The sequence below is a fragment of the Flavobacterium sp. IMCC34852 genome (genome assembly GCF_030643905.1).
Taxonomy (GTDB): domain Bacteria; phylum Bacteroidota; class Bacteroidia; order Flavobacteriales; family Flavobacteriaceae; genus Flavobacterium; species Flavobacterium rivulicola.
Genome location: NZ_CP121446.1, coordinates 1,211,100 through 1,268,770, shown reverse-complemented (window position 1 = coordinate 1,268,770; position 57,671 = coordinate 1,211,100). Strand labels below are relative to the sequence as shown.

53 protein-coding genes and 1 pseudogene (2 of these 54 cut by a window edge) are annotated in these 57,671 nt (G+C 37.1%); 11 read left to right on the top strand and 43 right to left on the bottom strand.

Annotation, left to right across the window (positions count from 1 at the left end; genetic code table 11):
* The 37 genes and pseudogenes from P7V56_RS05500 to rpsL all read right to left on the bottom strand — a co-directional run.
* Positions 1–1,044, bottom strand: the 5' portion of a protein-coding gene (locus P7V56_RS05500; protein ID WP_171222669.1) for a PBP1 and LysM peptidoglycan-binding domain-containing protein. Its footprint begins 996 nt before the window's first position; only the first 1,044 of its 2,040 coding nucleotides appear in the window; the start codon lies at positions 1,042–1,044; the stop codon falls past the left edge of the window.
* Between the two features lie 95 nt (positions 1,045–1,139).
* Positions 1,140–2,669 (bottom strand): glutamine-hydrolyzing GMP synthase, encoded by a 1,530-nt coding sequence (gene guaA, locus P7V56_RS05495; RefSeq protein ID WP_171222668.1) that lies wholly within the window; start codon positions 2,667–2,669, stop codon positions 1,140–1,142.
* 93 nt (positions 2,670–2,762) lie between these two features.
* The gene (locus P7V56_RS05490) at positions 2,763–4,097 is read right to left on the bottom strand and encodes a peptide-N-glycosidase F-related protein (protein ID WP_171222667.1); all 1,335 of its coding nucleotides are present in this window, start codon (positions 4,095–4,097) and stop codon (positions 2,763–2,765) included.
* A gap of 151 nt (positions 4,098–4,248) precedes the next feature.
* Complete coding sequence (gene eno, locus P7V56_RS05485) at positions 4,249–5,541, bottom strand: phosphopyruvate hydratase (RefSeq protein WP_171222666.1); 1,293 nt, start codon at positions 5,539–5,541, stop codon at positions 4,249–4,251.
* A 228-nt stretch (positions 5,542–5,769) separates the two neighbouring features.
* Complete coding sequence (gene carA / locus P7V56_RS05480; RefSeq protein WP_171222665.1) at positions 5,770–6,891, bottom strand: glutamine-hydrolyzing carbamoyl-phosphate synthase small subunit; 1,122 nt, start codon at positions 6,889–6,891, stop codon at positions 5,770–5,772.
* Between the two features lie 462 nt (positions 6,892–7,353).
* A pseudogene (rplQ, locus tag P7V56_RS05475) lies at positions 7,354–7,809 on the bottom strand (50S ribosomal protein L17); the annotation flags it as partial.
* A gap of 62 nt (positions 7,810–7,871) precedes the next feature.
* Positions 7,872–8,864: a DNA-directed RNA polymerase subunit alpha gene (locus P7V56_RS05470; RefSeq protein ID WP_171222663.1), complete on the bottom strand. Its 993-nt coding sequence runs from the start codon at positions 8,862–8,864 to the stop codon at positions 7,872–7,874.
* A gap of 21 nt (positions 8,865–8,885) precedes the next feature.
* Entirely contained in the window at positions 8,886–9,491 is a 606-nt protein-coding gene (gene rpsD / locus P7V56_RS05465) for a 30S ribosomal protein S4 (RefSeq protein WP_171222662.1), read from the bottom strand.
* 80 nt (positions 9,492–9,571) lie between these two features.
* Positions 9,572–9,955, bottom strand: a complete 384-nt coding sequence (gene rpsK / locus P7V56_RS05460) for a 30S ribosomal protein S11 (protein WP_133533891.1) — start codon at positions 9,953–9,955, stop codon at positions 9,572–9,574.
* A gap of 8 nt (positions 9,956–9,963) precedes the next feature.
* The gene (gene rpsM / locus P7V56_RS05455; RefSeq protein ID WP_171222661.1) at positions 9,964–10,338 is read right to left on the bottom strand and encodes a 30S ribosomal protein S13; all 375 of its coding nucleotides are present in this window, start codon (positions 10,336–10,338) and stop codon (positions 9,964–9,966) included.
* A 3-nt stretch (positions 10,339–10,341) separates the two neighbouring features.
* The gene (gene ykgO, locus P7V56_RS05450; RefSeq protein WP_002987490.1) at positions 10,342–10,458 is read right to left on the bottom strand and encodes a type B 50S ribosomal protein L36; all 117 of its coding nucleotides are present in this window, start codon (positions 10,456–10,458) and stop codon (positions 10,342–10,344) included.
* 10 nt (positions 10,459–10,468) lie between these two features.
* Positions 10,469–10,684: a translation initiation factor IF-1 gene (gene infA / locus P7V56_RS05445; protein WP_008254466.1), complete on the bottom strand. Its 216-nt coding sequence runs from the start codon at positions 10,682–10,684 to the stop codon at positions 10,469–10,471.
* A gap of 5 nt (positions 10,685–10,689) precedes the next feature.
* Entirely contained in the window at positions 10,690–12,033 is a 1,344-nt protein-coding gene (secY, locus tag P7V56_RS05440) for a preprotein translocase subunit SecY (RefSeq protein ID WP_171222660.1), read from the bottom strand.
* Between the two features lie 11 nt (positions 12,034–12,044).
* Entirely contained in the window at positions 12,045–12,497 is a 453-nt protein-coding gene (rplO, locus tag P7V56_RS05435) for a 50S ribosomal protein L15 (protein ID WP_171222659.1), read from the bottom strand.
* Positions 12,498–12,509: 12 nt separating this feature from the next.
* Positions 12,510–12,692: a 50S ribosomal protein L30 gene (rpmD, locus tag P7V56_RS05430; RefSeq protein WP_121312865.1), complete on the bottom strand. Its 183-nt coding sequence runs from the start codon at positions 12,690–12,692 to the stop codon at positions 12,510–12,512.
* A gap of 12 nt (positions 12,693–12,704) precedes the next feature.
* Complete coding sequence (rpsE, locus tag P7V56_RS05425) at positions 12,705–13,229, bottom strand: 30S ribosomal protein S5 (protein WP_171222711.1); 525 nt, start codon at positions 13,227–13,229, stop codon at positions 12,705–12,707.
* Positions 13,230–13,232: 3 nt separating this feature from the next.
* Positions 13,233–13,586: a 50S ribosomal protein L18 gene (gene rplR / locus P7V56_RS05420; protein ID WP_171222658.1), complete on the bottom strand. Its 354-nt coding sequence runs from the start codon at positions 13,584–13,586 to the stop codon at positions 13,233–13,235.
* Positions 13,587–13,597: 11 nt separating this feature from the next.
* Positions 13,598–14,140: a 50S ribosomal protein L6 gene (rplF, locus tag P7V56_RS05415; RefSeq protein WP_171222657.1), complete on the bottom strand. Its 543-nt coding sequence runs from the start codon at positions 14,138–14,140 to the stop codon at positions 13,598–13,600.
* A 16-nt stretch (positions 14,141–14,156) separates the two neighbouring features.
* The gene (gene rpsH / locus P7V56_RS05410) at positions 14,157–14,555 is read right to left on the bottom strand and encodes a 30S ribosomal protein S8 (protein ID WP_171222656.1); all 399 of its coding nucleotides are present in this window, start codon (positions 14,553–14,555) and stop codon (positions 14,157–14,159) included.
* A gap of 141 nt (positions 14,556–14,696) precedes the next feature.
* Complete coding sequence (rpsN, locus tag P7V56_RS05405) at positions 14,697–14,966, bottom strand: 30S ribosomal protein S14 (protein ID WP_171222655.1); 270 nt, start codon at positions 14,964–14,966, stop codon at positions 14,697–14,699.
* A 3-nt stretch (positions 14,967–14,969) separates the two neighbouring features.
* Positions 14,970–15,521 carry a 50S ribosomal protein L5 gene (rplE, locus tag P7V56_RS05400; protein WP_136151642.1) on the bottom strand — a complete coding sequence of 184 codons (552 nt, stop codon included), beginning with the start codon at positions 15,519–15,521 and terminating at the stop codon, positions 14,970–14,972.
* A gap of 2 nt (positions 15,522–15,523) precedes the next feature.
* Complete coding sequence (gene rplX, locus P7V56_RS05395) at positions 15,524–15,838, bottom strand: 50S ribosomal protein L24 (RefSeq protein WP_171222654.1); 315 nt, start codon at positions 15,836–15,838, stop codon at positions 15,524–15,526.
* Between the two features lie 12 nt (positions 15,839–15,850).
* Positions 15,851–16,219 carry a 50S ribosomal protein L14 gene (gene rplN, locus P7V56_RS05390; protein WP_007803649.1) on the bottom strand — a complete coding sequence of 123 codons (369 nt, stop codon included), beginning with the start codon at positions 16,217–16,219 and terminating at the stop codon, positions 15,851–15,853.
* A gap of 2 nt (positions 16,220–16,221) precedes the next feature.
* Positions 16,222–16,479: a 30S ribosomal protein S17 gene (gene rpsQ, locus P7V56_RS05385; protein WP_162128603.1), complete on the bottom strand. Its 258-nt coding sequence runs from the start codon at positions 16,477–16,479 to the stop codon at positions 16,222–16,224.
* A 15-nt stretch (positions 16,480–16,494) separates the two neighbouring features.
* Positions 16,495–16,686: a 50S ribosomal protein L29 gene (rpmC, locus tag P7V56_RS05380; RefSeq protein ID WP_131476291.1), complete on the bottom strand. Its 192-nt coding sequence runs from the start codon at positions 16,684–16,686 to the stop codon at positions 16,495–16,497.
* 13 nt (positions 16,687–16,699) lie between these two features.
* On the bottom strand, positions 16,700–17,125 hold the full coding sequence (rplP, locus tag P7V56_RS05375) for a 50S ribosomal protein L16 (RefSeq protein ID WP_131476292.1): 426 nt from the start codon (positions 17,123–17,125) through the stop codon (positions 16,700–16,702).
* 17 nt (positions 17,126–17,142) lie between these two features.
* Positions 17,143–17,889, bottom strand: coding sequence for a 30S ribosomal protein S3 (gene rpsC, locus P7V56_RS05370; protein WP_171222653.1), 747 nt, complete (start codon positions 17,887–17,889; stop codon positions 17,143–17,145).
* Positions 17,890–17,894: 5 nt separating this feature from the next.
* Positions 17,895–18,305, bottom strand: coding sequence for a 50S ribosomal protein L22 (rplV, locus tag P7V56_RS05365; RefSeq protein ID WP_171222652.1), 411 nt, complete (start codon positions 18,303–18,305; stop codon positions 17,895–17,897).
* A 6-nt stretch (positions 18,306–18,311) separates the two neighbouring features.
* The gene (rpsS, locus tag P7V56_RS05360; protein WP_007136562.1) at positions 18,312–18,590 is read right to left on the bottom strand and encodes a 30S ribosomal protein S19; all 279 of its coding nucleotides are present in this window, start codon (positions 18,588–18,590) and stop codon (positions 18,312–18,314) included.
* A 6-nt stretch (positions 18,591–18,596) separates the two neighbouring features.
* Positions 18,597–19,421 (bottom strand): 50S ribosomal protein L2, encoded by an 825-nt coding sequence (rplB, locus tag P7V56_RS05355; RefSeq protein WP_171222651.1) that lies wholly within the window; start codon positions 19,419–19,421, stop codon positions 18,597–18,599.
* Between the two features lie 6 nt (positions 19,422–19,427).
* Positions 19,428–19,718: a 50S ribosomal protein L23 gene (rplW, locus tag P7V56_RS05350; RefSeq protein ID WP_171222650.1), complete on the bottom strand. Its 291-nt coding sequence runs from the start codon at positions 19,716–19,718 to the stop codon at positions 19,428–19,430.
* A gap of 7 nt (positions 19,719–19,725) precedes the next feature.
* Positions 19,726–20,355 carry a 50S ribosomal protein L4 gene (gene rplD, locus P7V56_RS05345; RefSeq protein WP_171222649.1) on the bottom strand — a complete coding sequence of 210 codons (630 nt, stop codon included), beginning with the start codon at positions 20,353–20,355 and terminating at the stop codon, positions 19,726–19,728.
* Entirely contained in the window at positions 20,355–20,972 is a 618-nt protein-coding gene (gene rplC / locus P7V56_RS05340; protein WP_171222648.1) for a 50S ribosomal protein L3, read from the bottom strand. The genes rplD and rplC overlap by 1 nt, the downstream gene beginning before the upstream one ends.
* A gap of 99 nt (positions 20,973–21,071) precedes the next feature.
* Positions 21,072–21,377, bottom strand: coding sequence for a 30S ribosomal protein S10 (gene rpsJ, locus P7V56_RS05335; protein WP_026710316.1), 306 nt, complete (start codon positions 21,375–21,377; stop codon positions 21,072–21,074).
* A gap of 11 nt (positions 21,378–21,388) precedes the next feature.
* On the bottom strand, positions 21,389–23,545 hold the full coding sequence (gene fusA, locus P7V56_RS05330; RefSeq protein WP_171222647.1) for an elongation factor G: 2,157 nt from the start codon (positions 23,543–23,545) through the stop codon (positions 21,389–21,391).
* 10 nt (positions 23,546–23,555) lie between these two features.
* Positions 23,556–24,032 carry a 30S ribosomal protein S7 gene (rpsG, locus tag P7V56_RS05325; RefSeq protein ID WP_171222646.1) on the bottom strand — a complete coding sequence of 159 codons (477 nt, stop codon included), beginning with the start codon at positions 24,030–24,032 and terminating at the stop codon, positions 23,556–23,558.
* Between the two features lie 25 nt (positions 24,033–24,057).
* Positions 24,058–24,441 carry a 30S ribosomal protein S12 gene (gene rpsL, locus P7V56_RS05320; protein WP_007136570.1) on the bottom strand — a complete coding sequence of 128 codons (384 nt, stop codon included), beginning with the start codon at positions 24,439–24,441 and terminating at the stop codon, positions 24,058–24,060.
* A gap of 182 nt (positions 24,442–24,623) precedes the next feature.
* On the opposite strand from rpsL, the gene P7V56_RS05315 reads away from it, so the two are divergent.
* The 6 genes from P7V56_RS05315 to rlmB all read left to right on the top strand — a co-directional run bounded on the left by P7V56_RS05315 (position 24,624) and on the right by rlmB (position 33,567).
* Entirely contained in the window at positions 24,624–26,291 is a 1,668-nt protein-coding gene (locus P7V56_RS05315) for a BamA/TamA family outer membrane protein (RefSeq protein WP_171222645.1), read from the top strand.
* A 95-nt stretch (positions 26,292–26,386) separates the two neighbouring features.
* A complete protein-coding gene (locus tag P7V56_RS05310; RefSeq protein ID WP_171222644.1) occupies positions 26,387–29,530 on the top strand; it encodes a SusC/RagA family TonB-linked outer membrane protein in 3,144 nt (1,047 codons plus the stop codon).
* 8 nt (positions 29,531–29,538) lie between these two features.
* Positions 29,539–30,957, top strand: coding sequence for a SusD/RagB family nutrient-binding outer membrane lipoprotein (locus P7V56_RS05305; RefSeq protein WP_171222643.1), 1,419 nt, complete (start codon positions 29,539–29,541; stop codon positions 30,955–30,957).
* A gap of 10 nt (positions 30,958–30,967) precedes the next feature.
* Entirely contained in the window at positions 30,968–31,888 is a 921-nt protein-coding gene (locus P7V56_RS05300) for a hypothetical protein (protein WP_171222642.1), read from the top strand.
* Positions 31,889–31,902: 14 nt separating this feature from the next.
* A complete protein-coding gene (locus tag P7V56_RS05295) occupies positions 31,903–32,751 on the top strand; it encodes a hypothetical protein (protein ID WP_171222641.1) in 849 nt (282 codons plus the stop codon).
* 66 nt (positions 32,752–32,817) lie between these two features.
* Positions 32,818–33,567, top strand: a complete 750-nt coding sequence (gene rlmB / locus P7V56_RS05290) for a 23S rRNA (guanosine(2251)-2'-O)-methyltransferase RlmB (RefSeq protein ID WP_171222640.1) — start codon at positions 32,818–32,820, stop codon at positions 33,565–33,567.
* A 177-nt stretch (positions 33,568–33,744) separates the two neighbouring features.
* Here the strand turns inward: rlmB and P7V56_RS05285 are convergent, their stop codons facing one another.
* Entirely contained in the window at positions 33,745–34,509 is a 765-nt protein-coding gene (locus tag P7V56_RS05285) for a rhomboid family intramembrane serine protease (RefSeq protein WP_171222639.1), read from the bottom strand.
* 206 nt (positions 34,510–34,715) lie between these two features.
* On the opposite strand from P7V56_RS05285, the gene P7V56_RS05280 reads away from it, so the two are divergent.
* Complete coding sequence (locus P7V56_RS05280) at positions 34,716–35,993, top strand: replication-associated recombination protein A (protein WP_171222638.1); 1,278 nt, start codon at positions 34,716–34,718, stop codon at positions 35,991–35,993.
* Here P7V56_RS05280 and P7V56_RS05275 read toward each other — a convergent pair.
* The 3 genes from P7V56_RS05275 to radC are packed head-to-tail and all read right to left on the bottom strand — an operon-like array spanning position 35,990 to position 38,097.
* On the bottom strand, positions 35,990–36,721 hold the full coding sequence (locus P7V56_RS05275; RefSeq protein ID WP_171222637.1) for a hypothetical protein: 732 nt from the start codon (positions 36,719–36,721) through the stop codon (positions 35,990–35,992). The genes P7V56_RS05280 and P7V56_RS05275 overlap by 4 nt on opposite strands.
* 1 nt (position 36,722) lies before the next feature.
* Positions 36,723–37,406, bottom strand: coding sequence for a YjjG family noncanonical pyrimidine nucleotidase (locus P7V56_RS05270; RefSeq protein ID WP_171222636.1), 684 nt, complete (start codon positions 37,404–37,406; stop codon positions 36,723–36,725).
* A 1-nt stretch (position 37,407) separates the two neighbouring features.
* The gene (radC, locus tag P7V56_RS05265; protein ID WP_171222635.1) at positions 37,408–38,097 is read right to left on the bottom strand and encodes a RadC family protein; all 690 of its coding nucleotides are present in this window, start codon (positions 38,095–38,097) and stop codon (positions 37,408–37,410) included.
* 51 nt (positions 38,098–38,148) lie between these two features.
* On the opposite strand from radC, the gene P7V56_RS05260 reads away from it, so the two are divergent.
* Complete coding sequence (locus tag P7V56_RS05260) at positions 38,149–38,757, top strand: DUF1287 domain-containing protein (RefSeq protein ID WP_171222634.1); 609 nt, start codon at positions 38,149–38,151, stop codon at positions 38,755–38,757.
* A 202-nt stretch (positions 38,758–38,959) separates the two neighbouring features.
* Here P7V56_RS05260 and P7V56_RS05255 read toward each other — a convergent pair whose 3' ends face one another.
* Complete coding sequence (locus P7V56_RS05255; RefSeq protein WP_171222633.1) at positions 38,960–40,315, bottom strand: UDP-N-acetylmuramate--L-alanine ligase; 1,356 nt, start codon at positions 40,313–40,315, stop codon at positions 38,960–38,962.
* Entirely contained in the window at positions 40,315–41,016 is a 702-nt protein-coding gene (locus P7V56_RS05250) for a tetratricopeptide repeat protein (protein ID WP_171222632.1), read from the bottom strand. The genes P7V56_RS05255 and P7V56_RS05250 overlap by 1 nt, the downstream gene beginning before the upstream one ends.
* A gap of 366 nt (positions 41,017–41,382) precedes the next feature.
* Here P7V56_RS05250 and P7V56_RS05245 point away from each other — a divergent pair, with 366 nt between their 5' ends.
* From P7V56_RS05245 to P7V56_RS05235, 3 genes are all read left to right on the top strand, one after another.
* Positions 41,383–46,410 carry a RemA C-terminal-like gliding motility protein gene (locus P7V56_RS05245; protein ID WP_171222631.1) on the top strand — a complete coding sequence of 1,676 codons (5,028 nt, stop codon included), beginning with the start codon at positions 41,383–41,385 and terminating at the stop codon, positions 46,408–46,410.
* A gap of 444 nt (positions 46,411–46,854) precedes the next feature.
* Positions 46,855–52,374, top strand: coding sequence for a RemA C-terminal-like gliding motility protein (locus P7V56_RS05240; RefSeq protein ID WP_171222630.1), 5,520 nt, complete (start codon positions 46,855–46,857; stop codon positions 52,372–52,374).
* A gap of 184 nt (positions 52,375–52,558) precedes the next feature.
* Positions 52,559–57,671, top strand: partial view of an alpha-2-macroglobulin family protein gene (locus P7V56_RS05235; RefSeq protein WP_171222629.1) — the 5' portion only. The gene runs 1,385 nt beyond the window's last position; 5,113 of the gene's 6,498 nt are visible here — the first part of the coding sequence; the start codon lies at positions 52,559–52,561; its stop codon lies beyond the right edge, outside the window.

Sequence of the window (57,671 nt, the reverse complement as noted above, 5' to 3'; positions counted from 1 at the left end):
ATTGACAGTATCATTTTCAATCTTACTGATATTAAAGGGTAAAAGTAATGCGAGTTGTTTCCTCGCATTAGTGTTTAAATTCTTCATCAAATTGCCTTGCTCCTTTTTGGGGACATTTACTTTTTCACCCATGGGTACGCGCAAAATCATGCCGAGTTTGATTCCCTTTTTCAATTCAGGATTTAACTGAATTAATTCGGCTTCCGTAATACCGAAATCGGTTGCTATGCTTTGTATGGTCTCCTTTGGCTTAACCACATATTCCTGTAAATACTTTTTGCCTGAACCAGGATTAACGACTGCAGGTTTGTCCTTAATTGGCTCAGCCGATACTGCAGGCTTTGAAGCAACTGCCGGTGCATTTCCTGAAACCACTAATTTTAATCCTACGGGAAAATCAGAAACAATGGCCGGATTTAATCTTTCCAACTCTTGAATGGTCATCCCGTATTTTTTAGAAATCCCGTATTTGGTTTCCTTTGGTTCGATAATATGATAAGCAACATTTCCTTTTGGTGCTTCAACTTTCGGTTCACTTTTCACCACCGATTTTGGCGTTTCTTTAGGTGCCTGAACCGGTTTTTCTAGAGGTGGTTTTTCATAAGTTTCCTTACTGGCTTCACCCGAAGGAATTTTTATCGTTTGTCCTATTTTCAAACCGTCTTTTAACAACTCACCATTGGCTTCTTTTATAGCCTCAACCGAAACACCATATTGTCTGGAAAGACTGAATAAGGTTTCTTTGGGTTGCACCAAATGAGTGGTTGGATTTGAATTGTTTTTAGGTTGTGTTTGCTTTGGCGGAATTACTGTTGGCTCTGCCGATGATGGCGGAATCAACAAAACGCTGTTCAATTGAATTCCGTTTTGGGAATCGGGATTAAGTTTATAAATATCAAAAGGAGTTACCTTGTATTTTTGTGCTATTATCGTAATAGTTTCTCCTTGTGCCACAGTGTGCTTGACATATTTGTCCTGTTTCGCCGAAGCGCTAAACGTGACACTCAGTACAAAAAGCAGTGAGAAAATAATTCGGTTTTTCATAAATTGGTCATTTATTTAACGTTAAAGTTAACAAAACTTTTGACTTGCAATGTTTATTGCTTTATTTTTCATTAACTTTTTTATGTTAACAAAAACTATTCCCATTCTATCGTGGCAGGCGGTTTTGAACTGATATCATAAACCACTCTGTTTACTCCTTTTACTTTATTGATAATTTCGTTAGAGATTTTCATCAAGAAATCGTAAGGCAAATGAACCCAATCTGCAGTCATCCCATCGGTAGATTCTACGGCACGAAGCGCAACCACTTTTTCATAAGTACGTTCATCTCCCATCACTCCTACACTGTTGACCGGCAACAAAATAGCTCCGGCTTGCCAAACTTTATCATACAAACCATGCTCTTTTAATCCGTTGATAAAAACGGCGTCTACTTCTTGCAGAATTCTAACTTTTTCAGGCGTTATTGCACCCAAAATTCTGATAGACAATCCCGGTCCCGGGAACGGATGTCTTCCTAAAAGTTCAGGATCAATGCCCAATGTTTTTCCAACGCGACGTACTTCATCTTTGAAAAGCATTCGCAAAGGTTCTACGATTTGTAGCTTCATAAAATCAGGCAAACCACCCACATTGTGGTGTGATTTGATAGTAGCCGATGGTCCTTTTACCGAGACCGATTCGATTACATCCGGATAAATAGTTCCTTGTGCCAACCATTTTACATCTTCAATGCGATGCGCTTCATCATCAAACACTTCGATAAAGACGCGACCAATGGCTTTCCGTTTGGCTTCCGGTTCTTCGATTCCGTCTAAAGCTGAAAGAAAACGTTCGGAAGCGTCAACGCCTTTTACGTTTAATCCCATGTCTTTGTATTGGTGCAATACGTTTTCGAATTCATTTTTACGAAGTAAACCATTGTTTACAAAAATGCAATACAAATTTTTACCGATGGCTTTATTCAACAATACAGCTGCCACGGTAGAATCTACACCGCCCGAAAGTCCGAGTACGACTTTATCGTCTTTTACTTTTTCTTTCAATTCTTTCACGCAGTCTTCCACGAAAGCATTTGGCGTAAAGTTTTGCGGCACTTCGGCTATTTTGACTAAGAAGTTTTCTAAAATTTGTTTTCCGTCGGTAGAGTGATATACTTCGGGATGGAATTGAATGGCGTAGGTTTTTTCGCCTTCAATACGGTAAGCAGCATTGGCTACATCTTTGGTACTGGCTAGCAATACACCATTGGTTGGCATTTGCTTAATCGTATCACTGTGACTCATCCAAACCTGACTGTTTAAAGCTACTTCTTCAAAGAAAGCTTCGTCATCTTTGATGAAAGACAAATTGGCTCTGCCATACTCACGGATGTTACTTGGCGCTACTTCACCACCATTGAAATGGGCCAAATATTGGGCACCGTAACAAACCGCCAAGAGTGGCATTTTGCCTCGAATTTGAGATAAATCAGGATGAGGAGCGTCTTCGGCTCTTACAGAATAAGGGCTACCCGAAAGGATAACTGCTTTGTAGGACGATAAATCATCTGGAAAATGATTGAACGGAAAAATTTCGCAGAATATGTTTAATTCGCGAACGCGGCGCGCAATAAGTTGTGTGTATTGCGAACCAAAATCTAAAATAAGTACGTTGTGTTGCATGCGCAAAAGTACTACTCTCGATTGAAAATAAAAAACGGCAAAAGAAGATTCTTTAAAGGATTTTTCTTTTGCCGTAAATTTTGGGAACCACTACTACTCTTTCACTATTTTTTTGGTCTTTTCACCGCTAGCTGATTGAACTTTTAGGAAATAAATTCCGTTAGAATAATTTGAAACATCAATGGTGGTTTGTAACGATTCGCTAACTTGAGTCATCAAAACCCTACCTTGCATATCACACAATTGAATTGACTTCATAGCACTGTTGGCCGTAACTGTGATAAAGTCATTTGTTGGATTCGGATAATATTCAAAGTCTAAACGGGTAAAATTTTCTACTCCTAAAACCGTATTTTCGCCTTGTAAGTATAATGAAACCGGTATATAACCTTGTGCTCCTACAAAAACGGCATCAGGCACTGATATCACAAAAGAATGAGCTCCGGCGCTCAAATTCCCCAAACTAATTTCGCGTATAGGAATAACTGCGCCCGGACACCAATTGCTAAATGATTGCCATTGTGAAGGTGTTCTTGGGGTTGGACCATAAATTCCGTTGGCTTGTGTATTGTAAATCCTATAGGGTTCACAAGTAAGTTCACCGGGACGATAAGTTAATATCGGATTAGCATCTAAAGAAACATAATGCCATCTTCGGTTGTATTCTTCTCCACCCGAGTTGGCACCATGGTTGGACGTAATCAAATAAAATTTAGCATTATTAATTTGGGAATCAAGATTAAAATTGATGGTTCTTACGGTTGTTCCAATCTCATCTGTAGCACCGGCAGCATAGTTATTCAAATCCTTTTTGAAATTTAAAGGCAAGATAAAAGTATCGTCGGGCACTGAAGTATCAGTATTGGTTACAAAATTCAATGTTCCGTAAAACACATCATTTCTACCGGAACAACCAGCGATTTGTGTATTGGCTGCATAAGGCACACCAAACAATTCAAACTCTATCCAAAAATCATACAGCGTATTGAGATACTCATCTTTTAATATTTTGGTGACGTTATCTACTGTAAAAGTGTAAGGCACCAAATTGGGTGCTACATTTTTATTCATAAACGGTGTTATAAATCTGCCCAATTCAATTCTGCTTGTTGAGGCCGGACTATAAAACAAAGACCCTTTGGGTACTAACGCCAAATTAATATTTCCAATTCGGTCATAATTATCACAAGCGGCAGAAATTGAAATATCAAGCGTTAAAGTATTCCCGATTTGCGACAATACTTCGGGGGTTAATTTTTTAGTAAACAAATCATTTCGCAATCTGACTACATCGGGTTCTGTTGGATGGTTTACCAGCGCTGCATAGCCATCATAAAACAATACGCTATCATAAATTGAGATGGTGGTTTGTGCTTTTACTAACGATAATTCTAAAAGGAAAAGCAACAAAAAGTAATATTTTTTCATAGTAGTGGTGTTGGTTGTTAAGCTTGTAAAAATATAAAAAAAGTTGATTTTAAAGGAACTTATTTGGTTGAAAATCAAATGAAATGTATAAAATAAAAAACACCTGACAAGTTTTAAAAACCTATCAGGTGTAAATCAACATTATAAAATATTACTTCTGCTTAAAAGCTTTGACGCCCGGGAAATAAGCCGTATTGCCTAATTCTTCCTCGATGCGCAATAACTGGTTGTATTTGGCCATACGATCCGAGCGCGAAGCCGAACCGGTTTTGATTTGACCACAGTTTAAAGCCACTGCTAAATCGGCAATCGTATTGTCTTCCGTTTCTCCTGAACGGTGTGACATTACCGAAGTATAACCGGCATTGTGCGCCATGTTTACTGCTGCGATGGTTTCTGTTAAAGTTCCGATTTGGTTAACTTTTACCAGGATTGAATTGGCAATTCCCTTCTCAATTCCGGTTGATAAACGCTCTACATTGGTTACGAATAAATCGTCTCCAACCAATTGGGTTTTGTTTCCGATTAATTCGGTTAAGTATTTCCAACCTTCCCAATCGTCTTCGTACATTCCGTCTTCGATAGAAATGATTGGATAGTTTGTGGCCAAAGACGCTAAATATTCTGCTTGTTCTTTTGATGTTCTGATTTTTCCGGTTGCACCTTCGAATTTGGTGTAGTCGTATTTTCCGTCAACATAAAACTCAGAAGCAGCACAGTCAAGGGCAATCATGATTTCGTCACCGAATTTGTAACCTGCATTTTCAACTGCTTTTTTAATCGTATCCAAAGCATCTTCTGTTCCACCGGCAAGGTTTGGTGCAAAACCTCCTTCGTCACCTACGGCTGTCGAAAGATTTCTATCGTGTAATACTTTTTTCAAGTTGTGAAAAATCTCTGTTCCCATTTGCATGGCATGGGTGAATGACGTTGCTTTTACCGGCATAATCATAAACTCTTGGAAAGCGATTGGCGCATCAGAGTGTGAACCACCATTGATGATGTTCATCATGGGCACCGGTAAAGTATTGGCAGAAACACCACCAACATAACGGTATAATGGCAATCCTAATTCATTAGCCGCAGCTTTAGCCGTGGCCAGAGAAACGCCTAAAATGGCATTGGCACCTAAGTTAGATTTGTTGGCTGTTCCGTCTAAATCAATCATCAATTGGTCGATGTGGTTTTGTTCAAAAACCGAAACGCCCATTAATTCGGGAGCTATTTTAGTGTTTACATTGTCTACCGCTTTTAAAACGCCTTTTCCCATATAAGCTTTGCCACCATCTCTCAATTCTACGGCTTCATGTTCGCCGGTTGAAGCACCACTTGGAACAGCAGCACGACCTAAAACGCCGTTTTCGGTTACTACATCTACTTCAATGGTTGGATTTCCTCTGGAATCCAAGATTTGTCTTGCGTGTACTTTAATAATAATACTCATTTTTATAATATTAAATATTTGATATTAGATTTTAGATATATTACAAATATATTCCATCTTTTTTTAGGAATTTGACAATTTTTTCGAATGTTATTAACGCAAACGTTTTAGTATAGTCGAATTTTTCGGAGCGAATGGTTCGGTCATATTTGCCATCTATTTTCCCGCTTTACGAGTTGCGCGGCAACTTCTCCAATCGGGGCTATCCCGAAGTCTCGGGAGGAATCCTTAAACCGTTTGTAAGCTTTTGGCTTTGATAATATTACCCACAAACTCATCAAACAAGTATTCGGAATCATGCGGTCCCGGACTGGCTTCCGGATGGTATTGCACCGAGAAACAGTTTTTAGATTTCATACGCATTCCGGCTACGGTATTGTCGTTGATATGATAATGGGTAATTTCTAAATCGGGATGTTTTTCCAGCTCTTCTCTGTTGACAGCGAATCCGTGGTTTTGCGAGGTAATTTCTCCTTTGCCGGTCAAGACATTCATGACAGGATGATTAATTCCTCTATGCCCGTTGAACATCTTATAAGTCGACACGCCGTTAGCCAAACCAATAATTTGATGTCCTAAACAGATGCCAAAAACCGGTTGATCTGAAGCTATCATTTCTTTGGCAGTTTCAATTACGCCTGTCAGCGGTTCGGGATCTCCCGGTCCATTTGAAAGAAAGTAACCATCTGCATTGAAAGCTTTTAGTTCTTCAAAACTTGTGTTGTACGGAAACACTTTGATGTAGCAATCACGCTTGGCCAAGTTCCTCAAGATGTTTCTCTTGATTCCTAAGTCTAAGGCTGCAATTTTGTAAGTTGCGTTTTCGTTTCCAAAAAAGTAAGGTTCAGTAACAGACACGGTTGAGGCCAATTCCAGGCCTTTCATATCGGGTACATTGGCTAATAATTTTTTCAATTCTTCTACCGGCGTTCCGTCTGTACAGATTACAGCGTTTTGCGCACCGTTATCTCGGATGTAGCTTACTAAAGCTCTGGTATCGACATCGGAGATGCAGATTAGGTTTTGTTTTTCGAAATAGTCATAAAGGTTGCTTTCTGAATCGGGACGTGAATGGGTAAAGCTGAAGTTTTTACAAACCAAACCTGAAATCATGATTTTATCGGCTTCTACTTCGTTGGCGTTGACACCATAGTTTCCTATGTGCGGATTAGTCGCTACCATGATTTGTCCGAAATAAGACGGATCCGTGAAGATTTCCTGGTAACCGGTCATTCCGGTATTGAAACAAACTTCGCCAAAGGTTTTCCCGGTGATTCCGATTGATTTCCCGTAAAAGATGGTACCGTCAGCTAGTAGTAAGAGGGCTTGAGGTCGTGTGGTGTATTTCATTCGTCGTAGTTATTTTTTTAAAGGTCACATGCAGTCGCTTCGCTCGTGCTATTGTAGTTGTGTATTGTTGTGCAAAATTAATTTATTGTACTGTGATAATAAAATCGAATTGTAAAAGTTTATAAACATTCCTTTTGGGTTCTTGCCTAGCCCCGATAGCAGCAGGCTACCATGTAGCGCGGATAGCGGGACAAAACATGTTAGAGAACGTAAAATTTCTGCTCTCATAAATCCAAAAAAAAAGGATAAACAAAACGTTTATCCTTTATATTTAAGAATGGGCGACCATTAGGCTTGCTCTTCTTTAGATTCTTCATCAGCCGGAGCTTCCGGAGTTTCTTCTGCTGCAGGAGCTTCTGCTTCAGCGATTGGAGTTTCCTCAACCACCGGAGTTTCCACAACTTCTGCTGCCGGAGTTTCCACAACTTCTTCCACCACCGGTGCAGCTTCAACCGGTTTAACTTCTGCAACCGGTGCAGTAGTAGTTTCGGTTTTCTTAGCTTTTCCACCACGACGGCTTTTGGCTTTTTTCTCTTCTTTTTTACCTCCGTTGTATAGTTCGTTAAAGTCTACTAACTCAATCATACACATATCGGCATTATCTCCTAAACGGTTACCCATTTTGATGATACGAGTGTATCCACCCGGACGGTCACCTACTTTTGGAGCAACTTCTCTGAAAAGTTCAGTTACACCATATTTGTTACGTAGGTAAGCGAAAACGATACGTCTGTTGTGCGTAGTATCTTCTTTTGATTTTGTTACTAATGGCTCAACAAATTGTTTTAGCGCTTTAGCTTTAGCAACAGTTGTGATAATACGTTTGTGCTCGATAAGAGAACAAGCCATATTAGCCAACATAGATTTTCTATGTCCTGTTTGTCTGCTTAAGTGATTTACTTTTTTTCCGTGTCTCATGACGTTCTTTTTTAACCTTCATCTTGCATCAATCCGTTAAGGAGCGCAAAATATGAAGTAATTTATTCTTTATCTAGTTTGTATTTACCTAAGTCCATACCGAATGTCAAATTCTTGTTGGCAACTAATTCGTCTAACTCAGTTAGCGATTTTTTACCAAAATTACGGAACTTCATTAAGTCGTTTTTGTTGAAAGATACAAGATCTCCAAGGGTGTCAACTTCGGCTGCTTTTAAACAGTTTAAGGCTCTTACTGACAAGTCCATATCCACCAATTTGGTTTTTAGCAACTGTCTCATGTGTAATGATTCTTCGTCGTAAGATTCTGTTTGAGCAATTTCATCAGCTTCCAGGGTAATTCTCTCATCGGAGAATAACATAAAGTGGTGAATTAAAACTTTGGCAGCTTCGGTTAAAGCATCTTTAGGATTGATAGAACCATCAGTTTTGATTTCGAAAACTAATTTTTCATAATCTGTTTTTTGCTCCACACGGAAGTTTTCAATGGCGTATTTTACATTTTTTACCGGGGTAAAAATAGAGTCTGTAAAAATAGTACCGATTGCTGCATTTTGTTTTTTGTTCTCCTCAGCAGGAACATAACCACGACCTTTCTCGATAGTTAATTCCATGTTTAGGTTTACTTTACTGTCAAGGTTACAAATGATTAACTCTGGGTTTAACACTTGAAAACCGGAGATGAATTTTTGGAAATCACCAGCAGTAATTTGGTCTTTTCCTGAGATGGAGATAGAAACTGTTTCATTATCCACTTCTTCAATTTGGCGTTTGAAACGCACTTGTTTTAGATTTAGGATAATTTCAGTTACATCTTCAACAACTCCTGAAATAGTAGAGAACTCATGCTCAACTCCTTCGATACGAACCGAAGTAATGGCATAACCTTCTAACGCAGAAAGTAAAACTCTTCTAAGTGCATTACCAACGGTCAATCCGTATCCCGGTTCTAAAGGTCTGAATTCAAACTTACCTTCAAAATCGGTTGAATCGATCATGATAACTTTATCGGGCTTCTGAAAATTAAATATTGCCATAATTTAGACTAGGGTCAATTATTATTTGTTGTACAACTCTACGATTAATTGTTCTTTAATGTTTTCCGGAATCTGTAGTCTTTGAGGGACAGAAACGAAAGTTCCTTCTTTGGTATCATTGTTCCAAGTGATCCACTCATATACATGAGAAGAGTTAGCCAATGAACGCTCGATAGCTTCAACCGATTTAGATTTTTCACGAACAGCCACTTTATCACCGGCTTTTAAGTGGTAAGACGGGATGTTTACTAATTCTCCGTTTACAGTGATGTGACGGTGAGAAACGATTTGTCTTGCAGCTCTTCTTGAAGGTGCAATTCCCATTCTGTATACTACATTATCTAAACGAGCTTCACATAATTGTAAAAGGATTTCACCGGTTACTCCTTTAGAAGCGGCTGCTTTTTCAAATAGGTTTCTGAATTGTTTTTCTAAAATACCATAGGTATATTTAGCTTTTTGCTTTTCCATTAACTGAACAGCATATTCAGATTTTTTACCTCTTTTTTTAGCCATCCCGTGTTGTCCGGGAGGATAATTTCTTTTTTCGAAGGCTTTGTCTTCTCCGAAAATTGCTTCGCCAAACTTACGGGCGATTCTTGTACTTGGACCAGTATATCTTGCCATTTTAAATTGTTTTAAGACAGAGATTATGAATTCAGGTCGAATCCTTCGATAATCTTGATTCTGTCTTGATTATACTATAATTATACTCTACGTCTTTTAGGAGGACGACATCCGTTGTGTGGCATTGGAGTAACATCAATGATTTCGGTTACTTCAATTCCTGAGTTATGAATAGATCTGATCGCAGACTCACGTCCGTTACCCGGTCCTTTTACATAAACTTTTACTTTTTTAAGACCAGCTTCTAAAGCCACCTTTCCACAATCTTCTGCTGCCATTTGAGCGGCGTATGGAGTATTCTTTTTAGAACCTCTAAAGCCCATTTTTCCGGCTGAAGACCAAGAAATAACTTCACCTTTTTTGTTAGTTAACGAAATGATGATGTTATTAAAGGTTGCATTAATATGAGCTTCACCCGTTGATTCAACGATAACTTTACGTTTTTTTGCAGTCGTTTTAGCCATACTATTTATTATTTAGTTGCTTTTTTCTTGTTAGCAACAGTTTTTCTTTTACCTTTTCTTGTTCTAGAGTTGTTCTTAGTTCTTTGTCCTCTTAACGGAAGACCAGATCTGTGACGGATACCTCTATAACATCCAATATCCATTAAACGTTTGATGTGCAATGATACTTCTGAACGAAGTTCACCTTCAATTTTGTAGTATGATACCGCATCACGGATTCCTCCGATTTCGTCATCATTCCAATCTTGAACTTTTTTATCTTGGCTTACTTGAGCTTTTTCTAAAATCTCAATTGCTCTACTTCTGCCTACTCCGAAGATGTAGGTTAAAGCGATAACTCCTCTTTTGTTTTTTGGGATGTCTACCCCTGCTATTCTTGCCATAACTTATCCTTGTCTTTGTTTAAATCTAGGATTCTTTTTATTAATCACGTACAATCTGCCTTTGCGACGTACGATAATGCACTCGGCACTTCTTTTTTTAACTGATGCTCTTACTTTCATATTAGTAGCTTTAGTATCTATAAGTAATTCTTGCTTTTGACAAATCATAAGGGCTCATTTCCAGTTTCACTTTGTCACCAGGTAACAATTTGATGTAATGCATACGCATTTTACCGGAGATGTGAGCAATCACAATATGTCCATTTTCTAATTCTACACGAAACATCGCATTGGATAATGCTTCAATGATCGTTCCGTCTTGTTCTATTGCTGATTGTTTTGCCATAAAAATTAAGCTACTGCTTTTCTATTTTTACCACTTTTCATCAATCCGTCATAGTGTTTATTCAATAAATAAGAATTTATTTGTTGAATAGTATCGATAGCAACACCAACCATAATGATTAATGAAGTACCACCATAGAACATTGCCCAAGATTGTTGTACATCAAGACTAACAACAATGGCTGGGAACACAGCGATTAATGCTAAAAATAATGAACCAGGGAATGTTATAAGAGACATGATTTTATCTAAGAAATCGGCTGTTTCCACTCCGGGTTTAATTCCGGGAATAAAGCCACCGCTTCTTTTTAAATCATCGGCCATTTTGTTTGTTGGAACTGTAATTGCAGTGTAGAAAAATGTAAATATTAAAATCAACATAGCAAATACAAAGTTGTACCAAAATCCGAACATATTACTAAATGTACCTGCAATAGACTGAGACGTTTCAGATTTTGAAAGTCCGGCTAAAGCAGCAGGTATAAACATAATAGCTTGTGCAAAGATGATTGGCATAACCCCGGCAGAATTCAATTTTAAGGGAATCCACTGTCTGTTACCGCCCATCATGTCTTGTTCGAAATCACCGGTTGTTGTACGACGAGCGTATTGCACCGGAATTTTTCTAACTGCCATTACTAATAGAACACAAGCAATGATTACCAACAACCAAACTACAATTTCGAATACCAATAACATTGGGCCACCATTATTGTTGGTCACTTTAGAGGTAAACTCTTGGAATAAGGCTTGCGGTAATCTGGCTAAGATACCCACCATAATCAATAGTGAAATACCGTTACCAATACCTTTGTCTGTAATTTTTTCACCTAACCACATAGCGAAAATAGTTCCTGTGGTTAGAATTAATACAGAAGAGAATAAAAATTGGAATGAATCAAATCCTAAAAGGAAAGCTCCCGGAGGTAAAGTAGTGTATAGGTTATAGATATAACCCGGACCTTGTACCAACGTAATAGCGATGGTTAACCATCTTGTAATTTGATTCAATCTTTTTCTTCCGCTCTCGCCATCTTTTTGCAATTTCTGCAAATACGGAATAGCGATACCCATTAATTGAACAACAATTGAAGCTGAGATGTAAGGCATGATCCCCAAGGCAAAAACAGACGCTTTAGAAAACGCTCCACCGGTAAACATATCCAATATTGATCCAATACCTTTATCTGTTTGACCTGCTAAGTTTTCTAATTGTGTTGCATCAATTCCCGGAAGAGTTACATGCGCTCCAAATCGATAAACTAATAACAGAAGTAACGTTAACGTTATTCTGTTTCTTAGTTCTTCTATTTTCCAAACATTATTTAATGATTCAAAAAATTTCTTCATTGTTCTAGTAATTATAAGGTTACAGCTTCACCACCGGCAGCTTCAATAGCCGCTTTTGCTGTAGCAGTAAATTTGTGAGCAGTTACTTTTAATTTTGCTTTTAATTCTCCTCTTCCTAAAATTTTAACTACCTCATTTTTAGTAGCCAAACGGTTTTCTACAAATACAGTAAAATCTACTGTATCAGTAACAATTCCGTTATCTACTAAAGCTTGAAGACTGTCAAGATTTACCCCTTGGTATTCTACACGATTGATGTTTTTGAAACCAAACTTAGGCACACGTCTTTGAAGTGGCATTTGCCCTCCTTCAAAACCAATCTTTTTAGAATAACCAGAACGAGACTTAGCTCCTTTGTGACCACGTGCAGCGGTACCACCTTTACCAGAACCTTCTCCTCTACCTAACCTTTTATTTTGATTGTGTGTAGACCCTTCAGCAGGTTGTAAGTTACTTAAATTCATAACTATAAATTGTTATTTAACTTCCTCAACGGAAACTAAGTGTTTAACTTTATTTATCATTCCAAGGATAGCCGGATTTGAATCATGCTCCACAACTTGTCCCATTTTACGAAGACCTAAAGCTTCCAATCCTCTTTTTTGGGTAAGAGGACAGTTGATTTTGCTTCTAACTTGTTTTACTAATAATTTAGCCATAATTTCCTTGAATTAACCTTTAAAAACTTTTTCTAAAGAAATACCTCTTTGTTTTGCAACAGTAACAGCACTTCTCATTTGTAACAAAGCATCAAAAGTTGCTTTAACTACATTGTGAGGGTTTGATGAACCTTGAGATTTTGACAATACGTCATGTACTCCTACAGACTCTAATACTGCACGAACAGCACCACCAGCGATTACTCCGGTACCGTGAGATGCAGGCATCAAATATACTGCTGCTCCACCAAATTTTCCTTTTTGTTCGTGAGGTACAGATTGACCACTTAAAGGAATTCTAACTAAGTTTTTCTTTGCATCTTCTACTGCTTTGGCAATAGCTTCAGAAACATCTTTAGATTTTCCTAATCCGTGACCTACTACACCGTTTTCATCACCTACTACAACAATAGCAGAAAAGCCAAAAGCTCTACCTCCTTTTGTTACTTTGGTAACACGATTTACACTTACCAGACGATCTTTTAATTCAAGACCGCTAGGTTTTACTAATTCTACATTTTTGTATTTAGACATAATATATTAGAATTTAAGTCCAGCGGCTCTTGCGCCTTCAGCTAATGATTTAATACGACCGTGGTACAAATAACCTCCTCTATCGAAAGTTACTTCAGTAATTCCGGCTTTTAACGCTTTTTCTGCAGCTAATTTTCCAACAGCAGCAGCAACTTCTACGTTTGTACCTTTAATATCTACTCCTTTATCTTTTGATGAAGCAGCCAATAAAGTAACTCCATTCACATCATCGATTAGTTGTGCGTAGATTTCTTTATTACTTCTGAATACAGATAATCTTGGTTTAGCAGCAGTACCGCTAACAATCTTTCTGATTCTGAATTTAATTCTTTGTCTTCTTTCAGTTTTTGTTAATGACATAATGCTAATTTTTACGCTGATTTACCTGCTTTTCTTCTTAATACTTCACCAACAAACTTAACTCCTTTTCCTTTGTAAGGTTCAGGTTTACGGAAACCTCTGATTTTGGCAGCGATTTGTCCGATTAATTGTTTGTCGTAAGATGTTAACTTCACGATTGGGTTTTTACCTTTCTCAGATATTGTTTCTAGCTTTACTTCCGGAGCAACTTCTAAAACAATATTATGAGAGAAACCTAACGCTAAGTCTAACTTTTGTCCTTGGTTAGAAGCTCTGTAACCTACTCCAACCAATTCTAATTCTTTAGTAAAACCTTCAGACACACCCACAATCATGTTGTTGATTAATGATCTGTATAATCCGTGTTTTGCTCTATGATCTTTGCTATCAGATGGTCTTTCTACTACTAGTTGACCTTCTTCAACTTTCACTGTTACGTCTGCGTACTCTTGTGTAAGTTGACCTAATTTTCCTTTAACTGTAATTACTGTTTCACTAACTTCAACAGTTACACCAGCAGGAATCGAAATTGGATTTTTACCTATTCTTGACATTGTTTAACTGTTTTTATTAGTATACGTAACAAATTACTTCTCCACCAACATTTAATTGCTTAGCTTGTTTCCCGGTCATTAGACCTTTAGAAGTGGAAACAATAGCAATTCCTAATCCGTTAAGGATTCTAGGTAGTTTTGCAGCACCTGCATATTTACGTAAACCTGGTTTACTAATTCTTTGGATATCTTTGATAACTGACTCTTTAGTATCTTTATCATACTTCAAAGCGATTTTGATGGTACCTTGAACGGTAGTGTCATCAAACTTGTAGCTTAAGATATATCCTTGATCGAATAAAATCTTTGTGATTTCTTTTTTCAAGTTGGATGCCGGGATTTCAACCACTTTGTGGTTTGCCATCACTGCATTTCTAACTCTCGTAAGATAATCTGCAATTGGATCTGTATACATATTTATTAAATTGCGGCAACGGTTTTCAGTAAAACTATTCTACTGAACCTGAAGCCATTAAACTCTAATTTAAAGCAGATAATTGCACGGTTCCCGGCAAAAATCCGGCAAATGTACAATTATCTGCTGAAATTCCAACTATTACCAGCTGGCTTTTTTTACTCCCGGGATTAATCCTTGGTTGGCCATTTCACGGAAAGTAACACGTGAAATACCGAATTGTCTCATATACCCTCTTGGTCTTCCGGTTAATTTACAACGATTGTGCAAACGAACTGGTGAAGCATTTCTTGGTAATTTTTGTAACGCTTCGTAATCTCCGGCTTCTAATAAAGCTTTTCTTTTCTCTGCGTATTTTTCTACCACTCTTTGTCTCTTAACCTCACGGGCTTTCATTGATTCTTTAGCCATGTCTTAATTCTTTTTAAAAGGTAAACCTAATTCAGCCAATAATGACTTTGCTTCTTTATCTGTATTGGCAGAAGTTACGAATGTAATATCTAAACCTGAGATCTTGTTTACTTTATCAATATCAATTTCCGGGAAAATGATTTGTTCAGTAACCCCAAGGTTATAGTTTCCTCTTCCGTCAAAACCAGTTGCTTTGATACCGTTAAAATCTCTTACACGAGGTAAAGATGATGTGATAAGTCTATCTAAAAACTCATACATTCTTTCACCTCTAAGAGTTACTTTAGCACCAATTGGCATACCTTTTCTCAATTTGAAAGACGCAACGTCTTTTTTAGAGATTGTAGATACTGCTTTTTGTCCAGTAACTTTTGTCAATTCGTCAACTGCGTAGTCAACTAATTTTTTGTCAGATACTGCTGCTCCAACGCCACGGCTTAAAACGATTTTTTCCAATTTTGGAACTTGCATTACGTTTTTATAACCGAATTCTTCTTTAAGGGCAGCAATTACTCTGTCCTTATATTCTTGCTTAAGTCTAGGTGTATAGGCCATAACTATAATACTTGATTAGATTTTTTTGAAAATCTCACTTTCTTATCTCCTTCTACTTTGATTCCAACTTTAGTTGCGCTTTTTGATTTTGGATCAATTAAGGCAATGTTTGAAATGTGAATAGGAGCTTCTTTCTTAACAATTCCTCCTTGAGGGTTTTTAGCACTTGGCTTAGTGTGTTTAGACACCATATTTACCCCTTCAACGATGGCTTTGTTTTTCTCACGGTCAACGCGTAAAACTTTACCTTCTGACCCTTTGTGGTCACCGGCAATCACTTTAACTACATCTCCTGATTTTATTTTTAGCTTTATCATCTTACTAACGAATTAAAGCACTTCTGGTGCTAATGATACAATTTTCATGAATTGTTTTTCACGAAGTTCTCTTGCAACCGGACCAAAAACACGAGTTCCTCTCATTTCTCCTGCAGCGTTCAAAAGAACACATGCATTGTCATCGAAACGGATATAAGAACCATCGGCTCTTCTTACTTCTTTTTTGGTACGTACAACAACTGCAGTAGAAACAGCACCTTTTTTCACGTTTCCGTTTGGTGTTGCATCTTTAATTGATACTACAATTTTATCTCCAACAGAGGCATAACGACGTTTCGTTCCTCCTAAAACACGGATAGTCAAAACTTCTTTTGCTCCTGTGTTATCTGCTACTTTTAATCTTGATTCTTGTTGTACCATAATTACTTAGCTCTTTCAATGATTTCAACTAATCTCCAACATTTAGTTTTTGATAAAGGTCTTGTTTCCATGATCTTTACTGTATCACCAATGTTACAGTCATTTGTTTCGTCGTGTGCATGAAACTTTTTAGTTTTCAATACGAACTTACCATATAATGGGTGTTTTACTCTGGTTACTTGTGCCACAACAATAGACTTGTCCATTTTGTTTGACGTAACAACACCAATTCTTTCTTTTCTTAAATTTCTTTTTTCCATCTTTAGCTAGTACAATTATTGTAACTCTCTTTTAGTTAGCTCAGTTGCCACTCTAGCAACGGCTCTTCTGGCACTTCTGATTTGAAGTGGATTGGCAATTGGAGAAATAGCGTGTGCAGATTTTAAATCCATATAGGCTTTTCTCAACTCAGTAAGTTTCACTTGCAACTCAGCTGCAGACAGATTGATAATTTCTGATTGTTTCATAATATTTTCTTGATTATGCTTCGAAATCTCTAGCAACTACAAACTTAGTTTTTACTGGAAGTTTTTGTGCCGCTAAACGCAAAGCTTCTTTAGCAACAGATAGTGGAACGCCACCAACTTCAAACATGATTTTTCCTGGTTTTACTACAGCTGCCCAATATTCAACAGCTCCTTTTCCTTTACCCATACGAACCTCAAGAGGTTTTTTGGTAATTGGTTTATCCGGGAAAATTTTAATCCATAATTGTCCTTCTCTTTTCATAAAACGAGTTGCAGCGATACGCGCAGCTTCGATTTGACGTGAAGTTAAGAACATTCCTGTTTCATGTACTGATTTAATTCCAAACATTCCATTAGAAAGCTCGTGTCCTCTTTGAGAAACACCTTTCATTCTACCCTTCTGTACCTTACGGTATTTTGTTCTTTTAGGTTGTAACATCTTTCTTTAGTTTAAAATTACTTTCTTTTACGAGGTCCTGGTTTTCCGTTTGATTTTCCACCACGTGGAGCATCATTTTTTCCACCACCTTGACCGGCTTGTTTTTTATCCATGCCTACTAATGGAGAAAGATCTCTTTTTCCATAAACCTCACCTTTCATGATCCACACTTTGATACCCATTCTACCGTAAGTAGTGTGAGCTTCACCCAAAGCATAATCAATATCGGCTCTGAAAGTTGATAGAGGAATTCTTCCTTCTTTGAATTGCTCTGAACGTGCCATTTCAGCTCCGTTCAAACGACCTGAAATCAAAACTTTAATACCTTCTGCATTCATACGCATTGCTGCGGCGATAGCCATTTTAATAGCTCTTCTGTATGAAATACGGCTTTCGATTTGACGAGCGATGCTAGTCGCAACTAGATAAGCATCTAACTCAGGTCTTTTGATTTCAAAGATGTTGATTTGAACCTCTTTGTCAGTAACTTTCTTAAGTTCTTCTTTCAACTTGTCTACCTCTTGTCCGCCTTTCCCGATAATAATACCCGGTCTTGCAGTAGTGATAGTAACGGTTACAAGTTTCAAAGTTCTCTCGATGATTACTTTTGATACACTAGCTTTTGATAAACGAGCATGGATATACTTTCTGATTTTATAATCTTCAGCGATTTTATCACCGTAATCATTTCCACCATACCAGTTTGAATCCCATCCTCTGATGATCCCAAGTCTGTTTCCTATTGGATTTGTCTTTTGTCCCATCTTAATTAATTTGCTTGTGTGTTATCTAATTGTCCTAATACGATAGTAACGTGATTAGAACGTTTTCTAATTCTGTGTGCTCTTCCTTGTGGCGCCGGACGAAGTCTTTTCAACATCATTCCACCGTCAACACGGATTTCTTTAACAATTAAGCCTGCTTCAGCTACATTTCCTTCTGCATTTTTCTGCTCCCAATTGTTGATTGCAGATAACAAAAGTTTTTCTAACTTTCTTGAAGCTTCTTTTGAGCTAAATCTTAAAATATTTAAAGCTCTTTCCACTTTCTGACCTCTTACCAAGTCTGCTACTAAGCGCATTTTTCTAGGTGAAGTAGGGCAGTTATTTAATTTAGCAAAGGCAATAGACTTGTTAGCCTCTTTTCTTGCGTCTGCAGTTTCTCTTTTACGAACTCCCATTGCTTCTTATTTTTTACCTTTATTTTTTGCTCCAGCATGACCTCTAAAAGATCTTGTTGGTGAAAACTCTCCTAATTTGTGTCCTACCATGTTCTCAGTTACATAAACCGGAACAAATTGACGACCATTGTGAACTGCGATAGTTTGTCCAACGAAATCCGGAGTAATCATAGAAGCTCTAGACCAAGTCTTTACTACTCCTTTATTACCACCAGCGATGTTTTCTTGAACTTTTTTATCTAATTTATAGTGTACAAAAGGTCCTTTTTTTAATGAACGTGCCATGTCTTATTATTTCTTTCTGCGTTCTACAATATACTTGTTGCTCGGGTTAACTTTAGAACGAGTTCTATAACCTTTAGCCGGTAAACCTTTTCTAGAACGTGGGTGACCTCCAGAAGAACGTCCTTCTCCACCACCCATCGGGTGATCTACAGGGTTCATTGCTACCGGTCTTGTTCTTGGTCTTCTGCCTAACCATCTTGATCTACCTGCTTTACCAGATACGATTAATTGGTGATCTGAGTTAGAAACTGCTCCGATTGTTGCTGAACAAGTCAACAAGATTAATCTTGTTTCACCTGACGGCATTTTAATAGTTGCATATTTTCCGTCTCTTGCCATTAACTGAGCAAATGTTCCGGCAGAACGAGCGATAACCGCTCCTTGACCCGGACGCAATTCGATACAAGAAATCACAGTTCCCAATGGAATTTTGCTCAATGGCAAAGTATTTCCAATTTCAGGAGCTGCGCCTTCTCCAGACACAACAGTTTGTCCTACTTGTAGACCGTTTTGAGCAACGATATAAGTTTTCTCTCCATCTACATACCACAATAATGCGATAAAAGCAGTTCTGTTTGGATCATATTCAATTGATTTCACTGTAGCCGGAATACCAACTTTAGTTCTTTTAAAATCAATAATACGATACCTTTGTTTGTGACCACCGCCTGTATAACGCATGGTCATTTTTCCTTGACTATTTCTACCTCCTGAGTTTTTTATCGGTGCGATCAATGATCTCTCCGGCTTATCAGTCGTGATGGCGTCAAAACCATTCACAACTCTAAAACGCTGACCAGGGGTAATAGGTTTTAATTTTCTAACTGACATTTTCTATTAGATATTATTATAAAAATCTATTGTTTCTCCTTCTTGTACTTGAACGATAGCTTTCTTGTAGCTGTTCGTTTTTCCGCTGATCAAACCACTTTTTGTATATTTAGTAGATCTGTCCGCTCTATAGTTCATCGTGTTCACAGCAACAACAGTAATTCCGTAAGCAGCTTCTACAGCTTTCTTAATTTGAACTTTGTTGGCTTTTTTGTCAACAACAAAACCAAAACGATTGAAAACTTCACCTTCTTTGGTGATTTTTTCTGTTATGATAGGTTTAATTATAGTACTCATGGCCTTGTTATTTGCTTAAATTTTCAACAATTCCTTCTAATGAACCCTCAGATAAAACTAAATTATTCGCGTTTAAAATTGCGTAAGTGCTTAATTCTGAGTTAGTTATGACGCTAGAAGCTTTCAAATTGCGTGACGACAAATATACATTTTTATTTGATTCACCCAACACAAACAAAGATTTTTTGTTTTCTAATCCTAAAGCTTTCAAAACGTTAATGAAATTTTTAGTGTTTGGCGCTTCGAAATTGAAATCTTCCACAACTACTAAATTTGATTCTTTAACCTTTAAAGAGAAAGCAGATTTTCTTGCTAATCTTTTTACTGTTTTGTTCAATTTGAAAGAATAACTTCTTGGTCTTGGACCAAATACTGTTCCTCCACCTTTGAACAATGGACTCTTTTTAGATCCTGCACGTGCAGTACCTGTACCTTTTTGTTTTTTAATCTTACGCGTAGAACCAGCCACTTCAGCTCTTTCTTTAGCTTTGTGCGTTCCTTGTCTTTGATTAGCTAAGTATTGCTTAACATCAAGATATACTGCGTGATTATTTGGCTCAATGCCGAATACTGAATCAGAAAGTTGCACTTTTCTTCCAGTATCTTTTCCGTTGATATCTAAAACTTTTACTTCCATTACTTCTGAATGATTACATAAGAGTTTTTGTGTCCAGGAATAGCACCTTTAACCACAAGTAGGTTCTTTTCAGCCACTACTTTTAAAACTCTAAGATTTTGTACTTTTACATTATCTCCTCCCATTCTTCCTGCCATACGCATTCCTTTGAATACACGTGATGGATAAGAAGATGCTCCTACAGAACCCGGTGCTCTCAAACGGTTGTGCTGACCATGAGTAGCTTGTCCAACACCACCAAAACCGTGACGCTTTACAACCCCTTGGAAACCTTTTCCTTTTGATACACCTTGTACATCAACAAATTCTCCTTCGCTGAATACATCCACAGTGATACTATCACCTAATTTGTAATTTTCTTCAAATCCTTGGAATTCAACGACTTTTTTCTTAGCAGAAGTTCCCGCTTTTTTAAAGTGACCTAAGTCAGCTTTAGTAGCGTGTTTTTCTCCTTTGTCATCGAAACCAAGTTGAAGAGCTTCATACCCGTCAACCTCATTGGTTCTGACTTGGGTAACGACACAAGGGCCAGCTTCGATTACAGTACAAGGAATGTTTTTCCCGTTCTCGTCGAAAATACTGGTCATGCCGATTTTTTTTCCAATTAACCCAGACATATTAATAATTATTTAATGTTTATTTTTTTACTTGTTCAATAAAGAAATAAGTATCAAGAATAAATTACTCCTGATACTCATTTCAGAAATTTGATTTTATCACACTTTGATTTCAACTTCAACTCCACTTGGCAATTCAAGTTTCATTAAAGCATCGATAGTTTTCGAAGAAGAACTATAGATATCTAATAATCTTTTGTATGAACTTACCTCAAACTGCTCTCTCGCTTTTTTATTAACGTGTGGAGAACGTAATACGGTAAAGATTTTTTTGTGGGTAGGTAACGGAATTGGACCTGTTACCACAGCACCTGTGCTTTTCACAGTTTTTACGATTTTCTCTGCTGATTTATCAACCAACATATGATCGTAAGACTTCAATTTTATTCTAATTTTTTGACTCATCTTGATAAAAATTAAGCGTTACCTTTTGCTTTTTTGATTACTTCTTCAGAAATGTTTGAAGGAGTTTGCTCATAGTGAGAGAATTCCATTGTAGATGTTGCTCTACCTGAAGACAATGTTCTTAAGGTTGTAACATAACCAAACATTTCAGATAACGGAACGTGCGCTTTGATAGTTTTAGCACCAGCTCTATCTCCCATGTCGTTTACTTGACCTCTTCTTCTATTCAAATCTCCAACGATATCACCCATGTTTTCTTCAGGAGTGATCACTTCGATTTTCATGATTGGCTCAAGGATAACAGCACCAGCAGCTTTCGCTACTTCTTTGTAACCCATTTTTGCTGCTAATTCGAATGAAAGAGCATCAGAATCTACCGGGTGGTAAGAACCGTCTAACAAAGTTACTTTCAAACTGTCTACGGTATAACCCGCCAACGGACCGGTTTTCATAGCTTCTCTGAAACCTTTTTCAACAGCAGGAATATATTCTTTAGGAACGTTTCCACCTTTTACTTCGTTTACGAACTGTAATCCAACAAATGGTTTACCATCGATCACATCAGCAGGCTCTAAACGGAATACAATATCACCGAATTTACCACGCCCACCAGATTGTTTTTTATAAACTTCTCTGTGTTGTGCAGATTTAGTGAATGCTTCTTTGTACTCTACTTGAGGTTCACCTTGGTTTACTTCAACTTTGAATTCACGTTTCATACGATCCACAAGGATGTCTAAGTGTAACTCACCCATCCCTGAAATGATAGTTTGACCTGAAGCCTCATCAGTTCTAACAGTAAACGTAGAATCTTCTTCAGCTAATTTTGCTAAAGCCATACCCATTTTATCCACGTCAGCTTTTGTTTTTGGTTCAATAGCGATACCAATTACCGGATCAGGGAATTTCATCGATTCAAGAATGATAGGGTGTTTTTCATCACACATAGTATCACCAGTCTTGATATCTTTAAATCCAACTGCTGCACCAATATCTCCAGCCTCGATGTACTCGATTGGATTTTGTTTATTAGCATGCATTTGGTAGATACGAGAAATTCTTTCTTTGTTTCCTGAACGAGTGTTCAAAATATAAGAACCGGCATCCAAGCGACCTGAATAAGCACGGAAGAAAGCCAAACGACCAACATAAGGGTCAGTTGCAATTTTAAACGCTAAAGCAGCAAACGGCTCTTTTACATCAGGACGACGTAAGATTTTAGTTTGATCTTCTTCTAATAAATCAGCATCATCAGGGTGAATCCCTTCAATTCCTTCTTTATCTAAAGGAGATGGTAAATATTTACATACAGCATCCAACATGAATTGAACACCTTTGTTTTTAAATGATGAACCTGCGATCATTGGAATGATAGCCATATCAATAGTAGCAGCTCTTAACGCATTGTTGATTTCGTCCTCAGTAATTGAGTTCTCATCTTCCATGTATTTGTCAAGTAGATTTTCATCATACTCTGCTACCGCTTCAATTAAAATTGAACGATAAGCTTTAACTTCATCAACCATATCAGCAGGAATGTCAACTACGTCAAAAGTTGCCCCTTGAGTAGCATCATGCCATACGATAGCCTGATTTTTTACTAAATCAACTACTCCTTTAAAATCATTCTCTTCACCAATTGGTAAAGTGATGGCTACTGCGTTAGATTTTAACATGTCTCTAACTTGTTGACATACATTTAAGAAGTTAGACCCTTGACGGTCCATTTTATTAACGAATCCCATACGTGGAACCCTGTATTGATCAGCCAATCTCCAGTTAGTTTCTGATTGAGGCTCAACACCGTCAACAGCAGAAAATAAGAAAACCAACCCATCCAATACACGTAAAGAACGATTTACCTCTACAGTAAAGTCAACGTGTCCCGGAGTATCAATAATATTGAAGTGATAAGGTTTTGTTTCAGGAGTCGCTTTCCCTTGGATTGTTGGGAAATTCCACTCACAAGTAGTTGCAGCAGAAGTAATGGTAATTCCTCTTTCTTGCTCTTGTGCCATCCAGTCCATGGTTGCAGCACCATCGTGCACTTCACCAATTTTATGCGATTTTCCTGTATAGAATAATATACGCTCCGTTGTTGTTGTTTTACCAGCATCAATGTGAGCCGCAATTCCAATATTTCTTGTAAATTTTAAATCTCTAGCCATTTCTTAAATATTAAAATCTAAAGTGAGAGAATGCTTTGTTTGCTTCTGCCATTTTGTGAGTATCCATTCTCTTTTTAACAGCAGCTCCTTCTTCTTTAGCCGCAGCTAAAATTTCAGAGGCTAATTTTCCGGCCATTGATTTTTCGTTTCTTCTACGAGCATAAAGTATCATCCACTTCATGGCCATAGAAATTTTTCTGTCCGGTCTGATTTGCATTGGGATTTGGAATGTAGCTCCACCTACTCTACGACTACGTACTTCTACGTGAGGCATAACGTTTGTTAAAGCATCTTTCCAAACTTCTAATGATGATTTTTCATCATTATTCTTTTTTGCTTCTACGATATCAATAGCATCATAGAATACTTTGAAAGCTGTTGATTTCTTACCATCCCACATTAAGTTGTTTACAAAACGTGTTACCAATTGGTCATTAAACCTTGGATCTGGTAAAAGTGGTCTTTTCTTTGCCGCTCTTTTTCTCATGTCTTTTCTTTAAAAGTTTTTAAAATTACTTTTTAGCTTCTTTTGGGCGTTTAGCACCATACTTAGATCTTCTTTGTGTTCTTCCTGCTACACCTGAGGTATCAAGTGCACCACGCACAATGTGGTATCTAACTCCTGGTAAATCTTTTACCCTTCCGCCTCGCACTAATACTATCGAGTGCTCTTGTAGATTGTGTCCTTCTCCAGGGATGTAAGCATTCACTTCATTTCCGTTTGTCAAACGTACACGCGCTACTTTACGCATCGCTGAGTTTGGCTTTTTAGGAGTAGTAGTGTAAACACGCGTACAAACACCTCTTCTTTGAGGACAAGAATCTAAAGCAACCGATTTACTCTTCTTAGTGATTTGAGTTCTTCCTGTTCTTACTAATTGTTGAATTGTTGGCATAATTAAATACTAAAATTTCTTTATTTATTAAAATCCCGCTTTTTTAGGGGTTGCAAATGTAGTAATTATTTTTAATGAAACAAATCATAATTAATTAATTTTCAAACAGATTGTTTTTCCATTCGATTATCAGCAATAAAAAGAGTTTTTTTGCGTTATTTTGAAGCAAACAATTATAACTGTTGAAAAAGTTTTTCCTTTTCCTCTTCTTAATAATCGCCAACCGAAATGTTTCGGCACAAAATTTCTATCTGAAAATTATCGGACAGAACGAATTCGAAGACAAATCCGTCGATAGCATTGATTACATCAAAAAACATCAAAATCTGAAATCCATAATTGACGAAAACAATTCCTTCTATGAAAAACTTAACAAAAAAGGTTTCTTAAACGCACAATTCATCGAGAACTATAAGTTAAACGACAGTGTTTTTTGCTACAAATACAGCCTCGGAAAAAAAATAAATTATGCACGCATATATATAGGTATAAAAAACCATGAAAATATACCCGAAACTTACCGTTTAAAAAACGACACACTGCAACTTAATTATGAGGAGATTGATGCCTTCCTAAACAGCACCCTGATGAAATTGGAAAATAACGGTTTCTCCATGGCCAAAGTTAAGCTTAGTAACATCCATTACAAAGACAACAATATTATTGCTGATTTAGAGGCAACCACAGGAAACCGGCGACAAGTGAACAGCATTGTAATTAACGGATATGACAAATTCCCCGAAAGCCACAAACGCAATATTACTCGTCTTTACCGCAAAAAGGTTTTTAATCAAAAAAACTTAAACAAACTCTACGATGATTTTGAAAAATTCAGATTTGTCAAGCAAACCAAGTACCCTGAAATCTTATTCACCAAAGACTCAACCCAAGTCTACGTCTATTTAGAAAAATCCAAACCCAACTCTTTTGACGGTTATCTCGGCTTTACAAATGACGAAGAGAGCAAATTAATTTTAAGTGGTTATTTGGATTTAACTTTAAACAACGTTTTAAATTCCGGAGAGAGATTTTCACTGTACTGGAAAAGTGATGGACAAGACCAAAAAACCTTTAATCTCGGACTTGAACTGCCTTATATTTTTAAAAGTCCAATTGGCCTTAAAATTGAACTAAATATTTTTAAACAAGACAGCACTTTCCAAAACACTAGAAACAATATCGAATTGGGGTATTTTTTCAATTATAACACCCGACTTTACTTGGGCTATCAATCTACCGAATCCAGCGACATTCAAAACACCAACACCAATACTTTATCCGACTTTGACAATTCGTTTCTGACAACAGCCATGGAATTCATTGATTTAAAAAATGATGATTTTCTCTTTCCTGAGAAGACCAACCTTAATTTAAAAATCGGGACGGGAAAGAGAGATTCAAAACTACTGAATGACCATCAGTTTTTCGGAAGCCTTTACCTCAAACATAACTTCTATCTAAATTCAAAAAATATCATTACAATCAAGTCTCAAAACTTCTATTTGCAAAGCAAAAATTATATTGTAAATGAGTTATCCCGTTTTGGCGGCATTAACTCCATTAGAGGATTTAACGAAAACAGCCTTCAAGCCAACACCTTCTCGTCTTTACTTACAGAATACAGATACGTTCTTACCACAAATCTTTACATTCATTCCATCTTAGATTACGGATTTTTAAAGGATTACACAACCAATAGCCGAGCTGAGCTGCTGGGGTTTGGTTTTGGTTTTGGCCTTTTGTCAAAAAACGGCCTGTTCAACTTAATCTATGCCAACGGAAGCACGAATAATCAAGCCGTCAAGCTCTCAAATTCGATTGTACACATCAGCTTTAAAGCCAATTTTTAAATGTTTAAAACTTTAACATTAAAATTTAGCATTTAATTAGGATTTTTAAGATTTATTTAAGACTTTTGGTTCACTAATTATAACCAAATTAAATAATGAAAACAAAGTTAAATGGATTCTTGACGCTTTTTATAGCGTTATTGGTGCAAATTTCTTTTGCGCAAGAAAGGATTGTAACTGGTGTTGTTACAGACAATAGCGGTTTACCAATTCCGGGAGTTAATGTTCTTGTTAAAGGAACTAAATTAGGCACACAAACCGACTTTGATGGTAAATTTTCCATCAGTGCCGCTCCAACTCAAACGTTAATTTTTAATTATGTAGGTATGAAATCCCAAGAGATTTTGGCTTCTTCAACTACAATTAATGTAAAAATGAAAGATGACGCAGTTGAGTTAGAAGGTGTAGTTGTAACCGCTTTGGGTGTTAAAAAATCCGAAAAAGCGGTAACCTATTCTGCACAATCTGTTAAAGGCGGTGCCTTAACTGAGGCCAGAGAGTCAAATTTAGTTAATGCATTATCCGGAAAAGTAGCCGGTGTAAATGTAACTAACTCTTCAGGTGCAGTAGGTTCTTCCTCAAGAATTGTTTTGAGAGGTAATTCTACGATTACGGGTAGCAATGAAGCGTTATTTGTAATTGATGGTGTTCCTTTTGACAACACTAGCTACGGTAACTCAGGATCCGGTGGTGGTAGAGATTTGCCAAATGGTGCTGCCAGTATTAATCCTGACGATATTGAATCAGTAACGGTGCTTAAAGGACCAACTGCTGCGGCATTGTATGGTATTCGTGCCAGTAAAGGGGTTATCTTAATCACTACAAAATCCGGAAAGAAAAAAGACAAGTTTGAAGTTTCTTTTAACTCAAACACTACTTTCTCAAATCCATTAGTATTGCCAAACTTCCAAAACTCTTATGGCCAAGGAGCTACCTCAGATTATTTTGAGTTCGTAGACGGTGCCGGTGGTGGTTACAATGACGGTGTTGACGAAAGCTGGGGTCCTGCATTGGACAGAGGCTTAGAATTTGTTCAATGGGATTCATTCAAAAATGGAGGTTTACCAACGCCATGGGTATCACACCCTGATAACGTGAAAGATTTTTACGATACAGGTATAGCACAATCTAACAATATTTCAATCATCAGTGGTGGTGAAAATTCTAACTTTAGATTGTCTATTGGAAATAGTGATGAAAAAGGTATGATTCCATTCACTGAATTCAAAAAATTTAATGTTGGATTTAATGGAAATATGAATCTTGGTAAAAAATTAACCGCTGGTATCAGCATGACTTACTTTAACAACAAGAGTGATAACTTACCGGTTGTGGGGTATTCAAGTCAAAACGTTGTGCAACAATTCATTTGGTCTGCCCGTAACGTTCAGTTTACCGACTTAAAAGATTGGAGAAACTTCCCATTAGCCGGTGCTAATACACCAGCAGCCGGAACACCAATAAGCTGGAACACCAATTTCCAAAATAACCCTTATTGGCATTTGGAGACTAACATCAACACTTTTGATCAAGACAGAATTACAGGAAATACTTTCTTGAATTACAAGTTTACCGATAATTTATCCATCAATGGTAAATTAATGTTAGACCACTATTCCCAAAGAGAAACTCTAAGAAACGAAAAAGGTTCTAACGAAAACATCGACGGTTACTATGCTGAAATCACAAGAAGATATTCTGAGATAAACGCGGAAGCAATTGTTAATTACCAAAGAAACTTAACTAACGATTTGTCTTTAACACTTAATGGTGGTATGAATACCATGAAAAGAATCGGAACAAGACAATTAGGTGAGTTATCAGGAGGTTTAGAATTACCTGGCTTATTTACACTTTCAAATGTTAAATCAGGAACTACTCCTAATATTGACAGTGATTACACTGAACAAAGAATCAACAGTATTTTAGGTTTTGGACAATTGGCTTACAAAGGTTATGCTTTCCTTGATTTCTCTGGTAGAAATGACTGGGCTAGTGTATTGCCGGCGAAAAACAATTCATTCTTCTATCCTGCTGTTTCAGGATCCTTAGTTTTATCTGAAATCTTAGGATTTACAAGTAGCAAAGTTAGCTATGCTAAATTAAGAGGAGGTTGGTCAAAAGTAGGAGGTATTGGTCCATTAGACCCTTACAGCTTGAACAGAACTTTTGCCCTTGCCAACAACAACTTCGGTACTGTTTCTTCAGTTCCGAACACTCAATGGAATCCAAATCTTAAACCTGAAAGCACAACTGGAGTTGAGTTTGGTTTAGACTTAAATGCTTTCAACAATAGAGTTCGTTTTAGCGCAACTTACTATAATCAAACTAGTAAAGATTTGATTTTACCTTTACAAATTGATGCTGCTTCCGGATTTACATCTTCATGGGAAAATGCAGGAGAAATGAACAATAAAGGTATTGAGTTACAATTAGGAGCTACTGTATTGAAAAAAGGTGATTTCACTTTTGATGTGGATTTAAACTTTGCTAAAAACAAAAACGAAGTTGTAAGTTTAGGATTAACCGATGCTTATGTTTTGGGCGGTCAATGGGATATGGAGCTTCAAGCCAGAGTTGGTGAAGCTTACGGTTCTATCGTTGGTTATCCTTTCTTAAGAAATGAAGCAGGTCAAATTGTATATGAAAATGGTTTACCACAAGTAAACAATAGCGAAAAAGTTGTTCTAGGAAACATCACTCCGGATTGGACTGGAGGTGCTAACTTCTCTTTCAAATACAAAAACTTCGATTTAAGCACTTTACTAGATGCAAAAATGGGAGGTGACTTATTCTCAATGACTTACATGTGGGGTAGATATGCAGGAACCTTAGAAGAGTCTCTTATCGGAAGAGAAACTGGGGTTATTGGAAATGGTGTAGTAGCTGACGGAAACGGTGGTTACGTTGCCAACAACGTTGTTGTTGATGCTAAAACATTCAACCAATTTGCTTACGATTACTCTAATTTTACCGAAAGTGGTGTATTTGATGCCAGTTATGTGAAATTAAGACAAATTATATTAGGGTATTCATTACCAAAAAAATGGTTAAACGGAACATTTATTCAGGACTTCAGAGTATCTGTAGTAGGTAGAAACCTAGCTATTTTATACAAAAAAGTACCTCACATTGATCCTGAAACAGGTTTCAGTAGTGCTAACGGTGAACAAGGCCAAGAATTTGGTCAATTACCATCTGCAAGAACTTATGGGTTTAACATTAACATTAAATTCTAAAAAAAGTTATGAAAAAAGTATTTTCTTTATTTATGGCAGCACTTGTCTTATGGAGCTGCGATAATAATTTTGAAGAGATTAATACCTCTCCAAACAACTCTCAGACAACAGACCCTAATTTATTGCTTTCATCAGCAATGATTACAACTCAAAACACTTTGTACAATGCACAAATTGGAGGTGATATGGGAACTTGCTGGGCACAACAATGGTCAAAAGTTCAATACAATTCCGAAGAAAGATACACGCCGAGAAGAGCGGTAATGAATTCGGTTTGGACTAATCTTTATGCAAGTGCTATTGCTGAATGTAAAGCGGCTTATGAATTAGCCGGCACTAGTGGAAACACTAATTTACAAGCAATCAGTTTAGTGTTGGAAGCTAATAATTTCCAAATCTTAACCGATGTTTTTGGACCGGTTCCATTCAATGAAGCAGTTGTTCCTGGAAACACTAAACCTGTTCATGATACCGAAGAGGTTGTATACGATGGAATTTTAGGTTTATTAGATCAAGCAGAAACATTATTTGCTACCGGATCAGGTGAATTTACTTCTACAGCTGATTTTATCTACCAAGGTGATGTTACTAAGTGGAGAAAATTTTGTGCTTCTCTTAAATTAAAAGCTTTAATGAGAATCTCAGGAAAAAGAGACGTATCTGCTCAAGTAAGTGCACTTGTTAGCTCAGGTCTATTAATGTCTTCAAACGATGATTCTGCTCAATTGGCTTACACTTCGGCCCAACCGGATGCTAACCCAATTTACGAAACTATCGTATTTGGAAACAGAGCAGAATACAAAGTAAGTTCTGTTTTAGTAGACAAGTTAAACCAATTAAACGATCCAAGATTAAGCAAGTTTGCTCAAGTAAACGATGTTGGAGCTTATGTTGGTAATGTACCGGGCGTTGAAAACCCAGGCAACTACAATGGTTTCTCTTCACCAGGTGAAGATTACTTATCTCCTACCTTACCGGGTGTCTTATTGTCTTATGCACAAGTTGAGTTTTATTTAGCAGAAGCTGCATTAACCGGAATAATCTCTGGCGGATTGACAGCAGCTGATACTCACTACAGAAATGGTATTGCAGCCAATATGGATTTCAACGGTGTTTCAGCCACTCAAGTTACAAACTATTTATCTCAACCTACTTTAGACTTTACAACAGTTGCTGCAGGTAAAGAAAAAATTGGTTTACAAATGTGGTTTGGTCTATACGGTCAAGGAATTGAAGCTTGGACCGAATGGAGAAGAACAGGACAACCGGCTTTATCACCGGTAGTTGATGCACAAATTAGTGTTATCCCAAAAAGATTCTATTATTCAACAGATTCACAAAACTTTAATCAAACAAACTATCAAGCAGCCGTGGCTTTACTAGACAATGGCGATACTATGCTTTCAAAAGTTTGGTGGATGAATTAATAAAAAAACTATGAAAAAATTTATTTATTTATTTATGGCAATAGCATCGTTAGGTGTTGTGTCATGCGACGAAGATAATGATGTCCTTACAGGCAATCAAAATGAAGGTGGTCTGTTAAGTGTTAACAGTATTTTAGTTCCTTATGTAGTAGGAAACGGTGCTGATTTTGAATATGCAGCTTCAATTTCTGCTTTTCAAGGAGATATTAAAGTTAACTCAGTAGATATCTACAAAACCTTTACTTCTGTTGATGGTGAAACGTCCAACACTGCTTTATTAAAAACAGTAACTTTCCCTAATACAGCTCAAGTAGAGAACTTGGATTTCACTGCTACCTACAATGAGTTAATCAGTGGATTAACTTTAAACGGTGCTCCGCTACCAGCTAGTGATAGTTCTTTAAGCATTGGAGATTTTTGGACTTTGACTTATGTATCTAATACTAGTGCCGGAACACAAGCTCAAAACTTGAAAACTACAAAAATTTCTGTGGGTACACGTTTTGCCGGTCAATACACAGTAATCCAATGTGAATATTGGAGAATTAATGTACCAAGACCGGATGTTACAGGACCATTCCTAGGAACAGTTGTTACTATTGAGTCTGTAAATGCAACTACCTACAGAAAACTAGAATGGGCAGGTCCATTCTCTGGGAATGAATTCTATTTCACCATTGATTCTAATGACGACGTTTTAGTACCAACTACATATGACGGATCTCCTCAATTAATTAATGCGCAACCGGCTACCAATTGTACTGAAACTCCGGGAGACATTGTTAATGCATGTGGATTTGCAGGTATTCAAAACAAAGCCGTTAGAGATGATGTGTTAGGAAAAGACAGAATATACATGACTTATGGCTATCTGACTGCTGGTTCTGGACCAAGAGAATTTTATGAGGTTCTTGAAAAAGTTGTTGACTAATTAAATACACAATTATGAAAAAAATATTTAATAATAAATTTGGTTTTGCTTTGCTTTTGTCGTCTGCACTTTTTGTGTCTTGTGACGATTCTGGAGATGCAACAGGCTATAGTAATTTAATAGTCACTGAAAATGTTGTGGGAACTATCAATTTAGCCAGCCCATTAACAAATTCGCAAACCGTAAGAGAAGGTGATCAAGCAGTATTTAATTATACAATCACGCTTGACAACCCTCAGGCTGTGGACATCCACGTATCGATACTTCAAACAGCCGGTGATGCTGATGAACATGATTTTGAATACGATCATGAAATCATTATCCCTGCTTACTCTACTTCAGCTTCAGGAGAGATTAAAATCTTAAATGATGACGAAGACGAAGACAATGAAACGTTCACATTACGTATCAGTAACGCTAACACTTCTAATGCTAACATTGCTTCTCAAGAATTGTCTTTTACAATTATTGACTGTTATTCTGATTTAGCAGGAAGTTACGCCTACTCTACCACTAACATCGGAGAACCGGGTGGTGGTTTTGTTGACGGTCCGGTTACCGGAACTGTTACTTTTACTGCTGCAGGTGCCGGAGTATACAACATTTCTGATGCTTCTTTCGGAGGTTGGATTGGTTTATACGGACCGGGCAACACTGCTACAGGGGTAAAATTAGTTGATTTGTGTGGCGAAATCGCTTACGATGGCGTTGACCAATTCAATGAAGTATTTACCTTCTCTAACCTAGTAATCAATGGCCCTGATATGTCATTCCACTGGGAAAATGACTATGGTGAATTTGGTGATACCACACTGACTAGAACAGATGGTACCAATTGGCCAAACTTAACTTTACAACCATAATAGGATAAAGTCTAAAACTCTTAAAACCACCAGTTTTCACTGGTGGTTTTTTTATATCTTTGCGCCATGGAAAAAGAAAATCAAATCTTCGGAATCAGAGCCATTATTGAAGCAATTAACGCCGGAAAAGAAATTGACAAAGTTTTTATACAAAGCGATGCGCAAAGCGAATTGATGCAAGAATTAATGAAAGTGATGAAAAAAAACAGCATCAACTTCTCCTATGTTCCCGTTGAAAAACTCAACCGCTTAACTGCCAACAACCACCAAGGTGCCGTGGCCAGCATTGCTCCTATCTCCTTTGTGAAATTAGAAACTTTAGTAGACAGCGTAATTGAAAGCGGTAAAATGCCTTTATTCTTAATCCTTGACCAACTTAGCGATGCCCGTAATTTCGGAGCCATCATCAGAACCGCAGAATGTACCGGTGTAGACGGCATCATCGTTCAAAAAACAGGTTCCGCTCCTGTTAACGGCGATACTGTAAAAACCTCTGCCGGAGCTGTTTTCAACGTGCCGATTTGCAAAGTAGATCACATCAAAGACGCTATTTTTTATTTACAAGGCAGTGGTATCAAAACCGTAGCCGCTACCGAAAAAACAGAAGACAATATCTACGACATCAACTTTAACCAACCCCTAGCCATCATCATGGGAAGCGAAGACCGAGGCATAAATCCGTCGGTACTGAAAATCGTTGATGAAAAAGCCAAACTACCCATGTTCGGAACTATCGGTTCACTAAACGTTTCTGTAGCATGTGGTGCATTTCTTTATGAAACCGTAAGACAAAGACAGCAGAGCGAAGCGAATTGATCATTAGCTAATAAGGAGCGAATGGTTTGGGATTTATCAGTAAACCCTATTCCCGCTATTCATTACAATAAAAAAGTCCCAAATTGGGACTTTTTATTTTCATTACAAATGCGAAGCATTCACCGAACACCTATAAAATATAAACACTATGTGAGGTAATCGGGGCTAAAAAGCCAACTATTCCGCAGATTTGTTATCGTCTTTATCTTCCTTATAAGTATAAAAATAATTAAGAAACGAGGAACTCTCCTCAGACACTTCTTCCTCAGGTTTTGGGGTATTGACAAAATTTCCGTTTTCATCAAAATGCTTCATAAAGCTATCCTCTTCCGGATTAAAATCGGGTTTCTCCCATTCATACTGTATGGTTTTGTTATAATCGGGCGTCTTGAACCATTTGGCAAATAAAAACCCGGTAATCAAACCCGCCAAATGCCCTTCCCAAGATATTTTGTGATCAATCTGTGGAAAAACATACCAAATCATTCCGCCATAAAACATCACAACTGCCAAAGACAAAGCCATCAAACGGAAATACTGCGACATAAGACCCTTGAAAAAAATAAAAGAGACCAACACATAAATCAAACCGCTGGCACCAATATGAAAAGAATTGCGTCCAATTACCCAAGTAATCAGACCCGACATCAAAATACCGTAAAACAAAACTTTTAAAGAGATTGATCGGTAAAAATAAATAAGCGCCGTGGTCAACACAAACAGCGGAATGGTATTGTTAGCAATGTGATTCAAATCACCATGCAAAAAAGGGCTGAAAATTACGCCCTGTAAACCCGAAAAGTTTCGAGGCAAAATCCCGTGAGTAGTCAATTCGATATTAAAAATGTTTTCAAACAAAAAAATAACCCAAATCAGACCAAGCAGTAAAGAAGGCACTAACCAAACCGATGGTGTAAACTTAAAATGGTGGTAATCGTTCATGGTCTTATTTTAACTATTGACTCTTGTCAAAAACACAGCCAAATTAAAAGTAATGCTAATTTGTCAGTTAGGAAAATTTAAAAGAAGCCTTTAGTTTGAATTTAGCCCCGATTGAAGTGACACGAAGTAAAACGGAAAGCGGGAACACGGTTTAAAAAATGCCCGAACGATTGGCTCCAAAAACTTTTAAATCGTATTTTTACCACATGGAAGCACCACTTGCCGAACGCATCAGACCGCAACGTTTAGAGGATTATATCAGCCAATTGCATTTGGTTGGAGAAAATGGCTCGCTGACCCAACAAATTGCCCGTGGAGTGATTCCGTCAATAATCTTTTGGGGTTCGCCCGGAACCGGGAAAACGACTTTGGCCCAAATCATAGCCAAGCAAAGCAATCGCCCGTTTTACGAATTAAGCGCCATCAACAGCGGTGTAAAAGACATTCGCGACGTGATTGAAAAAGCCAAAACCAGCGGCGGTTTGTTTACAGCCAAAAACCCGATTTTGTTTATTGACGAGATTCACCGTTTCAGCAAATCGCAACAAGATTCTTTATTGGCTGCGGTGGAAAAAGGTTGGGTAACACTAATCGGCGCTACGACTGAAAATCCGAGTTTTGAAGTGATTCCCGCTTTGTTGTCACGTTGTCAGGTGTACATTCTAAATCCGTTTTCGAAAGAAGATTTGTTGGCTTTGCTTCACCGAGCGATAAAAGAAGACCAAATCATTTCGGCCAAAAAAATAAAATTAAAAGAAACCGAAGCGTTATTGCGACTTTCAGGCGGTGACGGGCGCAAACTATTAAATATTTTTGAACTCGTCGTAAATGCCAGCCCTGAAGGTCAAATTACGATTACCAATGACAAAGTTTTAGAATTGGTGCAGCAAAACACCGTGCTCTATGATAAAACCGGCGAGCAACATTACGATATAGTTTCGGCTTTTATCAAATCGATTCGAGGAAGTGATCCGAATGGTGCTGTTTATTGGTTAGCCCGAATGATAGAAGGTGGCGAAGATGTCAAATTTATTGCCCGACGCATGTTGATTTTGTCAAGTGAAGATATCGGCAATGCCAATCCGACGGCTTTTATTATGGCAAATAATACGTTTCAGGCGGTTTCTACTATTGGTTATCCTGAGAGTCGAATTATTTTGAGCCAGTGTGCGATTTATTTGGCCACTTCACCCAAAAGCAATGCAAGTTATATGGCCATTGGCGAAGCACAGGCTTTGGTCAAACAAACCGGGGATTTATCGGTTCCGATACATTTGCGAAACGCGCCGACGAAACTGATGAAAGAATTAGGTTATGGCGAAGAATACCAATATTCTCACAACTATGCCAATAATTTTTCGGAACAAGAATACTTACCGGATGAAATCAAGAATACGGATTTCTACAAACCCGGAAACAACGCTCGAGAGAACGAAATGCGGACTTTTTTAAAGAATCGCTGGAAAGATAAGTATGGGTATTAGAATTTCAGGTTAATCGGTTCTGAAACTAGTTTGCCGTTATCATAGTATTCAAAAACCCATTGGCCTTCTTTGATTAAAACGGTTCCATTTACCCCGTTTTTATCGGCCATAAAAACATTTTTTTGGGAAGTGTTGTACAAACGCATAATCACTTTAGGTTCGTTGTCAATCACTTGATAGCCGTTGGCGGTTGGTTGTGCAAAAAAGAAAACTTCATTTGAATTCACCGTAGCGGTATCCGTTTTTGTATCGATTACTTTAACAACAGGTTTTGGTTCGGCTGCTGCTGCTACTGCGATATTACCATTGTACTTATAATTCAGTGTTTCAAAAGACTTAGCGGCTTCTCTTAACGCCTGACTGTAAGCGATAGAATATTGCTTTTCCCTACTTCTGCCTAATTCGGTTTGGTAAACTATATTGCCTTTACAATCTTTTAGGACAACTCTGACTTTGGTAACCATCAACCCACTATCATCGACTAAACCGGCCGTTAAAAAATCACAGCGGTTGCCCACATTGCCATCAAAAAAAGAATCATCACTAAAATAAGCTTTAAACCCGTATTTTTGAAGCAATAATTTTACCGAAGTATTCAAACCGTGCTTGTCCTCTTCTTTAAAAGAATCAAATTTCTTTGGCACAATGACATACTGATAGTCATTTATATTTTGCGAAAAAGATGCAAAGGATAGCATCAAAATTAAAGTCAGTAATACTTTTTTCATTTTACAATATGTTTTTTAATTCTAACAAACGAGTGATGGTCTGCACTTCGGGCCAATCATGCTGATTTTTCTCATCGAACAAAATGGCTTTCATTCCGAAATCAATCGCACCTCTGACATCTGCATCAATACAATCGCCAATCATAACGGCGTTTTCTTTATTGGTTTTAGCCAAAGATAAGGCAAATTCAAATATGTTTCTATGGGGTTTTTTGACGCCGGCCATTTCTGAATTGGTCACCGTTTTAAAATAATTTCCCAAACCCGAATTATTGATTTTTTTATACTGAACTTCCGCAAAACCATTGGTGATGATATGCAGATTGTATTTGGGCAATAAATAATCTAAAACTTCAATAGCTCCTTCAAACAGCTGATTATTTTCGGGTAAAAAAGTGATATAATCATGGGCAATTTGATCAATGGCTTCATCCGAAATAGTATAATTCAAAGCGTCAAATGATTGCTTCAACCTTTGGTAACGCAGTTCTTCATGGGTAATTTTATCTACTTGGTACAATTTCCAACAAGCTTGATTGATGGGTGCGTAAACTTGAATAAACTCGGCTGTGTTTAGGGTTGGATGATGCACTTTGAATATTTTGTCAAAAGCCAAAACCGAATTACGGTCGAAATCCCAAAGCGTATGGTCTAGGTCAAAAAAGATGTCGGTAATGTTCTTCATTTTAAAAAATGCCTTCGTCCTGAAAGCTCAAATAGCCGTTTTCTGTGATAATGATATGGTCGAGCACTTTGATATCAAGTTGCTCTCCGGCAAATTTAAGCTTTTTAGTAATTGCTCTATCGGCATCACTGGCCAATAATTTACCAGAAGGATGATTGTGTGATAAAATAATGGCCGTAGCGTTATGCTCTAAAGCCATTTTGAAAATTAACCGAACATCTACTACTGTTCCGGTAATGCCGCCTTTGGACAATTGCGATTTGTAAATGACTTTATTCGAATTGTTTAAATACAGCACCCAAAACTCTTCATGAGGCAATTCCCCTATTATTGGTTGCATAATATCAAACACCGCTTTGCTTGAGGTGATTTTGTCTAAAATTGCTGTTTCTTCGGTTCTTCGTCTTCTACCTAACTCTAATGCAGCTGCTATGGAAACAGCCTTAGCCTCGCCTATTCCTTTGAATTCCATCAATTGTTTTATTGACAATTTTCCCAAAGCATTTAAATTATTATTCACGCTCGACAAAATCTTCTTACTCAAAGAAACGGCACTTTCATTCCTGCTTCCGGAACCAATAAGAATAGCCACTAGCTCGGCATCGCTGAGTGTTGCTTTTCCTTTTAGGAGAAACTTTTCGCGTGGCTTATCATCTTCCGCCCAATACTTTATGGAGAAATTTTGGTCCAAATTAAATACTAAATTGAAAGATTTATCGTTAGTTATTCAAAACCTAAAAATATGAAACTTTTTCAATTTTCGCTAATTTTACTTACATTTTTAACTTGTGGACAAAAAATGGATGATGTCACTGAAGCGACAGCCAATTCATTTGAGGAGAAATTATCGGCTGCTGCTATTTCCATTATTGACCCGAGTATTGTTTATACACCCAATTATGTTTCTATAAAATACCCCAATGGTGATGTCCCTGCCAATACAGGTGTTTGTACCGATGTTGTAATTCGGGCTTACCGAAAGTTGGGTATTGATTTGCAAAAAGAAGTCCATGAAGATTTGAAAGCTAACTTCAATAAATATCCAAACTTAAAAAAATGGGGATTGAGAAAACCGGACACCAATATTGATCACAGAAGAGTTCCTAATCTGGAAGTTTTCTTTACCCGAAAAGGACAAAAATTAGCCGTCACTCAAAACGCTGCAGATTACAAAACCGGTGAAATAGTCACTTGGGTGATTAACGGTAAACTGCCACACATTGGTATCATTACTCATATAAAATCACCGAACGGAAATCCGATGATTGTACATAATGTTGGCGGCGGACAAGTTTTAGAAGATTGCTTATTCAGCTATGAGATAGTTGGGCATTTTAGATACGAGCAATAAATTTGGAATATAAAAAATAACCAATTCCAAAAATCAACACCAAATAAAAACACAACAGAATCGAAAAGGAAACAAAAGCTAAAAATCTTGTTCCTTTATATTCAGAGGTATCTCTAAAACACTTATATTTCTTTTGAAAAACGCCTCTAGGATTTTGAAAATTTAAAACATCTGAAATAAAAGTCAATACATCCATTTAAACCTATTCGATCAACCCTTTTACCTCATCAAAGTTCAATCCTCCATAATTCCCTGAACTCATTAACAGCAATGCGGAATTATTCAAATCATAAGAGAACAAGAAGTCTTTAAACTCCGCCGGATTGGTATAAATAATCAAGTCATCGCGCTTGAAAGATTGTGCAATTTGCTCATAAGTTACTTCTTCTAATTGTTTGATTTTAACCGCATCGGGCGAATAGAAAACGACTGCTACATCAGCGGCATCTAATGCTCCTTCGTATTCTTTTAGGAATTCGGCGTTCAAACTGCTGTACGTATGCAACTCTAAACACGCCACTAATTTTCTGTCGGGATATTGAGCTTTAACGGCTTTAGTCGTTGCCGATACTTTACTTGGCGAATGTGCGAAATCTTTGTAGGCTACTTTGCCTTTACCTTCGGCTATTTTTTCCAAACGTTTACTGGCACCTTTAAAACTGGCGATGGCCTCATAGAAATCGACTTCATCTACACCCATGTTTTGGCAAATCCATTTGGCGCCGGCCAAATTATTGAGATTGTGGGCTCCAAAAACTTCGATAGGCATTGGTCCTTCGGGCGTATCTAATAAAGTTGTGCCGTCTTTCACCGAGTAACTTGGCGTTTGATAAGGCAATCTTCGAATGGTATTGGTACTTTCTTCGGCTACTTTTTTAACGGTTTCATCTTCTTCATTATAAACTAGTATACCGCCTTTGGTAATTTGGTTGACAAAAATTTCAAATTGCTCAACATAATTATCAAACGTTGGAAACACATTGATATGATCCCAAGCAATGCCCGAAAGTAATGCTATATTAGGTTGGTACAAATGAAACTTGGGTCTTCTGTCTATTGGTGACGACAAATATTCATCGCCTTCTAAGACTATGAAATCATTGTCATGTGTCAAGTGCACCATAGTGTCAAAACCTTCCAATTGGGCTCCAACCATGTAATCGACTTCAATATTGTGAAAATGCATCACATGTAAAATCATGGAGGTTATGGTGGTTTTTCCGTGAGAACCTCCAATAACTACACGGGTTTTGTTTTTAGATTGTTCATATAAAAACTCCGGATAGGAATAAATTTTAAGTCCTAAAGCTTGTGCTTTGAGCAATTCGGGATTATCTGCCTTGGCATGCATTCCGAGAATAATGGCTTCTATATCCGCTGTGATTTTTTCGGGAAACCAACCCATTTCGGCAGGCAATAAGCCTTTCTTTTCTAATCTTGATTTTGAGGGTTCAAAGATGGCATCGTCGCTACCGGTTACTTGGTATCCTTTATGATGAAGGGCCAAAGCTAAATTGTGCATGGCTGCACCGCCAATGGCTATAAAATGTGTTCGCATTATTGTGATTTATTTTTCTCTTGATAGGTTTGCATGAGTTGTTTGGCTTTCTCAGGCTGATTCATTTTGTTTTTGTACAAATTGGCTAATTTTTGATAGGTTGTTTTAGAACCGCCTACTGCTATGGCTCTGGCATAGTTTCTTTCAGCTTCAGCATATCGTTCAAAATATTCGGCAATTCGACCTTTGGCCAAATATCCGTCAACCGGAGAAATTTTCAACAATTCACCGGCATATTGTTGTGCTTTGCGTTCGCTTCCTCCAACTATGCCCGGCAATTCAAGGTACAGTTCAATTAAAGCCCAACGAGCTTCAATATGATTGGCATTGAGCTGAATGGCTTTTTCAAAACACGCTTTGATATCACCAATCATTCTCAAAGCTTTAAATTTATTGGATTCTTTGGCTTTCATCCCTAAACAACCACCATATTTATAATGGTAATTAGCCTCAGACGGCTTGAGCTTTCTCAACTTATCATAATAGGTCATGGCTTTGTCCCAAGATTTGTTTGCTCCTTCAATATCGCCGAGGTATTCAATTGCTTTTAAATGATTCGGATGTTCTTTTATCCATTGTTCAAGTAGCGGCTTTGCCAAATCGTATTTTGATTGTACAAATAATTTTTCTCCTCTATCAAAATCAGATTGAGAGAAAATGAGTAAGGGAAATAAAAGGAAAACTTTTAAGAAAAAATTCATCCGGCTTACTTTGATTAGCAAGAAACAAATATAGGTAATTTATACTATTTATTGTCATCGCTTTCATTTGAATTCAGCATAAAAAAACCCGTTTAAATCATCTTTTATTTACAATAATTATTGATTTATCAATAATAAAACACTCCATAAACGGTAAAAAACTATCGTTGAAATACATCTTTTTTAAAACGTAAAATACTGCAAATAAGGCATTTATATCGTGTTTGCTTATGAAAAAAGATGTGAAAGCACACAAAAAACTGTAGTTAATCGATTTTTGAGGTTATACAACTAAAAATAATACCATCTATAGACACCCACTCTAAATTTGTAGAAGTATTAACGGAGTTTAAAATTCATCGCCCTATGAAAAAAAACTACATGCAAACAGAGATTAATTTATTGCTAGAATTATTTTTATCAAAAAAATACATCCTACTTCTAGCTGCGCTTTTACTTCTGGTAAGCGAGTCTTCATCAGCCCAAACCAGCGGGCCGAATAATCCAACTACCGGGACTTTTGTTGCCGGAGCTAATTTAGATTGGACAACGCCGGGAAACATAACCAATACTGCAGACGCCAATTATGCAACTGCTGTTTTTGCCACCGCCGGAAATACCGACAATCTTTTTGGAAGCAATTATGGTTTTTCTATACCAAACAATGCCATTATTAATGGTATTGTATTGACCGTTAACAGAAGAACAAGTGCTACCAATGCAGGGAGAATAACCCGAGACAATGTTGTAAGTTTAGTAAAAAATGGTGTAATAGCCGGAAACAACAAAGCCGTAACTACTGCTTATGGCACTACTTTTTCAGTAGCCACTTATGGCTCTTCAACCGACACTTGGGGAACAACTTGGACAGCCGCTGATATCAACGCAGCTAATTTTGGAGCGATGATTTCGGTAAATGCGAACAATAGCTTAACGGCTACTGTGGATTATCTCAGAATTACAATTCATTACACTACTATCGGATTTTCCCCTTCGAGCGCTTGTGAAGGTTCAAATACCTCAGTAATAATAACAGGGAATTATATCGCCGGAACCACGAGTGTTAGTTTTAACGGAACCTCTACTGCTTTTGTTCAGAATAGTAATACTCAAGTGACTGCTACTTTACCAATAGGAGCTACATCAGGAAGCATTTCTTTAACTACTCCACAAGGAACCGTTACTAGTTCAGCCAACTTTACGATAAATCCGCTTCCAACAGTAGATGCAATTACAGGAAGTACAACAGTTTGTGCCGGAGGATCAACTACACTTTCAAACAGTACAATTGGAGGAAATTGGAGTTCTGCCAACCCATCCGTTGCTACTATTAATAGTTCCGGAAGTGTAAGCGGCTTGGCCGGAGGAACCACAATCATAACCTATACTTACACTGATGGCAACGGTTGTTCTAATGCGACGACAACTTCAGTTACTGTTAATGCAGCACCAACAATTACTGCTCCAAGCAGCGTTTGCATCGGAAGCACCATACAACTCTCGCCCAATACCGGAGGAAGTTGGATTAGCAATAACACCACTGTAGCAACAATAGACAACAACGGTTTGGTAAATGCCCTTGATTTTGGGAATGTAACGTTTACTTTTACAGATGCTACAACAACTTGTTTAAATACATCAAGTACTGTAGTAGTTCCGCAATCAATGTCAATTACGGCACAGCCTCAGATAAGTCAAACTATTTGCGAAAATAATTTGGTTTCACTTTCAATTACTGCCACCGGAGACAACTTAACTTATCAATGGTTTAAAGGAACTACAGCATTAGTTAATGGCGGAAACATTTCAGGTGTTTCAACCCCAAGTTTAACTTTCAATTTAATCACACCTGCAGACACAGCTACCGATTACCATTGTGTCGTTAGTAATGGTTGTGATACCGATTTAATTTCTGATTATGCTGCTATAACAGTAAACGAGCAAAGTGTTGGCGGTACAGCTTCTATTTCTTTACCGAATATAACGCCTGTAGTAAGAACAACTACTGTTTGTCATTTTGGAACCGGAAACATATATTTAAGTGGTCACATCGGAAATATTATACGTTGGGAGTCAACTACAAATGGTGGAACAACATGGACGCCTATTGCCAACACCACAGCTACATTAACATTCAACAACATAACACAAACCACTTTTTTTAGAGCAGTAGTTCGAAACGGAACCACTTGTAATTTGGCTTACTCTTATGTTGCTTTGGTGGATGTAATACCAAATATCAGACCTACACCGGTTACAGCGACTCCGCAAACCATCTGTATTGGCGGCTCATCGGTATTGTATTCCGAAAGCGGATTTGCTACAAGTTCTTATGTTGCAGAAGGTGGAACTTTCAGTAATGCCAATCCAGATAATTGGTTGGTTGACGGTTGTGGAAACTGCTTAAATGCAGGAGGAAGTAACACTACTGAAGGTCCATTCAGATTGAGTGCTACTAATGGCGGAACTTATTCGGGCATCAATTATACCTCTATGGGAAAATTTGCTATTGCCAACGGGAATTATAACTCAATCATGCAAACGCCAATTTTTAACACCTACGGATTGACCACAGCAGAATTGAGTTTTAACCATGCTTTTAATTTACAGACCGGAGCTTCTGTTTCTGTTGAATTATCATTAGATGGAGGCGCAACTTACACTATAGTACTTGCATCATTCACAGGACCAAGTACCAGAAGTCCATACAATGCCTTTCCAAATCAATCAATTGATTTAAGCAATTACATTGGGCAACCTAATTTAAGAGTTCGTTTTGTTTACAACGGAACCGTGAATAGTTCATGGGCCATCGACAATATTTTAATTCCTGAATCACCGGCAAATTTAACCACACAATGGATTGACTCTATTACGGGAGAAGTTATCAGTACTACAGCTACAGCTACAGTGACACCAACAGTCACCACTACTTACGCCGTAACATCTTATTTGAACGGATGCACCAGTTATGGTCCTGAAGGAACAACTTATATCACGGTAACCGTAAATGAAAGACCTACGGCAAACATTGGTCCGTCTCAAACCATCTGTTTGGGAAGTCCTGCCACTTTTAGTGTTGCCTTGACCGGTTCAGCACCATGGAGTATCACTTACAGTAATGGTTCAACAACCACGACAGTAAACAACATCAATACTAATCCTTATGTATTCAATGTTAATGGGATTACAACCAACAGAACTTTTAGCATTACGGCCTTGAGCGATTCAAAATGTACTGCTAATCCTTCTGACATTAGCGGTGCTGCCGTAGTAACTGTTTTAAATGGAACTCCAGGTTTGTGGACAGGTATGATTAGTAACGACTGGTTTGATTGTAAAAATTGGGCCGGCGGTATGCCTTCGGCAACAATCAATGCCCAAATTCCTGCCGGTGCGGTAAGAATGCCTATTATCGATCCTTCAACCTCAAGTTTTGCTGCTTTGTACTCAAACATAGCAAGAGCTCAAGATATAATTATTGCTAATACAGCTTCTTTGACAATGACCGCCAATTCAAATTTATATGTAAGCAGAGATTGGAAAAACAGCGGAGTATTTTCTCCCGGAGCCGGAACAGTAACTTTCAATAGTTCGATTGCAAACCAAATTCAAACTATTAATGTTGGTATTAAAACCAACGAAACATTCTATAATTTAACACTCAACAATTCAAATACAGCCAAAGGAATTAGTTTGGTTAACGGTTTTGAGTTGACTGTAGAAAATAATTTATCATTATTGAGCGGTGATTTACGTTTAACAGGTGAAGCCCAGCTTGTACAAAACGGAACTACTGCCAATCCATCAAGCGGAACCGGAAGATTGTTAAAAGACCAACAAGGAACACAAAGCAGTTTCCACTATAATTATTGGTCGTCTCCGGTAACTTCTAACGGGATTAACTATTCGGTTAGCGGTGTTTTGAGAGATGGTTCTGACTCATCAACTAATCCTTTCAATCCAAGTTTACTAAACTTTGGTGCGGATGTGAATTTTGCTGATGGTGCCTTGACATTCCCGGCCAAATTAAGTAGCGGTTGGATGTATAAATTTAGCAGTCTGAGTTCCTCATATGCAGGATGGCAACACATTGGAGAAACCGGAACCGTTAATCCTGCTGAAGGTTTCACTATGAAAGGGCCAACAGGAACGGGTTCAGTTTTTGCAGAGCAGAATTATGTTTTTGTCGGTAAACCGAATAATGGAACTATTGGATTAAATATTAGCTTAAATCAATCTTATCTTGTTGGAAACCCTTATCCTTCGGCTTTAGATGCTGATGAATTTATTAAAGATAACATCAAAGACGGAGATGGAAGAGCAGCATCAAATATCTTTAATGGAGCATTATATTTTTGGGATCATTTTGGAGGACAAAGCCATATTCTAAATCAATATGTAGGTGGTTATGCCACTTATACTTTAATGGGTGGTGTTGTCGCTTTATCAAACGATCCACTGACTGCTAATAACGGAAGTAATGGGACAAAAACTCCTAAAAAATACATTCCAGTAGCTCAAGGTTTCTTTATTGGAACAGGTTCAAATACTGACTTAGTGACTAATAACCCTAATTTAAGCACTCCTGTGACTGGTGGAACTATTACCTTTAAAAATAGCCAACGAGCTTTTAAAGTTGAGTCTTCTGCCAACTCGGTTTTCTTCAGAAACCAAGATAGTACGGAGAATGTGAATACTGTTAATGATGAAAGACAGAAAATCAGATTGCTATTTGAATCACCAAATCAATTGTTCAGACAAATTTTAGTAGGAGTTGATCAAAATGCCACTAACCTATTCGATATAGGATATGATGCACCAATAATTGAGCTCAATTCAGATGATTTGTATTGGAACATAGGTGAAGTAAAATATAACATACAAGCTGTTTCTAATTTTAGTACTGATCAAATAATTCCGATTGGAATTAAAACCTCTACCGAAGGATTGAGTACAATAAAATTGGCCGATTTAGAAAACATCTCTGAATCGACCGAAATTTACATACACGATAATGAAACCGGAATTGATCATAATATAAGAAATAGTGATTTCGCTATTGCGCTACCGATTGGAGAATATAATAATCGATTTTCATTGCGTTTCGCTAGTCAAGCTTTGGGAATAAATAATTCGACGGTGATTAACCCTATCATTTATTTCACTAACAATGATAGCCACTTAAACATAAAAAATTCTGACTTGAATTTGACCTTAAAATCAGTAACGCTTTTTAATTTATTAGGACAACAAATAACAACTTACAACCTTGATAATGCTGACCAGCAAAATATAAGAATTCCAATTCTCGATATCACTAAAGGAACTTATATTGTAAAAATTTTAGCAGATAACAATCGTACTTTTAGTCAGAAAATAGTTAAAAATTAATTTATTAATTAAAAAGATGATAAAAAAATAAACGAGTCATAAAAAGTGTTTTTTATTTTTTTTATAAATCATTAGCAAAATGACTTAAAATCAAACATTTGTTTAAAAAAGAACAGATTAATAGTATAAATAATACCAATTCGCTAAAATTGTTAAAAACATAAGGATTTGCTAACAAATTAATTAAAAAACAAAAAATATATATCATGATTTCCTATATTTGATTGTCAAAATTAAATTGTTTAATGAAAATCGAATAAGCGTATGAAAAACAATTACATAAGCCTAAACAAAACTTGCCATAGAAGATCATTTGAAATAAAAAAATTACTTTTCTCACTTCTTATCTTAATATCCAGTCATAATTCTTTTTCACAAGTTACAATAACTAAACCCAACTTACCTATAAGCGTTTGTACAGGATATCCCTCAAGCTACAACTCTTTGGGAAATATTGTAATCACTGAAACCGCCAATGGAAATTTTTCTACCGGAACTAATGTTGTTATAGATTTGGTTGCTCCAACAAACTTTGAATTCTTGGCCGGTACCGGAACAGTAACTTTTACTGCTGGTAGAAACATAGACAGTGCAACTACTTTAGTTACGGCTAGTATGATTACTATAACTTATACTGTCTCAGGAACTAACCGGTCTGATGTGCTGACAATAAGTGGTATCCAAATAAGAGCTACAAACACCGCTAGTACAGGAAACATTACAAGAAACACCTCCAGAACGGGAGTGACTCATGGCACTATAAACGGCTTAGTAAACGGCACAACTGTTACAAACACTTTGACATCTGTAACCGGAACCGCACCTTCAACAGCGCTAGCCGGGACCGACCAAATTTTGAGTGCTTGTTCGACATCAACAACACTATCTGGAAATACACCCAGTATCGGAACGGGAACTTGGTCAGTAATATCGGGTACGGCATCAATAACAACTCCCAGCTCTCCAACTTCTACAGTAACCGGACTAGCTTTGGGAACATCGGCAACATTAAGATGGACTATTTCAAATGGATCTTGTGTTAGTTCATTTGACGATGTTATTATTACAACTTCTTTTGGTTCCAGTTGTTTGACTTACTGTTCGGTTGGTGGAAATACTCCGGCAACCTCATATATCAGTAATGTTACCCTCAATACTATAAATCAGAACAATACTGCTTGGAATGGTTATATCGACTATTATTCAAGCGTTTCAACTAGTTTAATCCAATCCAATTCTTACACGATAAGCATTACTATTTGGAATCAAACAACTTCTCAAAAAAACATCTCTGCTTGGATTGATTGGAATTTAAATGGTGTTTTTGACGTTGCCACAGAAACAGTTCTATCAACAACATCGACAGTTGCTGCAGCACAAAGTGTTACTGTTTCCAATACTTTCACTGTTCCGGGAACAGCTGTGGTAGATTTGTCAAGACTAAGAGTCGAACTGGCTTTTAATGCTGAAGGTGCAGCAGCTCCATGCAATACTAACAGTTTAACGGATGCTCAAGATTACAAAATTAATGTTCAAGCCATTTTACCTTGTACAACACCTACAGTTCAAGCTACTAATTTGATTTTAACGCCAGGTGGAACTTCAATTTTAGGTACGTTTACTGCAGCTTCTCCGGCACCTAATAATTACTTGATCATTGTAAATACAACAGGTGCTATTCCAACTCCAGTAAATGGAACAACATATACTGTTGGAGGAACAGTCGGCGTAGGAAATACCGTTGTTGATATTGACAGCGATACTACATTTACAGCAACAGGATTAACTATTAGTACTCAATACTATTTCTTTATTTTCTCCTTTAACTCATCATGTATTGGCGGACCGTTATATCTAACCACATCTCCATTGAACGGAAACACTACTACATTATCTACAAATTATTGTATTCCTACCGGAAACTTAAACTGTACAACCAATGGAGACTATATTGCCAATGTAACTTTGAATACTTTGATTAATAATACAACTTGTTCTTCTGCAGGCTATACCAATTATGCCCCAACAGGAGCACAAACAACATCTGTTACACGAGGAAACACTTATAACTTAAGTGTTGGTACCGGAATTGGAAATAAAAAACACGGTTTGGCTGCTTGGATTGATTTTAATCAGAACCAAGTTTTTGATGCTGCCGAATATTTCACTTTTGGAAATGGTGTAATTGCTAATTCAATCAATACTATTGCCATTGCTATACCTGCAGGCGCTTCATTGGGCACAACCAGAATGAGAATTAGATATGGCAGACAAACAAACGTGACTTCAACATCAAGTTGTAGCATGACAGGAACGTACGGCGAAACAGAGGATTATACTATCACCATAATCGACCCCATTGTATGTATCGCTCCTCTTACACAACCTACGGCACTAATACTTAACTCTACAGGAACAACCATAAATGGTAGTTTCACAGCTCCAAGTCCGGCTCCTGATAATTATTTAGTTGTCATCAATACTACCGGTACAACTCCAACTCCAGTAAATGGAACATCCTATACCGTTGGAGGAACTGTTGGTGCCGGAAACACGGTAATTGACAATGATTCCAATGTTACTTTTTTAGCCTCGGGATTATCAACTACTACAACCTATTACATTTTTATTTTTGCTTATAATTCGGCTTGTACCGGTGGGCCGGCATACAATACAACAACTCCTCTAAATGGATCTATCTCAACCATAACCTCTAATTATTGTGTTCCATCTGTAACTACGGGCAGAGAGGATGATAATTATTTAACTGAGGTAAATTTTATAGGAACATTAAATGATGTTTCTAACTATTCAACCTATTCTTCCGCTCCTTTGGGCTATCAAGATTTTACCGCTTTGACCAATTTATCTCGTCAAGCCCAAGGTGAAGGTGTCAATGTGAGTATCCAAGCACTCTTTTCTTCATTTACAAAAGCATGGGTTGATTGGAACAAAGACGGGACTTTTGACAATACGACAGAAATAGTATATAACTCAGGAACCATTTCAACTGCCTCAACCACCTTCGGTTTTATTATTCCTCCGGGTCAAGCTTTAGGAAACTACAGAATTCGTATCCGTGTAGACCTCAATGGAGGCGGAGGATCAACAACATTCACCCCTTGTGGCAACCTCGTTAACGGAGGCGAAACTGAAGACTATTTATTTACTGTCGTTGCTAGTTGTAATGCCGTAATAAATGCAATCACCGATGGAAAATCTTGTGGTCCGGGTACTGTTGAATTAGAAGCCACAAGCTCAATAGTAATTCCTGCCGTGACTGAATTTAGATGGTACTCCACTCCAACCGGATCTACACTTGTAGCCACAACGCCTACAGGAACTTGGACGACACCATCAATATCCACCACAACTACTTACTATGTTACAGCATACAATGGATGTGAATCACTAACAAGGACCGCGGCAAAAGCAATTATTAGTCCTATTCCAACTCTCACTTTTTTACCGGCTAATCCGACTTCTTGTGGTGAAGATGTTGGTGTTGAATTATCAGCTTCCGGTGATGTAGAAGAAGTTCACCTGATTAATGAAACATTTGACACAGGATTAGGCACATTTACCAACACAAATATTACTTCAAGTGTTCGTAATACTGATACCCAATGGCAAAATAGAACAAGCACTTACATACCCACTGCTATTTCAGGAGTAAACACCTGGTATCCAGCCGTTTCATCAGGTATAAACGGTAACGGATTTGCAATGGCTACTTCAGATTTTGCTAATGCAATCCCTTATGTACACAATCAAATTGCTTCAACAACTGTAAGTACATTAAACTTTACTAGTTTAACATTAAGTCTCAGACTATTTTATTCCAGATATTTTGTCGACGGAGCATTTTTAGCTGATGAATATGTAACAATTGATGTTTCTACCAACAATGGGGCAAATTGGATTGAAATAAAACGTTTTACTGAAGATGTTGGTATCGGAACAAAATTTGAAGCGCTATCTTATGATTTATCAGCCTATGTTGGAGTAAGCCAATTTAAAGTCCGAGTACGTTATTACAATAATAATTGGTGTGACGGAATAGCGATTGATGATATTGAATTGTATGGTAATCGTCCTAACGTAGACTTAAATTGGACAACTACAATTCCGGCATTTACGGATGCAGCTTGTACAATTGCTTATGATCCATTGACTACAGCGCCGGTAATTTATGTGAAACCAACCTTAGCTCAATTAGAATTGAATAGCTTCAGTTTTACAGCAAATGCAATTTTGGATAATGGTTGCGTTACATCTCAAGTGATAACCGTTACTAATAATTCTAAAATATGGCAAGGTGGCGAACCGGGTGCAGAAACACAATGGGAAAATGCCAACAACTGGAAACCTGCCGGAGTACCCGATGCTAATAGTTGTATCATTATTCCAAATACCACTTATGATCCAATTATTTCAGGAACAAGTTATGACGCTTACGGAAAAAACATTAATGTAAAATCAGGAGGTGTTTTGACGGTAAACTCAAATAATAATATTACCATAACCGATGAAGTTTTGGTTAAAACAGGCGGATTATTTGACATAAAAAATAGTGCAAGTTTAATCCAAACCAATGATGCTGCCATCAATTCAGGAAGTATTAAAATGACAAGAACTACTCGTCCAATGACACGTTGGGCCTATGTTTATTGGGGTTCGCCAATAGTAGAAAATGCCTTTGGTCAAATCCCGAGTCAATTTGATTACAAATATTATTGGCAATCGGGAACTTCAACCGGTGAATGGATAGGTTTATCTTCTGTTTCACAAGGACAAGGATTCATAACCAGGGTTAGTGATATAGCTCCGTTCACTTCCGGAACAGGCACCATCGATTTTATTTTCATCGGAACTCCTGGCAACGGTGCTGTAAATGTACCTGTTGACAGCTTTGACTCAAGCTCAATGGTTGCAGGTAATACAGTGCTTTTAGCCAATCCATATCCTAGTGCGGTTGATGCGGCCTCATTTTTAACCCATTCAAACAATACTGAATTAGGAGGAACATTATTCTTTTGGACCTCAATCACAACTTACACCGGAACAGGTATATATAATGTTTTAGACTATGGAAGTTGGAATCTTTCCGGAGGAACAGGAACGGCGCCGGCCACTGACCCTAGTAACAACAGCCTGAAACCAAACGGAAAAATTGCTGCCGGGCAAGGTTTCTTTGCTCAAATTTTTGGTGATGGAAGTATTACTTTCAATAATAGTATGCGTGCGGCCGACTTTAATTCGCAATTCTTTAGAAACGCAAATAGTACCACCAGCAATGACTTAAATAATAGAATTTGGCTGAATCTATACAGCGACAATACTTTCAGACAAATGATGGTGAACTATAAAGCGGAAGCTACTAATGGTTATGACAGATTATATGATGGTAATAGTTTTACCAATAATGAAATAAATATTTATTCCATTTTAGATACCCGAAAATTAGTAATTCAGGGAAGAGGTTTACCGTTTGATGAAAATGATGTAGTGCCTATAGGATATAGGGTTACTAACGGTGGTATTTACAACATTGCCATCGATGAATTAGACGGTTTGTTTACCGAAGACCAAACTATTTACTTAAGAGATAATTTATTGGGCATTGACCATAATATCAAAGAAGGCGCTTACAGTTTTGCAACCGCTTCAGGAACATTTGATAACCGATTTGAAATTGTTTATACCACTAATGCTTTGGGCGGAGAACATCCGGAAATCAGCAATACTTTTGCAACTATTGTAAACAACACCCTAAAAATTGAATCCAGTGAATTTATTCAACTTGTAAATATTTATGATATCTCAGGCAAATTGATAAACCGTTACCATTTGACAAATGCCACCAAGCAACTTTCAGACAACTTCAATTTTCCTAACGGAATTTATATAGCTGAAATTACTTTAGAGAATGGTATAGTAGTCAAAAAGAAATTGATTCATTAAGAAATAGCTTTACCCAATAAAAAAACGTCCCGAGTAATCAGGACGTTTTTTATTTACATAAACTATGAGAAATTACCCTAGAAAAGTTTCCTGAGCTTTCCATAAATAACTACTTTAGAAAATATTTAAAGTATTTCCAACCTTTTTGAAACTTTGACTCTCTATAGATAGAAACAGACCGACCATGAAGCATATTTACACCCTCATTTTATTAATTAGTTTTTCCTTTGGTTTTTCTCAAGATTTTAAAGATGATTGGAAGAAAGTTGTCCAATTTGAACTCGACGGAAAAATAAAATCCGCTCATGAAGTAGTAAATGCTATTTATTTAAAAGCCAAACGCAAAAAAATACAAGATCAAATCATTAAATGTTTCTTTTACCAATCTAAGTTCATTCAAGTTAGTGAAGAAAACTATCAGACGATTGTAATAAACAATCTTACTAAAGAAATCAAAGAAGCAAAAAATTCCGAGAAAGCGTTACTTAACTTTATTTATGTATCTATTTTAGAGCGATTCTATCAAAATCACCAATACAGCATCAACCAGAGAACAACGTTACAACAGAGTACACCTAAAGACTTTAAAACATGGACTTCAAAGGATTTTCAGCAAGAGATAAATGCAATTTATAATGGTTTATTACGCGATGAAAAAACACTTCGAGCAACCAACATCAAAAAATTCGCGAGTGTTTTTGAAATTTCACCTTACACTGATACCAAGCAACTAAGTGTTTATGATTTTTTACAAAATGAAGTGCTAAATTTTCGATTCAAGAATTTGTATGCTTATGAAACTAAGAAACTCGAAAAAATAAGTCTCGAAGCATTTAAAAAAACATCAGAATTCATTCTATTCAAGACGGATACTATCAAAAATCTCATGTTGAAAAAGATTATCGAAACCTATCAACACAATGAAAAGTATTGTTTAAAAAACAGCAACACAGATCTTGCAGCCTTGCAGTACAACCGAATGAAAAGATTCAGCACCTATTTCGATAATCCCGAATATTATATAACTAAAATATCAGAATTAGAAAAAACCACAAACAACGCTTATCTGTTACAAGATATTAAAATGGAAAAGGCCAAATACTACTTTATGTTAACCAAGAAAGGAAGTGAAAAATACTTTTATCCCGAAACTTTGGCACTAATAGAAAATGTACTGAACAATACTGAAAATCCTAATGCTAAATCGGAAGCAGAAACTCTGAAAGAAAAAATTCTGCGCAAGAATATTACTTTAAATATACCCGATCAAATATATCCAAATCAAAACTACAGGGCGTTTGTAGAGTTTAAAAACATCGATACATTAAAAGTCTCCTATTACAAAATACCTCTAAATCTCTATAAAGAAATAAACAAAAACAAATACTACTCTTACAACAACAGAACCATTCAGGTTGATAGAGATTCATTAATATTGAACTACATTAAAAACCATCAGGCTATAAAGAGTTCCCTAAAAGTTTTACCTCATAAAACAGACCATTTTGAATACTCAACGGAAATCTTAATGGATAATTTAGACACCGGAATTTATTTATTGTTTTTTGAAACGATAAATCCCTTCGGCTACCATAATAAAATAGCTTATGCCTATCACACCATTCAAGTTTCAAATTTAGATTATGTAGAAGAGAGAAATAATGCTTTTGACAGTTTTCAAGTATTTAACAGAAAAACAGGACAACCCATTGAAAAAGCGAAGGTACAAAACGATAACTCGACTGAATTAACCAATAAGATTGGTCAAATTAACTTCAAACAGCTCAATCACAGCCCTGAGGACAGCTATAGCGAATTAGTATTTACCAAAGAAAAAGACACTCTTTTTAGCAGTTACAATAAAACCATAAAATACGACGAAGAAGACAAAAATTTTGAGGCGAAGATTATGGTGTTTTTTGACCGTGCCATTTATCGCCCGGGACAAAAAATGTATTTCAAAGGATTTGTCCTAAAAAACAAAAACAAAATTAAAAGTGTCGTTCCTTTCTTAACCGTACACATTACCATAAATAATGCAGCAGATGACGAAGTGAAAACTTTGGACATTCAAACCAATGAATTTGGGAGTTTTAACGGCGAATTTGACATTCCTAAAAACATTATTACCGGTGAATTTTATTTGACTGTGGAAGAACCTTATGATTATGAAGTTGATACCAAATATTATGATGCCAAAGAAGACGAACATAGCTTTTGGGATTATGTGAATTACAATGATTACAGAGAGTTTAAATTTAAAGTTGAGGAATATAAAAGACCGACTTTTGAAATTACTTTCGACCCTATCAAAGACAATTTCACCATAGGAGACATTGTTACTATTAGCGGAAATGCTAAAACTTTAGCAGGCTCCAATCTAAACAATGCCAAAGTAAGCTATACGATTTCCGGCAGTGATTGGGGTAAAGCAACACAATTCAGTAGTGAAGCCAATAACATTAATGACGAAACCTCAACTGATGAAAAGGGTAATTTCAAAATAGTATTCCCAACTGCCCTTAAAGAAATATCAACCTTTGAAATCGAAAATCTATTTTACGCTATCGCGGTTAGCATTACCGATTTAAACGGTGAAACCAGAACAGAAAATTTCTCTGTAACAGTTGGAAATAAAATGCTCAAATTGAACTGTATTATTCCGATTAATCTATATCTGGAAGAAACTAATTCAATGGATATAAAAGCCACAACGCTCAATAACTATCCCATAAACACAAAGGGCACCATAACCTTCACTGAGCAAATTCAAAAAGAATTCTTGATAAAAAGAGACCACTATCCTGAGTTGCCAACAATGGAACGAAAAGAATTCGAGGCTTTATTCCCTTATGAAGCTTACGATGCCAAAGACATTGAAGTTAATGAAAATCAATTGCATACTATTTCTTTTGACACTGAAAAAGAATCAACAATTAAATTGCCTTTTCTCAAAAATTTTAAACCCGGAAAATACAAAGTTACTTTGGAAGCCAAAGACAAAAAAGGAAACTTAATCACCAATCACAGTAACTTTGAATTGTTATCTAAAAACAAATTAGCCTCTAAAAAAAGCTTGTTTTCTCTTAACATGGTTGAAGGCGATAAAAACTATTTTGTTTTCGAAATACAATCAGTAATTCCGGATTTATATGTTAACTCGAAAATGTTTTCAGCCACCAAAAAAATAAAAGAAAGTATTGTCCAACTAAAAAACGGGGTTGGTTTGATAAAAATTTCAAAAGAAACCAATTACAGCAACGACCTTCAATTTCATTTCTCTACGCTTTGGGAAAATAATTTCTATGCTGACATGATTAACATCAGTAAAGAAGAAATTGAACCTAAACTCGACTTTGAAGTACTAAGTATGCGCAACAAAATTGAACCAAGCAGCAACGAGAATTGGTCTTTCATCGTTAAAAACAGCCAACTACAAGCCGAAGTTTTAGCCAGTATGTATGATACTTCTTTAGATCAGTTCGCTACCGATAACTGGACTATTGAAAAGTTCAACAACTATGCTCGATTTGCCACGGTTAGTCATCCCAAATACAATTGGTATAACAACACTATTCGTTTCGAGAATTTATATTTCAATTGGAAATATTACAAAACCTATGTTCATGAACCCAGAATTGATTGGTTTGGTTTCGACTTTAATTCAAAAAACAATTATTTAAACACCCAATACCTCAAAAAAGTTGGTCCTAATGCCACTATACCCAAAAGCGCCAAAACTGTCTACGGCGTTGTAACGGACGACTCAGGTTTTCCATTGCCCGGTGCAAGTATCCAGGTAAAAGGAACTAACCGTAGTTCACAAACCGACTTTGACGGTTACTATGAAATAGATGTGGAAAAAGGCGAAACATTACAATTTAATTTTGTTGGATTTATAAATGTCAATATCAAATTTGAAAAAGAAAAGAACATCAACGTTACCCTAAATGGCGAATCCCTTGAATTGGAAGGCGTGGTGGTGGTTGCACAGGGCTTCTCAACAAAGAAAGCTTACGCAGCCACACATTCAACCACAGTAGTTAGTTCTGAAAACCTAGAATATTATGTTCAAACTCTTCAAGGCCAAGTAGCCGGTTTAAATATAACCTCCGGCTCCGGTAATGTTGGCAATAGCGCTTCTGTGGTTATTCGCGGCTTAGGTTCAGTGAGCAGTAATTCAGAACCTTTATACATTGTAGATGGTAGGCCAATTTCAAGAGAAGATTTTTTAAAATTAAATCCTACCGAAATTTTAAATGTCTCTGTTTTAAAAGATGCATCAGCTACTGCCCTATATGGTTCACGCGCGGCTAATGGCGTTATTGTCTTGTCTACAAAAACCGGTGTGAAAGAATTAGAACAAGTAAAAACGAGAACTAATTTTAATGAAACCGCCTTTTTTTATCCGAATCTGACCACCGATGAGAAAGGACAAATCCATTTTAGTTTCACCACACCCGAATCGTTGACCAAATGGAGATTGCGATTGCTCGCGCATAACAAAAAAGGTCAATCCGGCTATTTTCAAAGTGATATCATTTCACAAAAAGATATTATGGTAATGCCTAATATGCCTCGCTTTGTAAGAGAAAAAGACGAGATAAACTTGTCCGTAAAAGTGGTCAATCTTACTATGGAAGAAAAGTTGGGGAACGCCATCCTATTGTTATATGATGCTGCAACCGAAACTCCTATTGATGCTATTGCCTTAAACGCCAACAACACCCGATTGTTCAATTGCAAACCCAAACAAAGTGTGGTAATCAATTGGAAAATTACCATACCGGAAGGCGTTCAAGGATTGCGATATAAAGTGATAGCCAAATCAGGCAATATGAGTGACGGAGAGGAAAATATACTCCCGGTACTGACCGATAAAATATTAGTAACCGAAAGCATCCCGATTTGGGTAAAAGGAAATACTAAAAGAGAGTTTACGTTGACCAACTTAAAAAACAACACCTCAACAACATTGCAAAACCATGCTTTCACTTTTGAATACACCTCAAATCCGACATGGTTGTCGTTGCAATCATTGCCCTATCTGATGACATATGAACACGATTGTTCAGAACAAACTTTTGGCAAATACTACGCTAATTATTTGGCCGAAAAAATCATCACCATTAATCCTAAAATAGAAGCTCTTTTTAAAAAATGGCAAAATAATAAGTTTCCGGAATCCAAATTAAAACTCAACGAAGAGTTGAAATCCATAGTACTTTCGGAAACTCCGTGGTTGATGGACACCGAAAGTGAAGAAGCTCAAAACAAGCGATTAGCATTGCTGATGG

Bases quoted from the DNA above. Each gene is read 5' to 3' on its own strand.
- guaA (WP_171222668.1), bottom strand. From the start codon at position 2,669: ATGCAACACAACGTACTTATTTTAGATTTTGGTTCGCAATACACACAA.
- P7V56_RS05490 (WP_171222667.1), bottom strand. From the start codon at position 4,097: ATGAAAAAATATTACTTTTTGTTGCTTTTCCTTTTAGAATTATCGTTA.
- eno (WP_171222666.1), bottom strand. From the start codon at position 5,541: ATGAGTATTATTATTAAAGTACACGCAAGACAAATCTTGGATTCCAGA.
- carA (WP_171222665.1), bottom strand. From the start codon at position 6,891: ATGAAATACACCACACGACCTCAAGCCCTCTTACTACTAGCTGACGGT.
- P7V56_RS05470 (WP_171222663.1), bottom strand. From the start codon at position 8,864: ATGGCAATATTTAATTTTCAGAAGCCCGATAAAGTTATCATGATCGAT.
- rpsD (WP_171222662.1), bottom strand. From the start codon at position 9,491: ATGGCAAGATATACTGGTCCAAGTACAAGAATCGCCCGTAAGTTTGGC.
- rpsK (WP_133533891.1), bottom strand. From the start codon at position 9,955: ATGGCTAAAACGACTGCAAAAAAACGTAAAGTTATCGTTGAATCAACG.
- rpsM (WP_171222661.1), bottom strand. From the start codon at position 10,338: ATGGCAAGAATAGCAGGGGTAGACATCCCAAAAAACAAAAGAGGAGTT.
- ykgO (WP_002987490.1), bottom strand. From the start codon at position 10,458: ATGAAAGTAAGAGCATCAGTTAAAAAAAGAAGTGCCGAGTGCATTATC.
- infA (WP_008254466.1), bottom strand. From the start codon at position 10,684: ATGGCAAAACAATCAGCAATAGAACAAGACGGAACGATCATTGAAGCA.
- secY (WP_171222660.1), bottom strand. From the start codon at position 12,033: ATGAAGAAATTTTTTGAATCATTAAATAATGTTTGGAAAATAGAAGAA.
- rplO (WP_171222659.1), bottom strand. From the start codon at position 12,497: ATGAATTTAAGTAACTTACAACCTGCTGAAGGGTCTACACACAATCAA.
- rpmD (WP_121312865.1), bottom strand. From the start codon at position 12,692: ATGGCTAAATTATTAGTAAAACAAGTTAGAAGCAAAATCAACTGTCCT.
- rplR (WP_171222658.1), bottom strand. From the start codon at position 13,586: ATGTCATTAACAAAAACTGAAAGAAGACAAAGAATTAAATTCAGAATC.
- rplF (WP_171222657.1), bottom strand. From the start codon at position 14,140: ATGTCAAGAATAGGTAAAAATCCAATTTCGATTCCTGCTGGTGTAACT.
- rpsH (WP_171222656.1), bottom strand. From the start codon at position 14,555: ATGTATACAGATCCAATTGCAGATTATCTTACGAGAGTTAGAAATGCA.
- rpsN (WP_171222655.1), bottom strand. From the start codon at position 14,966: ATGGCTAAAGAATCAATGAAAGCCCGTGAGGTTAAGAGACAAAGAGTG.
- rplE (WP_136151642.1), bottom strand. From the start codon at position 15,521: ATGGCCTATACACCTAGACTTAAGCAAGAATATAAGGACAGAGTAATT.
- rplX (WP_171222654.1), bottom strand. From the start codon at position 15,838: ATGATAAAGCTAAAAATAAAATCAGGAGATGTAGTTAAAGTGATTGCC.
- rplN (WP_007803649.1), bottom strand. From the start codon at position 16,219: ATGGTACAACAAGAATCAAGATTAAAAGTAGCAGATAACACAGGAGCA.
- rpsQ (WP_162128603.1), bottom strand. From the start codon at position 16,479: ATGGAAAAAAGAAATTTAAGAAAAGAAAGAATTGGTGTTGTTACGTCA.
- rpmC (WP_131476291.1), bottom strand. From the start codon at position 16,686: ATGAAACAATCAGAAATTATCAATCTGTCTGCAGCTGAGTTGCAAGTG.
- rplP (WP_131476292.1), bottom strand. From the start codon at position 17,125: ATGTTACAACCTAAAAGAACAAAATACCGTAAGGTACAGAAGGGTAGA.
- rpsC (WP_171222653.1), bottom strand. From the start codon at position 17,889: ATGGGACAAAAGACAAATCCAATAGGAAACAGACTTGGGATCATCAGA.
- rplV (WP_171222652.1), bottom strand. From the start codon at position 18,305: ATGGGAGTTCGTAAAAGAGAAACTGCAGACGCAAGAAAAGAGGCTAAC.
- rpsS (WP_007136562.1), bottom strand. From the start codon at position 18,590: ATGGCACGTTCATTAAAAAAAGGACCTTTTGTACACTATAAATTAGAT.
- rplB (WP_171222651.1), bottom strand. From the start codon at position 19,421: ATGTCAGTTAGAAAATTAAAACCTATTACCCCTGGTCAGCGTTTTAGA.
- rplW (WP_171222650.1), bottom strand. From the start codon at position 19,718: ATGAGTACTATAATTAAACCTATCATAACAGAAAAAATCACCAAAGAA.
- rplD (WP_171222649.1), bottom strand. From the start codon at position 20,355: ATGGAAGTAAAAGTTTTAGATATCAACGGAAAAGATACTGGAAGAAAA.
- rplC (WP_171222648.1), bottom strand. From the start codon at position 20,972: ATGTCTGGGTTAATTGGAAAAAAAATCGGCATGACCAGTATTTTCGAC.
- rpsJ (WP_026710316.1), bottom strand. From the start codon at position 21,377: ATGAGTCAAAAAATTAGAATAAAATTGAAGTCTTACGATCATATGTTG.
- fusA (WP_171222647.1), bottom strand. From the start codon at position 23,545: ATGGCTAGAGATTTAAAATTTACAAGAAATATTGGAATTGCGGCTCAC.
- rpsG (WP_171222646.1), bottom strand. From the start codon at position 24,032: ATGAGAAAAAGAGCGGCAAAGAAAAGACCACTTTTACCAGATCCAAGG.
- rpsL (WP_007136570.1), bottom strand. From the start codon at position 24,441: ATGCCAACAATTCAACAATTAGTAAGAACAGGAAGAACTCAAATCACT.
- P7V56_RS05310 (WP_171222644.1), top strand. From the start codon at position 26,387: ATGAAAACAAAGTTAAATGGATTCTTGACGCTTTTTATAGCGTTATTG.
- P7V56_RS05305 (WP_171222643.1), top strand. From the start codon at position 29,539: ATGAAAAAAGTATTTTCTTTATTTATGGCAGCACTTGTCTTATGGAGC.
- P7V56_RS05300 (WP_171222642.1), top strand. From the start codon at position 30,968: ATGAAAAAATTTATTTATTTATTTATGGCAATAGCATCGTTAGGTGTT.
- P7V56_RS05295 (WP_171222641.1), top strand. From the start codon at position 31,903: ATGAAAAAAATATTTAATAATAAATTTGGTTTTGCTTTGCTTTTGTCG.
- rlmB (WP_171222640.1), top strand. From the start codon at position 32,818: ATGGAAAAAGAAAATCAAATCTTCGGAATCAGAGCCATTATTGAAGCA.
- P7V56_RS05285 (WP_171222639.1), bottom strand. From the start codon at position 34,509: ATGAACGATTACCACCATTTTAAGTTTACACCATCGGTTTGGTTAGTG.
- P7V56_RS05280 (WP_171222638.1), top strand. From the start codon at position 34,716: ATGGAAGCACCACTTGCCGAACGCATCAGACCGCAACGTTTAGAGGAT.
- P7V56_RS05275 (WP_171222637.1), bottom strand. From the start codon at position 36,721: ATGAAAAAAGTATTACTGACTTTAATTTTGATGCTATCCTTTGCATCT.
- P7V56_RS05270 (WP_171222636.1), bottom strand. From the start codon at position 37,406: ATGAAGAACATTACCGACATCTTTTTTGACCTAGACCATACGCTTTGG.
- P7V56_RS05260 (WP_171222634.1), top strand. From the start codon at position 38,149: ATGAAACTTTTTCAATTTTCGCTAATTTTACTTACATTTTTAACTTGT.
- P7V56_RS05255 (WP_171222633.1), bottom strand. From the start codon at position 40,315: ATGCGAACACATTTTATAGCCATTGGCGGTGCAGCCATGCACAATTTA.
- P7V56_RS05250 (WP_171222632.1), bottom strand. From the start codon at position 41,016: ATGAATTTTTTCTTAAAAGTTTTCCTTTTATTTCCCTTACTCATTTTC.
- P7V56_RS05245 (WP_171222631.1), top strand. From the start codon at position 41,383: ATGAAAAAAAACTACATGCAAACAGAGATTAATTTATTGCTAGAATTA.